We start from the raw sequence: 57,280 nt of genomic DNA, 5'->3' as shown, positions 1-57,280 counted from the left end.
CTTATATCTTTAAAATCTTTTTCGTTATTCGTAACCAAAACAAGATCATTACTAAGCGCTACGGCGGCAATCAGCATATCCATATCGCCTATCCTTCTGTTTTTATTTTTCATCTCAAGCCTTATTTTGCCGTAGCTTGCCGCACATTTACTCGTAAAATCCAAAACACAGAAATTTGAGATAAAATCTCCCATGAGTCTTAAATTTAGCTCTTTTTGAGTGGAATTTTCTATGCCGTAAAACATTTCGGCTACCGTTATACTGGAAATAAAAATATCCTTTTTGCCATATCTAGTTAAATGGTTTAGTATATTTTGACTGTAAGGCTCGTTGCTAGAAATCAAGTAACTACAAATATTAGTATCAAGCAAAAACATTATTTAAATCCGAAATTTCGCTCTTGCGGCAAGCTTTGCTCGGCTCTTTCAAATTTAACTCCAGCATCTTTCAACTCATTCAAAGTCTTAAACAGTCCGCTCCATTCATCATCTTTAACTGGGGTTAAAACCACTTCGTTATTATCAAAACTCTTTAGTATAAACTCTTTGACGTTGTCTAAATTTAGGCTTTTTGGAAGCCTTAGTGCCAAAGAATTACCGCTTTTGAATACTTTTAATCTAGCCTGCATTATTACAACCTCTCGTATATATTTTTCTAAGTGTATACTGAACAAGATAAAAATATTCTTATATTTTGCTCGTTTATAGTGTCGGCATTGCAATGTTTTTTGATAAATCTTATGCAAAAGGTAAAAAAGTGAGAATGGGTAAAATGTGGAGCAAATAGCGTTAAGAGCCTTTTTGTATAGGCATGGACGTAAGGTAAAAAATGGGAACTTAAAATGCACAATTTGCAAAATTTAGGCATTTTTTAGCATTTTGAAATCCAAACTTCAATTTGCTTCAAAAACTTCAAAGCCCCTTTAAATCACGCCTTTTCTGATATACGCTACGACGCGCCCTATAATACTACAATTTTCTAAATTCTTGCCGTCGATTACGATGAGTTCATATTTTCTCGTTATCCAAAAATAGCGTTATAGCTCTTGTTGTCGGGTTTTTCTCTAACCTTTTAACGAACACGTCGCCTCCGTAGTTTATAACATATACGTTGCCGCTAGTGACGTCACCCACGTTTGCGGTAGCTATAAAAGCAGTTCGCCATTAGCGGTAGTGGGCTCCATACTGTTGCCTTTGGCATTAATTATATGGACTTTTGGATAGGTCGCCACCAATGCGCAAAAAGCTAACGCAGTCGACGCTTCGTCGGTAGTTTATCGCTCCATCTCCGGTGCTAAAATATGTATCTCTAAAATACGACACGGCCATAATGCCATTTTCTTCAGCGTTATCGCTTGATTTGTTTTGGGTTTTAAGATCAGGGGGGGGGTTATGACAGAATTTTGATGACTTACGACACAAGACTGCACCCATAAAAACGGGCAATCTTAAAAGAGATATAAGGGTATTCGAAGTAACCGCCGGTGAGGTAAAGGTAGGCAATACCCTAAAAGCAAAATACGCCAAATACGTCCACAGCGGCACGAGAGCGCACGTCATAAAACCCAAAAATAAAAAAGCTTTAGCCAATAAAAAGGCGGGGTTATTTTTCGGCAAAAAGGTAAAACACCCCGGCCAAAAAGCAAATCCATATCTACTAAACGCTTGGAATATCTATAAAAACGGCGGCTTGAAACGCGCTAGCGACGAGCTAGCAAAAGATATTAGCATACAAGTGGTTACAGAGTTAAAAGGAACAATTTTAAAATAAAAAACTCAAAACTCTTTTGCTATAATAGCTCTGAAATATAATATGAGGTTTATCTTGATACAATTACAGGAAAAGCTTGTTAATAAGAGTATAGAAGCATTTTTGCTTGCACTTGAAATTTACAATAAGCCAACTATAAAATATAGAGCAGAAGGTTTTAGTTTTTTTATGTGCAACGCATGGGAGCTTATGCTAAAAGCGGAGCTATTGCGTAGAAACGAGAGTATATATTATAAAAATAGCGCAGATAGGACAATTAGTTTAAACAACACTATATCAAAAATTTATACCGACAAACACTCTTTAATAAGAGTAAATTTAGGCTTTATAATCAAGCTAAGAGATACAAATACACACTTTGTTACAGAGGACTATGAGGCTACGTATATAAAACTTTTTCAAGCTTGTGTTATAAATTTTATGAACGAAATCAAGAAATTTCATGATATTGATATAACAAAATATATATCTAATAATTTTTTGATATTATCTATTAATTACGATACGCTTAGCAATGAAGAAATAAAAGCAAAATATACGCCGCAAATAGCTCAAAAGCTAATAGATTTAAATAATGAGATAGATATAGCTGCGGCGACTACTAAAAATGAAAAATTTGCTATAAATCTGAAACAAAATTTATATATTACAAAAAAGAAAGACGAAGCCGATTTTTGTGTAAAAATAGATAGCGCCGCAAATAGTAAAGTCGCTAAAATAAAAGAGTTAAAAGACCCATCCGATACGCATAAACATACTTATAATAGCGTTGTAGATACGGTTTGCCTTAGGCTTAAGCAGCAAAATATATCTATAGCCTATAAAAAAGGTTTTAACAAACATATATTAAGTTTGATAATTAAAAAATACAATATAAAAGACGACAAATCATATTCCTATGCACATACGATAGGTAACCAGCAGCGACATACTTATTCTGAAGCATTTATTGATTTTATTGTAAATTTGATAGTTCAAGAGCCAAACTTAGATATAGAAGATTTAAAATAAGATAACCCCAGGCACATATGGATGCTCAGCTTTCGCTTACCTCATTATGAGACACAGTGTTTATCCTTCACGAGTTATCATACTTGGATGATATCAAAAAAAATTATTTTTGTAAATAATTTTAACCTTAAATAATATACGCCTTACCTCTTTTATCCCTCACCTTTTCAAAGTAGCTAAGCGCGAGCGCAAGCGCCCAAAAGCGGTCTGCGTGGCCGTGTTCGTTTCGGTCGCTGTCGTAAATAAAGCTTTTAGCGCCCGCTTTTCGCTTTATAGCGTGAAGATCGGCTATTAATGCCGGGTCGTTACGATCGAGGCGCTTAGCGGCGAGATAAGCCGGACGCCCTTGGTTCAAGTCTCCCCCATGACACCAAAACACACTATTTTAGGCACTAGCAGTGATGCTTTTGTTCTTTCCCTTTCTTTAAAATTTCCTTTAAGAGTGGAACACTTAGTTACTAAAGTGGGACAGTCTCTTAAAAATTTCAACGATTATAAAGTTATTACCCTTGTAATGCCATAAAAATAATTTTGTTTTAAATTTTTACTTTTAGCTTTTTGTCTCAAATTCCCTTAAATACACACTTTTAATCTCCATCATTTTAATATTTTTAATTTTTCTTTCTTGAAAAATAAACTTTTTTACAAAAATTTGCATTTCTAGCTGAAATTTTTTCCAAAATTGGTGTAATTACTATAAATATCTTTTAAAAGGATAAAAATGAAAAAAATTTCATTTATAGTAACTAGCACCGCTAGCACGAGAGAAAGTTCATATAGTGAGGTGTTTTTCCATGGCTAATGCATATACGGTAAATAACCACAACCTAGTTATAAACGTAAGGTCAAATTTTTTAACATATGGTAGAGCTATAGGTAGATTTGCACATGCATGTCGTGAGAAGGATCAGACTAAACATATAAAATATCTCAGAAAGAACCCAACCACTTCTAATCGTTACAAACTCCTAAGCGAATTTAATGGCAATGGCAATATGAGAGATGCCAATAGTAAAGATGATGAGCTACATAATATATCTTTTGTAAAGAATTTACTTAAAGGCTTTCAGGAAAGTTTTGAGGAAGACTATGCCAAGCAGTCCTATACGCAAAAGCGAAATGGCAAAGAGACTCTTATAAACAAGTCTTGGCGTAAAGATATGGCTAGTTTTTTTGAAGTCATTATTACATTTGGCACAGACAGGAAGAAAGAGCCAAAAGAAGGACTAAATGACAAAGAGTCTCAATTTATAAATGAAAAGATACAGATAGATAGAGTCATGAGATTTATAAACGCATACTGTGCGAAGTATGGCGTAAAGTGTCTGCTTGTGGCTGAGCATAATGACGAGAAGACCAAACACTATCAGATCATCCTTACAAACTACAACTTTGAGAAGCATGCAAATTTGAGATTTAGCGGTAGGGCACAAACAGCAAAATTTGGCCAAGAGTTACAAGATATGGGAGCAGAGGCATTTGAGGGTCAGGTACTTCGTGGTAAACCAAGCAATAATAGACACAAAAGCTTAACCCAAATGCACCAAATAGCAAGAGAATATAAGAGCGAAAAAGAGTTAAAGAGTAAGATTAGAGAGCTTATGGAAAAGAGAGTAAATAAATATATGACAAAGGAAAAGTTTTTATGGTTTGATGAGCATTTTAGACTAGAAGCTAACAAGAAAGAGGCTTATCTATCTAGTCTTACAAATTTAGTTTATGAACAAATGCAAGAAAATATAACCATCACATCTGATGAGCAGCTAAAAGAAAAAGTAGGGCTTCTTGCTGGGCAAATAACAGAACAAAACAAGATCATAGAAGAAAATAAAGAGAAAAGTATAGAAGTCTTAAAAGAAAAAGAGCAGCTAGAAAAAAAGCTATATGATTTAAAAGAGATCCAAGCTGAGCAAGATAATGAGATAACAATTCTTAGACATAAACTAAAAATACATACTAATCAGCAAACAAAGATAGATGAACAAAATGCATTGTTAAAGAGCAAGGATAAAGAAAACCAATCTCTAACACATAAAACCGAAAGTTTGCAAAATGAAAATTCTAAGCTAAAAGACTCCAATAACAAACATATAGATCTTTTACTAGAAATAGCAAGTACCAATCCTGAGCTAAGAGAGATGATAGTAAATGAAATGCCAGAACTAAGGGGTAAATTTACAAAAGATGATGCTGGGATGGAGATGGAATGGTAAGTATTCTTTAAATTTTATAATGCGTAATCTATAAATTTAAACTAACTAGATGGAGCAAACTTACGATATATTCTAAGTTACGCTCCTATATTTTATATAGGCGTACTCGTAAACTTTCGAGATACTTATATCGCCATAATACTCAAGTATTCTCTCCCAGAGCGTATCAAGGAAGAGATTATTTACATCGGAAATTTTTAATTTTTATCTTACTTAGCAGAGTAACTCCTACTTCTTTCATTTTTTATATCGTTTTTACTGAAATAAAAATACATAAAAAAAGAAATACTTTGTGTAAAAATATAGAGATATAAAAAGGAAATTTGTAATATATTGAATACCGAGTCTGAGTCAAATACTGCATAGTAATGGAAACTATGTTCTATGTAACTATATAACATTTTATTGCTTCACATCAAGTTTATTTAAAAATTATTGCACTATAATTTTTTAATTTTTGATATAAAAAATCATAATTATATCTAAAAATATTTCAAATAGGATTAGCTATCAGCCAAGTTACTGGAACGGTACTACTCTAAGATAGCATAAATCTAGATATTGTAAAGTCTATAAAAGATCTGAGTTTCTACTACTTTATGCGCCAAAATGTTTTCAAAGGCATATTCCTCGAAAATCAATTCGGTTGCATACCAAGGAATGATTGTTTTTAGGAGTAGATATTTATATATGAATTAAACTTTTAAAAAGATAAGCTGAGTTTACCAGTAGAGAATATGTAAAAACGCTGGATTTCAATTTGGTATTACATATATTAGAAAGAGCAATATTTATTAGTTTTTAAGACAACTATATTATATAGTAAGGAGAGACAATATGAATAGACGTAGTTTTATGAGGCTTAGTGCAGCATTAAGTGCAACAGCTATGGCTCCCAACCTTTTTGCAAAGGAAAACTTTACGATGTGGGGCGCGCCTGCAATCCCTAGCGTGATAATGGCCGTAGCAAGCCTACAAGGCGAGCTAGCAAAGACTCATGACGTGAGGTTACGCATTTGGAATAGTACGGATCAACTTCGAGCAGGCGTAGCTAATGGGGAAATAAAAATCACTATGGCGCCATCAAACGTGGGAGCAAACATGCGAAATCACGGCTTAAATTTAGCTATGCTAAATTTGCTTAGCCTTGGTACGATACAAGCCATGGTAAAAGATGAGAATATAAAAACTTTTGAAGATTTTATCGGCAAAAAATTAATAATTCCTTTTAAGGGTGATATGCCTGATTTGGTTCTGCGAGCGCTTTGTAAAAAACGAGGAATAGATATTTCCAAAATAGACATTACGTATACGCAGACGCCGCCGGAAGCTGCAGGATTATTTTTACAAAAAGATTATGATATTTTAATCGCCCCTCAACCTCTTCCGGCAGCAACCATACTGCGCGGGAAGAAAATGGGGATAGCGGTACATTACGGAGTAGATATTCCTAAGGTCTGGGGAGAAAGCTTTAATACCAAGCCGTACATTCCGATGGCGGGCATTATAGTCGACGTAGATTTTTATAAAGCAAATTTGCCTCTATTTGATACGCTTCATAGCGACTTAACTAACGCTCTATCTTGGATCAAAGATAATAAGCAAAGTGCTGCCAAAATAGGAGCCGAATATCTACCGGTTCCAGAGCCGGCACTGGTTAATGCATTTGATAGGGCAAATTTGACGGTAACAAAAGCTCGCGATATGCAAGATGAGATAATGTCATTTTTTGAAACTATTTTTGAGTTTAATCCAAAGCTTTTGGGCGGTAAGATACCCGACAAGAGTTTGTTTCTATAATTAAAGATAAATTTATAAAAAAGGATAATGTCATGTTAAAACATATTTTGTGTTTATTATTTGTTTCTCTAAATATTTCGTTTGCTATGACAAACGAACAGATTGATGAATTTATATCAAAAAATAGCGTAGATATTCAGACTTTAAATGGAGTCCCAAATAAAGTTTACGCCAGTAATCCACCGTTACTATTTTTGCTATATACCGTTGCTCCCGAGAAAGTCAGCGGTATAAATTCTAGTTTCGGTAAAAGAGAAAAGCCGTATCTAAAAGAGAGTATGATTAACCAGCCGGTAGTAGGAGGATTTTTCGGGCAAGGCAAAATTCCAAATATGGAAATGCTTTTAAAGCTAGATCCTGATTTGATATTAGTAAATTCTGACTCTAAAAATACTCAAAAGAAATTCAAAGAAACCCTGGGTGGCATAAATAAACCTATGCTGTACTTAAAAGGCTATGAACTAGAAGATTACATTGACTCTCTTGAGGTTTTGGGCAAAATTTTAGATAAGCAAGATAGAGTAAAAAAGCTAATAGAGTATTCTAAAAAAACCATGGATATTTCAAAAGAGCTTAATGAATATATAGTAAAAAACTCAGTTGTTAAGCCTAAAATATACTATGCCGAAGATCCCGACGGACTAGCTACTGAATGCGAGGGCTCATGGCATACTAGGCTTATAGAGCTAAGCGGTGCCGAAAATGTACATAAATGCAGTGGAAATCCGGATGCTACGGCTTATGGGCACATTAAAATTAGCTTTGAACAAATAGCCGAATATGATCCTGATATTATATTAATTTTCGAGAAGAGCTTTTATGATAAAATCTATGACGATCCTAAATGGCAAATACTAAAAGCCGTAAAAAATAAAAGAGCTTATTACTTACCTCGCGAACCATTTTCTTGGTTTGATCGTCCGCCTTCATTTATGAGATTCATAGGGCTTAAATGGCTTATAAATTTAACTCACCCTGATGTATTTAAATTCAATATGAATAAGGAAGTTAAGGACTTTTATAAATTATTCCTAGAGGTTGACATAAGCGATAACCAAGTAAAAGAGCTTATAGGTGAGTAAAAAAGCCTTTACGTTTTTAAGTATCTTATTGCTAGGGTTTATGTTACTTTCGGTACTAATAGGAAAATACGGCTTTAATGCGGAAGATTATCTAACATATTTTAAAGCCGTTATAAAAGGCGAAGACTTGAAAAATTATCAAGTTATGCATACTTTGATAACGGAAATTCGCCTTCCTAGAATAATGGCCTGCATTATAATAGGCGCTAGTTTGGCTATTTCTGGCTCAGCATACCAAGCCATGTTTGTAAATCCTCTAGTAAGTCCATCAATACTTGGGGTTTTAAGCGGTGCCGGATTCGGCGCCGCCATAGGAATGTTTTTCGGATTAAACGAATATCTCATTCAGCTTAGTACCTTTGCGTTTGGTTTTATAGCGGTACTGACGGCCTTAAGCATATCGGCCTTTTATTCACGCTCTGGCAGTATTATAGTATTGGTTCTAGGAGGTGTTATTAGCGGTTCTCTTTTCACATCATTACTATCAACATTGAAATACGCAGCCGATCCAAATGACTCATTGCCGGCTATTACTTATTTTTTAATGGGTAGCCTAGGGTTTGCTTCGAAGAATTTTATTCAAATTTCGATTCTACCGATGTTTGCGGGAATACTATTGTTGGCCTTTAGCGGCAAATATTTAAATGCACTGAGTTTGGGAGAAGAAGAGGCTAAAAGTCTGGGCATAAATGTTGCTAGGGTTAAAATTTTCGTTATTTTGGTTGCTACTTTTATCAGTGCCCTAAGCGTAACGATAGCCGGTATTATCGGTTGGATAGGTCTTATAGTTCCACATATGGCTCGTTTTATATTCGGAGCGGATAATCGCGCCGTATTGTCTAGTTCAGCTATGATAGGTGCTATATTTTTACTTTTTTGCGATAACTTTTCGAGACTTATGTTTACTTTTGAAGTCCCGATAGGTATAGTAACTTCACTGTTTGGAATACCTATATTTATTCTAGTGCTTCGTAGAGCTAAAAAGAGTTTTTAATGATAGAAATCAGAAATCTAAAATTCGGATACAAAGATAAGAATATACTAAACGGTATAAGTTTTAGTATCAAAAAAGGCGATACGCTTAGTATCTTGGGCGCAAACGGTAGCGGCAAAAGCACTCTCCTGCGTATTATGCTTGGATTTTTAAAATTTGAGGGTACGGTAAATATATGCGGTAAAAGCGTAAGGAATTACGAAAAAAAAGAACTTGCAAGGCTTATAGCCTACGTTCCTCAAACGCATGCCCCGTCATATGAATATAGCGTATTTGATATAGTACTAATGGGCGCATTGTGCAGAACGTCTTTATTTTCTAACTTTAGCCTTGCCGACAAAAAGCTTGCCGAGTATGCATTGGAAAGAATGGGTATTTTAGAGCTAAAAGATGAACTTTATACTAGAATAAGCGGCGGACAAAGGCAGCTAGCATATATCGCTAGAACCTTAGTACAAGGCGCCAAAGTTATTTTTATGGACGAACCTACGACCGGGCTTGACTTTGGCAATCAAATCAAACTACTTGAAATGATAAAGACGCTAAAAGACGAGGGGTATACTTTCGTACAAACCACTCATTACCCTCGTCACGCTAAATTTGTTTCAAATCTAGTATTGTTTTTAAAAGACGGCAAGATACTAGATTTTGGAAAGTGCGATGAATTGATAAATCCATCAAATATAGATAAGATTTACGGAATAGATTATCAAAAATATGAGGACAAATTATGATATTACCTTCTAATTACGATAGGCTGGATTTTAATAAGCTTTATAAGGAGCAAAGAACAAATAGCTCTTTTATTAGGAAATCAGTAGCCAAATGGGACGTTAAGGCAGCAAGCTTTAGCGAGAGCGTACTTAAGAGCGGCTATGTTAAAGACTTTATCTCAAGAGTCGATTTTGAGGGCGCAAGAACGCTTCTTGATTTCGCATGCGGTGCCGGAGCATTAAGCATAGCCGCAGCAAATAAGGTAGACAAAATTTACGGTTATGATTTTTCATCGAAAATGCTAGAATTTGCAGAACAAAACTCTCGGGATTTTAATTGTAAAAATATTGAATTCGCGCAAAAAGCATTCGAAGACGACTTTAGTGACGTACCTGAGTGCGATATTACGTTTGCATCTCGTTGCCTTGACGTAGATGACTTAAAACAAGCCCTAGAGAAATTACTTTCAAAGACGAAAAAAGCCCTTTATATTACTTTTAAAGTCGGTAGTTTCATTAACGAAGACGTTTTAAATGCTCTTGGAAGCAACATTGAAAAAAGGCCAGACTTTATATATTTAATAAATATTTTATTCCAAATGGGATATCTTCCAAAGCTAGAGTATATACAAACTTCATGCAGTGACGGAATGCCTGAAACTATTGACGATCTTGTTAAAAAAATACAATGGGGACTTTCGAGAGAGCTTACGGAGTCAGAAGTTTATAATCTCAATAAGTACTTTAACGGCAACCACTTTGAGCGAAAACAAGAATATATGAACTGGGCCTTCATAAGAGTAGATAAATAATCAATTATTATAAGCTGGTACTTATTTTTCTATCTAAAATTTAAGTTTCTATAATTCTATTTTTTATTTTAGTCACTAAAAAACGTTGAGGTAAAAATATCAAATTTTAGTAAAATTTACGATAAAGCATTGGTTTTATTTTCTTTATCATTAATTTTTTATAAGAAGCCAACTAATGTTTTATCAACAAAGATCATCTTTAATGGATAAAGTTTTGTTTAGATTGTATCTCTCTAAATAAAAATTTGCCCGTCTGGCCAAGACCTTACAGCAAGCTCAGCCCGAGCTTGCTAAGTAAGTTTATCAACATATAAAAATGTTGATGTTTAATAGAAGTGAATCTAGATAATTAAAGTGTATGGTAGCATAATTTTACGTAATGTTACATAAGGTAAAACCATGTAAAACATGTATAGTGAAGTACAGTAAGGTAAAACACGTATACTAAAGTAAAATACGTAAAATAGGTATACTTAAGTATAGTAGCGTAAATTACGTATAGTAAAGTAAGTATACGTATTTTACGTATAGTGAAGTCACGTGAAGTATAGTTAAGTGAAGTTAGGTTAAGTATATAGGGTATAGTGAAGTAAAACAAGTATACCTAGGTAAAACCATGTAAAATACGTATAGTGAAGTAAAGTTACGTAATAAAATGTATTATGAGATATATTAGTAGCTTACCATTTCAACTTTTGCTTTTAACACACTAGCATTTATATTTGTAGCATAGGTTCCTAATAAAATTTTATACTGTTTCTCATGTCCTACTATTTGAGCTATGATATTTGGCTCTACTTCTTGTTGGACAAGCGTATCTATAAAATAGTGCCTAAACGAGTAAAAAGTCTTTTGCTTGTCGCTACTTATTAGTTTTCGTTGTATTTGGGATCTAAAAATTTCAGAAAAGTCTTTATTTCTTACTTTAAAGATGCTTTTGTTTGAGCTAGCTCTTTGTTTTACAAACTCCATTAGTCCAAGCTCTATTAGCTTACTATGCACTGGCACGAGCCTTATGGAATTTATATTTTTAGTACTCTTGCCATCATCTCTATTTATGTTAAAGCAAAGCACGTTATTATGATAAACGATGTCACGTGCTCTTAGCTGAACTATCTCATTTATCCTCATGCCACTATATGCTGCTATCATGGTTATATAGTATAGATCATTTGCACTTATGCGTTTACTCGGTGACTTGTTTGTGTCTTTAAAATTTTGGACTATTTTAAAGATAGTGTTGGCTTCATCCTTGCTGTAAGGCAGAACCTTAAGCCGAATTTAGAGCTAAATTTAGCGCTCACCTAGCAAAGCATCCGATCGACTACGTCCTTTGCGACGAGACACAGGATATGCCGGCCAGATTTATGGGGGTTATTTACGAGGAGATAAAGGACTGCGTGTTTTTTTATAGATGAGGCGCAGAAATTTTACCCCTATACGATGAATAGCATCGCAGATATCTTTCATCATCCAAAATTTGAGCGCATAGACATGAGAGGGCGGGTAAAAAATCTAAAAAAACGTCTACCGAATACCATCAAATATCGCTAGATGCGCATTTGAAATCTTGCAAAACGATAGTACCATAAATACCTACTATAAAAACAGCTTTTACCTAGATAAAAGCTTTTTGAAAGATATCGAATGCGTACTGCAAGACGGAAGCGTGAATATAAAGGCGATGGATGACTTTGCGCAACTTAGAGGCGTTTTAGAGTCCTTGCCCGTAAACGAAACTAGCGTAGTTTTAAGCAATAGTAAGAAATCGGTCGAGGGCATAAAAGAATACGCCTTACCAAAAGATAAAAACATAGATGTGCTTACGATGCAATCTATCAAAGGCCTTGAAGCGCAAAACGTCGTTATACACAACTTTTTGCCGTTTCTGCAAACGACGCTAAAAAACGACCGCAAGCTATTTTATAGAAAAATTTATGTTTTATTAACTAGAAGCAAGGAAAATTTATACGTTTCGATTCCAGAAAAGCTTGACGAAAATTTGCCTGCCGAGATCAAAAACGTAATAGAAACGATAAAAAAATACGCAAGCATAGCAAAAGCTGCCGAAGGGCCGAGCAAAGACAAAAAACCGCAAGCTCAAAAATAAAACTAGCCTCCATAAAACCCGTGCTAAGAGATATAAAATACGGAGCCGAGCTAGTGGTAGCCGGAAGCGAATTCTTTGTCATAATAGCGGGGCTATTTGAGTATAGCTTTAAATTTGGGCTTGCGACTACCAGTCAAACCGAAAAACCGATTTTATACCCATGTCTACATACTAAGTTTTATCAAAATTCGGCAGATTACGGTGTCTTATCTTATTTTGCAATCATGGCGATGGGTTTATTTTTTGTTTTTCTAGATTTTCTAGGCTTTACGTGTCCGATTTGATTTTTTGGGATATTCAAATATTCAAAAATATCTTCAAAGACATTAAGCCCTCGTATTGCTAATATTTTTGGATCCGCATACTCGGATTGCGAGTATGTACCCTGTGTCATATCGGGTGCATAACCAAGTATAGTTTTGGTTATTTTATATTTTACTTGATCTTCGATATCGTCTTTCCTTAGCCTTTTCGAATGTCCCATTAAATTTTTTAAAGTGTCTTGATATTCGATAAAATCCCTAGAACACAAATACTCATCAATCGCGTTAGCAAAATTTCCCCTAAGTCTATGGACGCTTACCGTATTATCTTTTATTACCTTATCTATTTCGGCATTGAGAGCTTTGGACAAAGTTCCTTTATTTGAATATATTTTTTTAATTTTTGCAATCCAGTCGTATTTGTAGAGATCTTTTAATAATGTATGCAATGGTATGTTTCTATAAAATATCTTATCGGCACCTTGCTTCGCGGTTTTTACCTTCAAAAACGGATGATCGCAATCCGTATAAAAACTATCTTTATTTAAATTATAAAATTCCTCCGTCCTGACACCCGTTAATAATAAAAATCTTAAACAATCTAATAGCTCTTTTCGTATGCCGCTATTTTTACCGCTAAATAATTCTTTTAACTCATCGAGAGTAAAATTTCTTTTATCCGTTGTATTTTTATCCACTTTATAGTTGCTAAGTTTTTCAAACGGATTACAACTCACATATTTTTCTTGCACTGCGTAATTAAAAAATTTTCTTAGTCTGCCTATTATATTATTTGCATTTCCCTTACTGGTTTTATCTTTTATATGCTTTTGAAAATTTTGTGCACGCAGTTGCTTTAATTCATAGATATTGTTGTTTTTCATATATTCTACTAATCTTTCAACGTCCTTTTTGTATCTCCCCAACGTATCATCAGAATACATCTGTTTATCCCCTTCGTGCATCTCATACAACTCATATGTTTCAAGCAAATCTATCTCTGGCTTAAGTTCATTATTTGCAGGCAATAGTTGTTTTTTACTTTTTGGTATTTTTTTAAGTGTTTCGCTCTCTAAGTACCTTGCAATATTGTCGGGTACAAATTGTTTATTGATAAATCTGCCGCCTTTTACTTTTTCATCCGTGAAAATGCCGTACTTTATTACTTCTTCTGGTATATTGTAATTTTTAAGATCTATTACGCCTGTTTTTGGCTCATTTTGCATATCAAGTTCGTTAACCGAATTCATGATGCTTTTTTGAATTATTATTGCAGTATCTTTGAAAATGACTTGCATGTAATATTTGGTAGGCGTTGAGTCGTTTAATTTTTTTAAAATATCCGCTCTTTTTAGCCATTTATATTTGTCTTTTTTATTTCTGGCATAATTCTTTACGCAATGGTCCATATCTCTCTCAAGCTGCTCCTTATCTAGGGTGTTTCCGATAAAGCCCATCTTGATATTGTCTGTTTTGTTTATAAAATCCTTTTTTATGCCAGAGTAAAACTCAAAAAGCCTACCGAAGTCTACGTTTTCTTCGTCAAGTAAATTTAAAATCTCTTTATTCATATTTCACCTCTTTTTGCCAAATTATACATAACTAGCCAAAGATATTCAATAGAATTTCATCGCTAGAGATTGGAAAATATATTTAGACCATTCATAGCTTTTAGCTTTGCTTTTAGCGAGATATCCTTGGCGTATACGTCTGTTGCTAGATCGGTAGCGTGCCCGAGTAGTACCGAGGTAACATCCGTAAAACCATTTTCTAAGGAGTAATTTTTAATAGCGGACGCAAAATTTGCCCTTAGCCTATGAAAGCTTACGTTGGAGTCCGGTAAAACGGCATGAATATGTTTGTTAAGCCTTTTTCCAAGATAATTACAATCGCTTTTGCCTTTTTTTATTTTCGTTAACCACTTCATATCGCTTAGACGATATATATTTTTATGTATCGGCAGCTCTCTAAATTTAACATCTCCGCCTTTTTGCTTGGCAGTTTGAACTTTGATAAATTTAATACCGTCTCGCTCGCTTACGCTACTTTCATCTAAGCTCCAAATTTCGCTAAGCCTAAGTCCAGTGTGCAAGGCAAACGCCATATAATCTTTAAGCTCCTTTTTATCGGTCTTAAAAATCTTAACCAGTTCGTCCATGCTAAAATTATCCTTCGGCGATTTTTGATCTTTGGAAATTTTAAACGAGCTTAAAAGCTTAAACGGGTTTTGAGATATAAGGCCTATTTTGATAGCATAGTCAAACATTCTACTTGCGTAGCACGTGTAGTTATTGATGGTCTTTTTGTTAAGCCTTTTATTATTTAAGAGATGTAATTGAAAATCCTCGCAGTCCTGGTAAGAAATTTGGGTTATCTGCTTGTGCTTAAAATAAATGTCAAGTGCTTTGGCTACCCTTTGATAGTATCCGGTATTTTTACTATTTGACTTCTTACTTTCGTTTTGAGCGTATCTGGATGCTATATCCGTAAATTTTATCGATTTTCGTGTTTTATTTGGCCTATCGTTTTCTTGACATTCTTTTCTATTGACAAACATATCGTTGTCGGCTTTGGTAATCCCATAAATACCCGATATAACTTTTTCAAATATTTCTTTATATTCGGTCGTCGATAGTCGATGCGATTTGTTTTTAATATTTTTTTGAATGTTGCGTATCTTGTATCTTAACGGTAAATCAATAAATTTTTTGGTTTGAACAGAATTACGTCTATTATCGGCTTCGTTTTTTATTTTTAAAGCGATGGCTTTGGCCTCAAACTCATTGTCCGTAAATAGACAATATTTGACGGTGATAATTTTATCATTTTTCAAGGCCTTATCGAAATAGTAGTAGCTTGGTCTATTTTTGATTCGAGTTATTAATTTAGAAGTCATTGCAAACTCCTAATCTAATAAGCAAACGATGTAACAGAAATCCAAATTCAGTGTAACAAAATAAAATCGTCCGAAATTTGAGACGAAAATATAGTGATATAGGCTGCTTAAAAATGCTGAAATACAGATATCTGAAGATATATTTTAAGAGTGGTTGTGGCCGGGAGATAGGGATTCGAACCCCAGGAGGCTTTCACACCTCAACGGTTTTCAAGACCGCCGCTTTCGACCGCTCAGCCATCTCCCGAATTAAAGATTTGTGATTATAACCAACTTTGCTTAAAATTTACTATAATCTCTAAAATTTACTCTGTTTTTTCTTTAATATATGTAGCTCCATCATTTATCTTTTCTTTGGTCCATTCTTTGGCATTATGAGTATCTTCTTTTACGCCATGCCAAGTATTTGAACAACCAGTTACAAAAAATGCTATACAAGCTGCTAAAAATAAATTTCTCACTATTATTCCTTTGAGTAGTTATTTTTGAAGTTTGGAGGCGACACCCGGATTCGAACCGGGGATCAAAGCTTTGCAGGCTCATGCCTTACCACTTGGCCATGTCGCCATATCGTGGTGCCCGAGACCGGACTTGAACCGGTACGGTAAAAACTACCGAGGGATTTTAAGTCCCTTGCGTCTACCATTCCGCCACTCGGGCTAAGTTAATGGAGCGGGAAACGAGATTCGAACTCGCGACCCCAACCTTGGCAAGGTTGTGCTCTACCCCTGAGCTATTCCCGCGTTAAAGTTTGCAATATTATCCAAAAATTGCTTAAAATTTTATTTTACTAAAACGAATTTCAAAATATTGTAAGCCATAAAAAGATAAAATGTCAAAATCCACTTTGGGGTTATAGCTCAGCTGGGAGAGCGCTTGAATGGCATTCAAGAGGTCGGCGGTTCGATCCCGCTTAACTCCACCAACAGACGTTTTCAGGGGTTTTCAAACCTTGTCAAAAAAAGCTTTTCAAAGCCCAAGTTTAGGGCTTTTACCACTTTTTAAGCTCTCAATTATTATCATTGCATTTCATCTAATATCACTCTTTTGAGTGTATATCTGAGTGTAAAAAAGTCTTTACACTAACTTTTTACACTCAAAATTAAGGGTTACGAAATGGCAAGCTTTACAAACGATTTGGCATTAAAAAAATTTACACTCAAAAATAAAAATCGTGAGTGGGTCAAAGATGACGGAGTAAAATTTTTATATGTGCTTGCATACAAGACCCAAAAAGAAACCACTAAAACTTTTTATTTCAAATATCAAGAGAGCGACGAGAAGCGGACGACAAAGCAAATCAAAATAGGCAAATATCCGAGTATCACGCTAGCAGAAGCAAGAGCGAAAGCTTTGGAGCTTGAGAGGCTAAGAGATAGGGGCGAGGACTTGCAGACAGCCACAGCCAAGCAAAAGGCTATCACGTTTAAAGACGTAGCCGATGAGTGGATAGACAAAGAGCAGAGTAAAGGGCTAATCGCTTTTAATAAGCAAATCGGACGTATCGAAAAAAATCTAATCCCATATCTAGGCAGCAAAGAGATAACCGAGCTAAAACGCAGGGACTACGCGCACGCAATAGAGCAGATACAAGCACGAGAAGCAAAAAGGGGCATAACACACGAAACATCGTTAAGAACTTTTAGGCTACTTCGTAAAATTTTGGACTTAGCCGTAAATAAAGGCTACATCGAGCATAACCCAACAAGGGATATTATCTTTAACGACGCTTTCAAAACCTCAACAAATAACCACTTTAAAGCCATAACCGAGCCAAGAAAGCTAAAAGAGCTATTAAGTGCAATAGGGGAGTATCAAGGCTCGTTTTGCACGCAGCAGGCATTAATATTTGGCGTGCATACCTTTTTACGTAGTGCAAACGTGAGAGAACTAAAATGGCAATACGTGGATTTTGAGAATAATTTAATCACGTTTCCAGGCGAGGCGATGAAGTTAAGAGAAGTTTTTTATATGCCTATTAGCAAGCAAGTAAAAAAACTTTTAAAAACAATGCTAGAGCATAAAAGGGGCGATTTTGTCTTTCCTAGTGGCATAAGTGCGACAAGACCGCTAAGCGATAGCACACTCAACCAAGCAATTAAGAGGTTAGGCTTTGGCGATGAGATGGTATTTCACGGATTACGCACAACAGCAAGCACGCTACTAAATGAAAATATCAAAAATCACGGATTTAGTAGCGACGTGATAGAGCTTTGCCTCGACCATAAAGAACGAAGCAGTGTAAAAGCTATTTACGACCGAAGCCAAAGGCTGGACGAGCGAGCCAAGCTTATGCAGTGGTGGAGCGATTATTTAGATAGTTTGGTAAAGGGGTAAAAGAACAATGACAGAGAACAAAATTGACTTAAATGAATTATTAGAAATGGAGAGGGATAAAATAATGTTAAAAGATGAGTTATTAAATTTTTTGTCGCGATATGCAAATAAATACCCACAATTTCAAAGCGAGGCTAGTATTTATGAGTTAAAAGAAAGTTTAATTTTTTTAAAAAATTTTAATACTGAGGGCAATTCTTACGTAGATTATTCCGCCAAATTTACCATAAATAAATACATTCAAGATTTAGAAGCCATAGCCAAGAAAAAAGAACGCAAACAAACAAGAAATGAACGCCTACTTAAAAAAATAGAAAAAGCTATTAATACATTATATGATATAAAAGAGGATTTTTTTATGGGTGAAGATATTGACGAAGAGGACCAAAAGGCTATGTATCCTGATGAGATAAAAATGCGTAAAAACATAGATGATTTAATATACGCACTTTACTTAAAAATTGATTGTTATGAAAAAGATGAAAATATTACGCCTACAATAGCAAACAAAAAATTTGATAAAGCTTTTTTTGAACTTCTAAACGAAAGAAAAAAGAATAATATTAGTCCCATAGAGTTAGCCAAAGCAATAACACAATTAAGGGTTACTATAAGAAATATTTTTAACAATAAGCCAAATATACGGATAAAATCCGACAGAGAAGCATAAAAAACACCTCTAAAAATTTCTTACATCAAAAGCAATGTAAGAAATTTATTTTTTACATTAAAACTAATGAAATTTTTTAAAAATCTACATTAAAAAATAAACATCTTTTATTTTTCTAACATCGATTTTAACGCCACTTTTACACTAGCTATTAACATTTTTATTTATTAATATTCTTACATCAAATCAACTTAAGCATATCAAGCTTGCAAGCATTCAGGCTTAACCATTTGAGAAAAATTACATATACAAGGATTAAAAATGCAAAACAAAGCCCTACTAAATTCAAAAGAAACAGCGGAGTTTTTAGGCATAGGAGTATCAACACTTTACAGATACAAGAAATCAAGCGACTTCCCAAAACCTATCATTTACACAAATCAAACTATCCGCTTTAAACGTGATGACCTCGAAGCCTTTATGTATAAAAAGCAAGGCGGAGCGACACCAGAGCAAGGGGGCGAAAGATGAAGCCCCTAAAACCAAGATACGATAAGTTAAGCGAAGAGGATTTTTATTTAGGCTTTATGCTAATAGTAAAAGAGCAAATACCAAGCCTAGCCGAAGCCATAAGCAACGACGAGATAAGCGAACAAACAAAGCAGGCGTTAGATGTAGCCCTTAGCTTTTACGATACATCGCTACAACTAGCAGGGGACTTAAACAAACTAAAGGACGAAAACAAAAAGCTAATAAACGGCTTTTTTAAACAGCGAAAAAAGGGTAAAAAATGAAACTTCAAATTACAACAGCAGGCAAAGGCGGAGCGATAATCGCTATCGAGCCTCAAAAGATAAAAGAATTTACTAGCCATTTAAGAGCTTATGGCGTTTCGAGTGTGAAAGAAGCACCACAAGGGCTAATAAATATGGCTTACGACCTATTTTACATCAACAAAAATTTAAGAAAGCAGGTAAGAGAGCTAACAGAACAAGGATACAACGATGAAAGCAATAGTAACGTTTAATAATTTAGATTTAGAAGTTTTGGAGTATAAAGACACGTGGAGCTTATCAGATAGACAAGTAGCCGAGGGCTTTGGAGTTACACAAGAAGCAGTAAGAAAACAAAGAACGCAAGGCGCGACCGAATACATCGAGGGCGTGCATTATTATTACAAAGATATGTATAACGATGGCAAAGGTGGCGTATATGATACACCCCCGGACAAATCGGGCGGGGTGTCTAATAGTCAAAAAATGGTGTTTTGGACTAAAAAGGGCGTGATAACTCTAGGCTTTAAGCTAACCGAAACACCTCAAACGATAGCTTTTAGGGACTGGGCGAGCGATTTTATCCTAAACAGCAATAACCGCCCTACTACTATTCAAGAGCTTTTAGATAATCCTCGCTCACTTGCAGAACTAGCCCTAAGATACGCTGACACACTAGAGGAAAATAACCGCCTCGAAGCTCAGGCGATAGAAAATAAGCCTTATATTGCATATGCTAAGACAATTGAAAGCAGTAAAGGCAGTATTAAAATAGGCGATTATGCGAAAACGCTTTGCAATAAAGAGCAAGGCATAAATACAGGGCAAAACCAGTTATTCGCTCTAATGCGCGAACTAGGGATTTTGATGTTTAATAATGAACCTTTGCAAAAATATCTAAATATGGGTTATTTTGAATATAAACCACAACCATTTACAAAGCCAAACGGCGAGCGGTGTCTAAGCTTTAGACCCCTAATAACACCAAGAGGTCAAGTAAAGTTAGCTAAAAAGCTAATCGAGGCTATAAAAGCTAAAAATACGCCTCGAATAAAGAGCTAATTAAAGAATTTTAGGGGCGGTCAAGCCGAGCAAGTTTAGCCGCCCTTTAAAAGTTAATTTCAATGGATATTTTAGCAGAACTTGCAAGCATTATCAACCCAGCCGAGAGCAAAATTTACATAGACACGATAAGGGCTACATTTTTCAAAAAAGCTATCACGCAAAAGACCCATAAAAAATCGACCTTTTAAAGTCAGTTGCTCGAAAATATGGCAAAAAATGGCAAAAGCTGGATAAGCAGACAGCCAAAGCGGTAAAAATCGAACGCAGGCACGAGTTTAAAGGTTATGAGATAGTAAATATCTATACTCTTGGCGACTTGCCTATTTTCTACGCTACATTAAAAAACGCAGGCAATGAGCCACAAAAGGCGTTATTTGAAGTTTATGGACTTAGGCAATATAATAAGACACCTCCACCAAAAGAGTTAATAACGGAGCTTCTAGGCGTGATAAATAACGTTTCATCGCTTGATTTGTGTTTTGATAAGGATAGCCCCTTTAACCTTGACCCTTTTTTGCGATGAGGTTATTAGCTTTGAAAATACCAAGTATCTAAAAAACAACGATGTATTAACTAGAGTGTATTTTTATGACAAGGCAAAAAAGAATAATCTAAACTTGCCTATCTACCGAGCCGAAGCCGTAGTAAGCATAAATCCTAAAAGCAAAGATAATCCCTTGCCACTCAAGCAAAGGCTAAATTTGCAACTCCCATACGCCCTAGATGAGTTTAAATCCATACTGGATAAGACCACGAAAGAGCAAGACACAATCAAGCCCTACAAGTCAAAAGAGAATAAAAGAGAACTAAGAGCATAAGCGGATATTTGCAAGGAGGGCTTTAAAGCACCCTCGGTGAATTTCGCCGTAATTATACAAGCCATTTTTAAACAAATCAAGCAAAATCTATTATGATAACCAGCCGAGATTTTGGCTCGTTACCTCAACGCAAGACGAATTCGCTGCCCCGAATTTTCGGGGGAGTGAAGCCCTTATTTTATGCGTTAGCCTATTTTTTAGCTTACGTAGCAATGCCCCTTAAATGTGAGTTTTGTCCGTCCCCTTAAAATTAAGGCAACGAGCCGACCCCTAAAAATAGGCTATCCGCCCAACTAGCTCTAACAATGAAACCCAAATAAACCTATTATCAAAGCTCGAGCCTTGAAAGTGAAACGTAAAAGCTACCTATGTTAAACATAGCCAGCTTTAAAAGATGACCTAGATTTAATCTACCTCATCGCTCCATAAAAAAATAAAACGACGACAGCCAAAGGGGTGGATTATATGCTGCTCCACAAAAAAAAGGAGCAGGTTATCCACAAAAAAAGGGAAAACCTAGTAAAAAATGGATTTCACAAAAAAAATGAAAACGGCTTTTAACCTTAAGCCAAAACAGCCCTTTTTTAGCTTGCTTAAGGTTTTATAAAAAAGGGTATTGCAGAGATTGCCACCGCTTGCCATATTTTTAGCGTTTTTCGTTTATCTTTTTAAATCAAAAATCAAAGCTAGCACCGCAGGGCTAGAGCTTTGCACACAAGCCATGCACGAGCGAAAATCACAATTTAAGAAAACGAACGTATAGTGTGCCCTTGTAAAACTACCCTACAATGACCTTTTTGTTACAAAAAATCTCCTCTTTTCCTTAAATGAAAAAACTAATTATTAAGAGGGCTAAAAATATTTACATTAAGGTTAAAAATGAGAAATTTTTTTACAAAAAAAGTGAGATGGGTTAATTGCAAATTTACAGAAGCAAAGATTGATTTTATAGACTACAAAGACACTTCACTTTTAAAGTATTGCTTGTCAGAGAGATTTAAAATCATGCTTGGTATAATCTAAAAAACCAAAAAAGGATGAACTTCTTAAAATACACGCTTTGAAGCAAAGTGAAAATTGCAATTAAGAAAATTTGATAAGGGCAAACTTGAAAATAGCGATAAATGGCACGAGTGGTTTTGTTGGCTCAAATTTGTGTGAGTTTTTAGCTTCAAAAGGGCATGAAATTTTAAAAATAAAGCGCGAGATTTATGCGGATATTTCAGCTTTGACTGAGATTTTGCAAGAGTGTGATGCTCTAATAAATTTAGCTGGTGCAAACATCTCACAAAGATGGAATCAAAGCTATAAAAATGAGCTTTTTAATAGCCGAATTACAAGTACGAAAAACCTTGTTTTGGCACTTTCAAAGACTTCAAAAAAGCCCAAAATTTTCATCTCAACTTCGGCGGTTGGCATTTATGAGAGCGGTTTAATACACGATGAAAGTTCGCAGAATTTTAATAAAGGATTTTTGGGAAAATTGGCGGTGGCTTGGGAAAATGAAGCGTTAAAGGCCAGTGAGCTTGGCGTGAAAACGGCGATTTTTAGGCTTGGCGTAGTGCTTGGCAGAGGGGTTGATGGCAAAACGGGCGGTGCTTTGGCTAAGATGTTGCCGATTTTTAAGCTAGGTCTTGGCGGCGTTTTGGCAGGCGGAAAGCAGAGCTTTTCGTGGGTGCATCTGGACGATTTACTAAAAGCTTATGAGCTTGTGCTAAATCGTGAAATTTCAGGCATTTTTAACCTTGTTTCGCCAGAATTTGCTACCAATGAAAGCTTCACAAAGACCCTTGCAAACACACTTAAACGCCCAGCCATTTTTAATGTCCCAAGCTTTGTTTTGCAGCTAAAATTTGGCGAAGGCTCGGCGATATTGCTTGAAGGTGCAGATGTGCGACCTGTAAATTTACTAAAACAGGGCTTTGAGTTTAAATTTGGTGATTTAAACGCTGCTTTGAGTGAAATTTTAAGCTGAGATTTTTTAAAGGCTCAACAAAACTTAAGCAGATTTTCTCTTATCGCCCTAGGGGCACAGCTGACACCCTAGAGGGTAACACGTGTAACGTTACATGTAACGGACGAACTCGTTACAAATGATATTAATCCTCTTTGTTTTCAGTGTAGGGCTTAACTACCTCAACGATTTTATCCATATCAAGCGACTTAATGTAGTTTTCAAGCATAAATTTTAAATAAGGTGGATATGGAGTGCGTGACCCCCAAGCATTAACTGTTGCGTAAGGGATGTTGGATAATTCACTAAGTCGTTTTTTATTGATACCAGCTTTATTTAACAAGTTTTGAAATTCGTTTTTATCCATTTTTTTAGCCTTTATTTTTTTATGAAATAATAGCATAACGCAATAAAAAATAAAAATAAAATATTGTTATGCTATTTTAGTTAATAATCTTTTAAGTATCGTTACAATATGATTTTACTTAAAATTAATAGCGTAAATATACTTTAAAGGAATAAAAATGAAAGTAATTTTTGAGGAACTAAACAACAAATTTGACTTAGTCAATGAGATACCGCCGTTATTAAACCAAGTATCAACATTAATGCTAGCTTTAAATGTTAGCGAGCAAGATGAGTTAATTAATGAAAAAAGCAGGCTATCGGCTAGCTTTTTGTTAAGCAACATTCTTGACGACGTAGCCGAGGCAATAATCAAATATTATGAACAAGGGGCAAAAGATGAGAGTTAGAACATACATAAAATTATACGAGCTTGAAAAGGCTCGAAGCTTTGATGAGCTAATAAGCACACTAGAGCAAAGCGAGAACGTCAGCAGAGATGAAGCTATTTATCAAGCAGGTGCTAAGGCGTGGCTATTCGTAGATTATTACATTAACGAGCTCAGGCACGCAGAAGCACAAGTAAAGCACTTGAAAAGACAGCTTGACCGCCTAAGCCCTGGTGATAAAAGCAAAGAGGACTTTAGCAAAAATAATCCCCTAGAAGCCAAAGGGATTTTTACATGGCACAAGCCCTTAAAAGGTGCGAGCTTGCAAAACGATATGCAAGCAAGCTAATATAATCTAAAGGGGCAAGGCTAGCCCCTAACCTCATCACTCCACGAGAGGTTAAACAGCCTTTTTCATAAAATACTGAAAAAATCAAAAAGGCTAAATCGATGCTACCAAAAGAGTTAAACACGCTAGAAACCTTTTTTAAAGTCCTTGACAAGTTTTACCCAGACTGGGAAAAGCGAGCAGATGATTATTACTTAACCGAAATAGCCTTTTTAATCCTAAAAGTGTTTAATAGCCCTTACACGGACGAAACTATTATTAACAATTTGAGAGTTATGAAAGTGAGTAAATACGATAAAGAGCTAGCCAAAATTTACGCTTTGCCACTAGAGGCTTACTCGTGGATTATGCAAAATAGAATGAAGCCAGATAGGGCAAAGGCGAGCGTAAAACGATATGTAAAAAATGCGATGTAAAGAAACGGCTATTTATTTAAATACCAAAGCATAAAACAGCAAAGAAACGGCGAAAGCTTTCGCAAAGGCAAGAACCAGAGCAAGCGAGGTTTTAAATAGTAAGTGCGAAAAGTTACCATACAAACAACGATAAAAACAAGGCTAAAAGCGAAAAGTTACCACTAAAAAGAATGGGAACAAAAATGAGCGCTCAGCTGAAGCCAAAATAACGCTGTTATCGGCACAAACTCAAAAATCAGAAATAGAAATGAGCGCCTAAGTGAATACTAAGCGAATACTAGCAAGCACGCAATAAGCGTATAAAGTGGGTAGTTGGTGAATAAAAGTGAATGCCAAAAGTGAATACTAAGCCACCTTTTAACAATACAAGATAAAATAATCAAAAGAAAGGGTTGCAAATGCAAACATTAACTATACGGACAGATAACGCCGATTTCATAGAAAAAGCAAGAGAGATACTAATAACGCTAGCTAAATTTGACGGCGTGAAGCTAAACCTAAGCGATGAGGTTAAATATCAATCGCGCTTTAGCGAATATGAAGCGGATGTTAAGGCTATCAGACGCGGAGAGCTTGAAACATATCCGCTGGAGGGAATACGCGACGAGATAGCCAAATGGTAATTAAGCGCACGGCACGTTTTAACCTCGAATTAAAAGCAGTGTTTGATTTTATCGCAAAAGATAATCCAAATAGGGCGCAGAGTTTCGTTAGCAAGTTACTGGACGCCGTGGAGCTTTTGAGCGACAATCCACGATTAGGACGAGCGATAACGGACGACAAAAGAGAGCTAATCGCCAAAGGTTATGTAATGCCCTACTTGATTGACAAAGACGCCATTAAACTTTTAGGCATTTACAAGGCTAACGAGTGGCAAGCGTGAAACGTATAAAAGCGATAACGTTTCACAAAATAACCTTAATTAAGTTTTCGAGCAAAAAAGAGATGAAAACTAATTTTTCTTAAGCCAAAATGACCACTTTAAGCGTCCGAAACTTAAACCATTTAACTTTACTACTTTACAATCCTATATTTTAGGCACTTACAATTATTTTGTATTGAAAACTAAACTTTTCATAACCAACAAATCAAACACTTAAAGCTTAAAAAGCTAGAGTGTATAAATGAGTGTAAAAATTATTGATTTTAATTTTATTAAAAGTCGATAAAAACGGACTTTAAAGCTAAAAACATTTTCCGCTTAACTCCACCATAAATCTAAATACATCTATCATTATTTATACCTTTTGCAAAAATAACTTTTTACAAAAAAAGATGCCAATATGTAAAAATTTAATGAATAATTGATATCAAGACCCTTATCAACATTAGTAAAAGTTAATAACTAAAAAATAATTTTATAAATTTTTATCTTGCTTTAACAAAAAATAAAATAATATTCGCTATTAAAATTCAAAGGAAAAAAATGTTTTTAAAACGAGGAAAAATCATTTTCAACATCCACCTAATAATTGGGCTAATTGCGGCTATTCCGCTAATATTCATGACTCTTTCAGCACCATTTGCATCTTATAGAGAAGAGATCAAAAGTGCGATAAATAAAAATTTTATAAACCTAGTTCCTAGTGAAAAAGAAAATTTAAGTTTAAATGAACTCCTAGCTAAAGCAAAAAGTGAGATTCAATTTGATACGCTTGAAAGCTTACAAATAGGTGGAGCAAATGAAGCTTATCGTATAAGCATTACAAAAGATAAAAAGCAATTAAATTTCTTTATAGATCCAAGGAGTGGCGAAGTTATTAGCGAGGACTGGGGTGAGAAATTTCGTATAATTATCTTAAGTCTTCATAGAAATTTAGGACTTGCCTTGCTTGATAGCAAAGTACCAGCCAATATCGGCAAACAAATAGTTGCTATTAGCTCTATCATCATGGCTCTGCTTGCTATCAGTGGACTCATCCTCTACGCACCAGCGATCAAGCGAAATTTCTTAAATTCTCTAAAAATTAAGCCAAAAGCAAAGGGCTACGCCTGCTTCTACAATCTTCACACCAGCCTTGGCACCTACGTGGCGATCTTGCTTGTAGTGATGTCACTAACTGGACTTTACTGGTCTTATGGCTGGGTCAGAAGTGGCGTAAATAGTATATTTTTTGATCTAAAAACAGCTCCAATGAAAAAAAGTCTACCGCAATCAAATTTACTCCCAATAAACGACGAGAAATTTAAAGAGATCGAGGCTGTGAAGCAAATTTTTAAAGATAACGTCACACTAGAGCTAAAATCGCTCACGATAAACGTGCCTGAAAATAACCAAACTACCTACACTATAAACTACGAAACTAGCGAGAGCCAAGTGGGCAAGCTAAAGCTTGACGCGAGCGCTGGCAAGATCAAAGAGAATAAACTTGTTAGCAAGTCTGAAAGCATCCCAGAGGTAAAAAAGGCTGGTCGCAAAGTACTTAGCCTGCATACTGGTGAGATGTTTGGCGAGATCGGCCAGATCGTCTTTGCCGTATCATGTGTGATCGCAGTTTTACTAATAATAACTGGCTTTTTGATGACCATAAAAAGGAGCAAAGCCATCTAAATAAAAGTAAATTTTTACCTTGCTTTGGGTAAGATTTTAAGAAATTTTTACCACAAACAAGAGAGAAATTTATGAATAGAAAACGCATCTACAACCCAAGTTCAAATGAAAATTTGACTGACAGAAGAGTCTTTAACGGCAACCCACACGGCATTTTAAATTTCACCAAGGCAAAATACGAGTGGGCGTTAAAGCTTTGGGACCTCATGGAAGCAAATACCTGGTTTCCAAAAGAGGTCGACACCACCGACGATGTGCGCGACTACGCCTACAACCTCACAGAGGCCGAAAAACGCATGTACGACCTAGTTTGGAGCCAGCTCATCTCGATGGATAGCTTTCAGACAAACAACCTAGCTGACAACATCAACCCTTACATCACCGCGCCAGAGATCAACGCCGTGCTAAGCCGCCAAGCCTACGAAGAGGCAAACCACAGCAAGTCTTACGCTGTCATGGTCGAGGCGATCTGTGACAACACCGACCTCATCTACGAGATGGAGAAACATGACGACGTCTTGCGTGAAAAAAACGACTACATCTCAAGCGTCTATGAGGAGCTTGCGGGCGAAGTGACTGATGAGAAGCTGCTTCTTGCAATGGTTGCCAACCAAATTTTAGAGGGTATCTATTTTTACAGTGGCTTTACAGCGATCTACGCTCTAGCTCGCGCTGGCAAGATGTTAGGCTCAGCGCAGATGATCCGCTTCATCCAACGCGACGAGATCACGCACTTGCTTTTGTTTCAAAACATGATAAATTCAGTCCGCAAAGAGAGACCCGACCTTTTCACTCCCGAGACTGAGGCAAAAATTTATGATATGTTTGAAAAAGCTGGAAATTTAGAGATCAAATGGGGCAAATATATCACTCAAAACCAAATAATGGGCTTTACTGATGATATCATCGAGCAGTACATCCACTATCTCATCGACCAACGCCTAGTTGCGATCGGCCTAAAACGCAAATACAACGTCGCTCACCCTATCAAATGGGTCGATGACTTTGCGAAATTTAACGACCAAAAGTCAAATTTCTTTGAAGCAAAGGTGACAAACTATAGCAAGGGAAGTATCAGCTTTGATGACTTTTAAAAATAGCATCTTAGCCCTTGCCTGCGTGCTTTTTGTGGGGTGTGCGAGTAGTAGCAGCCAGAGGGCGATCGACATAGCAAATAAGGATCTATTAAATAGTTTTAACCCTTACATACTTGTCAAAACAGACGAAACCAAATATGTTATCATCTACCAAAGCATGCCAGCTGGCGATGTCCGGCCAAGTCTGGCACCTATCGGGTCTGCTCTTTTTGTCGATGTTTTAAAGCAGATAAATAGGGTATGTAGCTTTAAATCCACCGACCTAAAAGAGACTAGAGTGGTATATTTTGACGATAAAACCTCGTTTTCTTACGAAGTATGGGTCTTTAACGATCCGCTTTCACAGCGTGATAACAAGACCACAGCCATAACAGTTTTGCTAAAGCCAACTCCTGAAATTGGCGGGACGGATATGGATTTTAGAATTCCAGAAAATTGCCATGCGCCAAAGCAAACTATATTTGTATTTGGAAAATAAATGAGCGAAAATTTAAACCTAATAAGCCTAACTTTAAAGGCAAAAAATGCTACCGAGCGGCTAGAAGAGCTTGCAAATTTAGTTGAGGCTGCACCTGAAAATTCACTCATTCTTGCAAGTGAGCTTTGCATCAGTGGCTACGACTTTGACGGCTTTTTTGCAGGGGCGAACAAAGCGATGCTTGGTGGTATGATAGGTAGCTTTGATGCGATGTTGCTTGAACGCTTGCAAGAGGCACTTAGCCCAGATAAATTTCTTGGTTTTACGCACCTTACCAGCCTAAATAAAAGCGCAGGTCTTGCTCAAATTTCGAATCTAAATCCGCACCAACCAAAAATTTATAACGAATTTTTACTTCTTAACTCAAATAACGTCTTTCATTCGCAGTTTAAGGCTGAGCTTTTTCGGCCAAATTTAGAGCATGAAATTTTTGCCGCTGGCGATGTGGGAGAGATAAATGCCTTTGATTTTAGAGGGCTAAAGCTTGGCGTACTAATCTGTTTTGAACTACGCGATAGCAGGCTTTGGGCAAAGCTAAAAGGATGTGACATTATCATGGTACCAGCCATGTGGGGCAAGGCTAGAGAGGATGCTTATCTTAGTCTTTGCAAGGCTCTAGCTATCGCAAACAACTGCTATGTCATGATCTCAAGCTCTCTTGCATTAGAAGTTGCTGGAGTATTTTTACCAAATGGCACGCTTGTTAAAGAGACGATATTTGATGCAAATTTAATAAAAGAGATCAAAACGAATTTAGGGATTTTATAAATTTTAAGATAAGTTTTAAATCGTATAATAACGATTTAATTTTTATTTAGGATATAAATTTTGACCCAACTAGAAGCGATAAAATGCCAAAATTTAGCTAGCGACATAGCCGACGAGATCACACTAAGCCCACTTTTATTTGACGCGATATCAACAACCGAACGCGAAATTTTCGTACCCATCACCGCCCATGCTTATAAACTTGACGCTCAGCCCATACTGGGCAACCAGTGGATCAGCTCGCCACTAACTGTGGCAAAAATGACGATGGCACTAGAGTGCGAAAATATGGACAATATCCTAGAAATAGGCTGTGGCAGTGGCTATCAAGCAGCGATTTTAAGCAAACTTGCACATAGAATTTTTAGTGTCGAGCGAATAGAGAAACTGGCCATGGAGGCAAAAAAACGCTTCGAGGTACTAAAAATAAAAAACGTACATGTAAGATATGATGACGGCAACAACGGCTGGCGAAGCTACGCACCATTCGATCGTATCTTGCTCTCGGCAGCTGCTGATGAGATCTCGCTAAATTTATTTAAACAGCTTAAAAATGGTGGAATTTTAGTAGCTCCAATGAAGAAGGATGGCAAGCAATTTATCGCTAAATTTAAAAAAGATAAAGATGGAAATTTAGAAAAAGAGTACTTAGATGAGTGCCTTTTTGTGCCACTTCTTGAAGGTAGAGAGTAGTCCAAAATTAGGCAAAGCCTAAGCCTTGCTTAAATGTTAGAATTTATAAGTGTAGCCTGTATAAATTCCTATAGTCGTATCTCTTAGCTGAGCTCCACTATTTTTCTTATAAAAAGTCTTATCAGCTTTTAAGCCAAACTCGATCGCGTTATGCTCATCAAATGAGTAGATACCGCCCGCTTTTGCACCGACTAGCAAACCTTTGAAATTTTTCTTGCTCGTTTCATTTTCAAATCTCTCTCTAACACTCAAATATCCAAGACCTGTGTATCCGCCAAGAACGGCTTTAAAATTTTCAGTGATATTTGGCGTATAATCAACACCACCTAAAAATTTATGCTTACTCCATTTTGCATCTGATTCACCAGCATTTTTCCTAGCTTTAAAGTCATAATAATAACCGCCATAAGCTCTATAGCTGTCAAAATCATAACCGCCATAAAAGCCAAGACCATAGTGACCTTTTTTGAAGTTGTTTTTCTCACTACTTGCTATGTTTTTTGTTTTGATTTTTGAGTTAAACGAATAATCACCTTCACCACCAACAAATGCACCTTGAGCTAGTGCAACTGAGCTTACCAAAGCTAGAATTAAGCTTGATTTTACAAGTAAATTTTTCATACTTCTCCTTTAAAAAATTTCTGAGATTTTATATCTAAGCTTTTAATCTATATAAAATTTAAATTTAATAAACCACTATTTTAATCATCCTTTGGCTTTAAAATTTAATAAGAAATTTTATACCAAGTGTCAATTTATTACTAATAGTAAATGTAGTAAGTGTGAGTATTATTAAGAAGATAAGAGTAAAAATACTTAAATTTAGCACAGCTTTAGGGCAGATCCTAAGCCCGTAGCCATGCCAAATTTATTAAGTTACACCCTAAAAATGCACCTTAAATTTCGCCCAAAAGCTTCTACCCGGCTCATAAAGCCTCGTGCCGTTCGGGATAGTTTCGTAGCCTGCGATACCGCCGCCGTAGCCGCCTTTTGAGTTATGATAGGCATATTTGGCGTCGTTTAAATTTTCGGCCGCTAGCAAGAATTGATAATTTTTGTATTTATAGCCCGCGCTTAGCCCCAGCGTCCAAAAGCTATCGCTCTTGCCCAGGTCCATGCCGCCCACGTCGCCGTAGCCTTTTTGCGCGCGTTTTTGCGATGCGTTAGCGTAGAAGTCGGCTTTGACGAACCAGTCGGGCTTTTCTAAACCGGCGCTTAGTTTAAACGCTAGAGGCGAAACCTTAGGCAACGCGTCGCCGTCTTTTAGGCCGCCCGCGTTTTTAGTCACCTTGCCGTAGACGTAGGATACGCCCGCCCCCAGCCTAAACATATCGGCTAGCAGCGTAGTGCCCTCTATCTCGCCGCCGTATAGCAAGGCGTCGGTATTAAAGGCGTCTGAGGACATGCCCATAGGATTATATTTTAGCATGATATAATCATCCATTTTTGAGACGAAGAAATTTGCGTTTAATTCGTAGTTTTTATCTTTTAGCACGGCGCCAAAGTCTAGTTGAGTGTTTCTTTCTTTATTTAGCTTGAGATTGTCGTCTTTACTCGTTTCCCAGTGATCCGGTAACCTTTGCGCATGACCTAGTCCCGCATAAAGCGTTAAATTTTGTAGATATTTTTCGTATCTAAAAAAGCCTGAGAATAAATTTTCTTTTCTGCTCTTATGCGTTTTTAACAGTTTTCTCTCGCCCGCATCCAGCCTAAGTCCGCCAAAAAGTCCGTAGTCGTTTTCAAGGACGTATTCGTTTTGAGTATATATCGTTTTATACGTTACCTTGCGCTCTTTTACGTGCGGCTTTGATAGGGCTGCTTCCATTTCGGCTTTAGTTACGCCCATCATACCGCTTCCGGCACCTCGCCATTTAAACGTATCTTCAGAGTATCCCGCGCCGATGAAGCTAGTTAGATTATCGAAATTTAACTCTCCCTCAACCTTAAAGCCGTACATATCGCGTATCGGGTGACTGATGCTATATCCCTTGCCGCGCCCCGTGCCCGGCACCACCGGACGCATGGTGAAGTTGTCCATTATATGATCGATTTGATGATAGTACGAACTTAGCCTGATCTTGTGCTCACCGACATCTTGTTCAAATTTTAGTCCGAAAGATTTACGGTCAAACTGTATGCCGTCCCTCATCCTGTCGGCATACGCCGCTTCGCCATCGCCTAGATCCGCGCTTAACTGCAATGCGGTAGTATCTGTGGGCGTTAGCGTACCCACGAGTGAGACGCTGTTGCGTTTATAGTGCGTATGCATTTTCTGCCCGCCGCCGCTTTTATAATCGCCGCTCTCGTAGTGTCCGCCGGAAACCTCTATGTTACCCAGCTCGTTGCCCGCCGCTACGTCCGCGGCAGTTTCAAATCTTCTAAAACTACCGCCAAGCACGCTTACGTTTCCTCCGAAGCTTGGTTTTGACAGCCTTGCTATCTCTCTATCGAAAAATATACCGCCGCTAATGAGCGCGCCGTATCTGACGTCTTGCGGGCCTTTTACGATGCGAACCGAGCTATAATTTTGCGCCGAGATGTAAGTGATGGGCGTATCCATGCGCATGCCGCAGCCGCCGTTTAGCGTGCTACCGTCGATTAGTACCGGCAGTCTAGCCGCCGTCTGCGAGCGGTAATAAACCTCGCTGCCGCCTCCGCCCTTGCGCTCCATCGTAAAGCCGCTCAAATTTAAAAGCGATTTAGCGATGTCGCCGTTTTCTAGTATCGCGCCTTTGCCTACTATTTGAGCCTTTGTCGGTTCGTCAAGAACGGACTTTTGTATCTTTGCGGAAACGGTAACCGGAGCCAAGTCTATCGTTTCTTCAGCACCAAGCATTAAATTTGGTACTAAAGCAAATGCTAAAACGTAAGAAATTTTCATGTTTAGTCCTATGAAATTAATATTTAAAATTAAAATTAAAGCAAAAATGAACTTAAATAAAGTATAAATATTTATATAACATTAATTTTACAATACAGAAATTTGAGTCAAATAGTATTATTTTAGTTGGACTGCATTAAATATATAAAGAAACGATTTTGGCGAATTAAAACCGAAGCAATCTCGGTTTTATTAAAATTTTAGCATTATAAAACCGAGATAAAATTTATAAAATCTCTTTTATGAGTAGCTGCGGGGTAACAAGTCCGCGGAATGAATTTTTTGATATACAAAAGATAATATCTATCATCTCGCCCACTCTAGCGTGTCTTGTAAAGTTAAAAAATAGAGCCTCAAGTGTTTTATTATCCTTTTGCAAGATGAGCTTTAGGTGATTTTGATCTCTTCCTATAAGTCTTTCATTTTTAACAAGAGCATTTTTTATCTTAAATACTGGGCGTGGATTCTTCTGTCCGTAAGGCTCATAAAATTCTAAAATTTCAAGCAGTTCAAAGTCTATCTCACTTGGCATTATGTCACCAAGTAGTTCGTCCGAGCTTTTGCAATCTTGCATATTTAGGCATGAGCAACTTTTATTTATTGCTTCTTTAAATTCCACCAAATTTTCAGGCGCAAGTGTAAGTCCAGCCGCTCCTTTATGACCGCCGTAACTTGTTAGTAAATTTTCGTGGCTTGCTATAAGAGATAAGATATCAAGCTTACCAATGCTTCTAGCACTGCCTTTTGCACGGCCTTTATCGATGCTAAAGACAATAGCTGGCTTTGCAAAGTGCTTTGCAAGGCGGCTAGCTACGATGCCTATCACACCCTCGTGCCACTGCTCACCCCAAGTGATGATGACTTCATCGTCTTCTTTTACGTCCTTTAGCGAGCATTCAAAGAGTTGGCGCTCCTCCTCTTTTCTGGAGTTATTAAACTCTATTATCATGTCAAGATAGTTGTAAGCCTCTTCGATGCTCTTTGCACGCAAAAAGTTAAATGAATTCATCGCATCGTCCATGCGTCCGGCTGAATTTATAAGCGGAGCTATAAGAAAGCTAATATCATCGCACTCAAATTTTTCCTTACCATAAAACTCTTTTATAGCGTGAAATGCGGAACGCTTAGACACATTTAGCTTACAAATGCCAAGACGAACAAGCATTCTATTCATATCTCTTAGCTCCATCATATCAGCGATTATCGCGATAGCTAAAAGCTCTAGAAATTTGCTCATATCGTAATTTAGTCCAAAAACATCCTTTAACGCTCCAACCAAATACCAAGCGACCTCAGCACCACAAATTTCGATATTTGGGAAGTTGCAGTCTTCTTGTTTTGGATTAATGATCGCATAAGCTTCTGGGAGAACAGCTGGTGGCATGTGATGATCTGTGATGATAAGATCGATGCCTTTTTCTTTACAGATAATGGCCGCATCGTTTGCAGAGATGCCGTTATCAACGGTGATAATCAAGCTTACATCGGCTGAGAGTTCGTCTATTATCTCAGGATTTAGCCCATATCCATCTTTAAATCTATTTGGAATTTTTACTAGGTAGTCTTTCACGCCAAGATCATCAAAAAACTCAGCTAAAATCACACTTGAAACCACACCATCAACATCATAATCACCAACAATGGCGATGTGCTCGTTTTTCTCGATCGCTTCTTTGATGCGATTAGCGCCTTTGTAGATATCTTTTAGGGCGCTTGGCGTTGGAATTTCACTAAGTTTTTTGTGAACATCGTTACAAAATCTACGTGCTAGTAAATTCCTTATGTCCTCTTTATTTAACATAGCTTTGGCAAGGACTTTTTGACGCCCTGCCAGCTTTGACTAATGCTATTTGTTCACTTAAATTTACGCCCAAAGTGCCAAAAATTTGGCAACAAAAATGCTTTTTTTTCATCGTAATCTTTCGTCTTTATTTTGAATGCTTTGATTATATCTTTTTGAAATTTAATTTCTTATAATTTTCATTGAAAGTAAGATTTTCAGGGCGAAGGATATGCTTGAAGGCTATATCAAATTGATAGTCTTTACAAATTTATCATACTTATAAAAACGGCGATCGTTAGTAAAATTTACACTATTTACATTCTAAATTTATCGTCGTTTTCGTCCTATTTTACTCCAAATTTCGCAAAAACTCCGCGTATTCTCTAGCTCCGCGCTCTAAATCGTCATGGCTTGATACGTAGTCCACGCCCGGAGTCTCCTCGGCGCCGTAAAATGCGAAAAAGTCGCGGTAATCGGCGTGAAAATAGTATTTAAACGCAAGCTCAAACGGCGTAAGAACCTCGCGCAAGCTAAAATGATAGCGTCCTTGCGGGCAGTAGTCGCTCTTTTTGATGCCCGCAGTCACGGCTAGCGCGACCTTGCGGCCCGCTATACCGTCCGAGCCGCGCCCATAGGCAAAGCCGTGCGTCATCACCGCATCGATCCACGATTTTAAAATCGGAGGGCAGGAGAAGTTGTGAAGCGGAAACTGCAAAACGAGGGCGTCGTGGGCTCTGATGAGCTCTTGCTCGTGCGCGGCGTCGATATCGCCGCTTGCGTAAACCTGCGTCAAATCATGAACGCTAAAGCGCTGCGGCTCTTTGAGAGCCTCTTGTAGCAGGCGTTTGTTTATGACCGAGTTTTGGATGTCTGGGTGGGCTAAGATGATTAGAGTTTTCATTTTTCTCCTTCAAAATTTATAGCAAAAAAGTGGATTTATCTAGTAGATAATTTAGACAGCAAAATTTAAGATTTGCTGTTTTCTAAGCTTGCCTTGATAAAGCCTAATATCACAGGATTTGGTCTAGTTAGGCGACTAGTAAATTCAGGGTGGCACTGCACGCCGATAAACCACGGATGATCTTTGAGCTCAATAGCCTCTATCAGTCCATCACTCTCGCCACTTACCACAAGTCCAGCTTTTTCAAAGGTATCTTTATATTTTGGATTTGCTTCGTAGCGGTGGCGGTGACGCTCTTTTACACTCTTTGCGTTGCCATAAATTTCAGATAAAAGTGTCTTTGGTTTGATATCACAATCATAAGCACCAAGTCTCATTGTGCCACCAAGTGGGCTTGTATGAGTCCTGATCTGCTTTTTGCCATGAGCGTCAATGAAGCTATCTATTAAGTAAATGATAGGATTTTTACACTCTTTATCAAACTCTATAGAATTTGCATCTTCTAAACCCAAAACATCTCTTGCAAATTCAATCATTGCAAGCTGCATGCCAAGGCAAATTCCAAGATATGGGATCTTATTTTCACGAGCAAATTTTATGGCTTGCATCTTGCCTAAGACGCCCCTTTCGCCAAAACCGCCAGCTACTAATATGCCGTCCACGTCTTTTAAAAGCTCATTTACATTGCTCTCTTCTATCTTTTCGCTATCTATCCAGCGTAAATTTACTCTAGCGTCTAAATTTGCTCCAGCATGGATGATGCCCTCAGTTAGGCTCTTATAGCTCTCTTTTAGATCGATATATTTGCCTACAAAGGCGATTGTTGTTTCGTTTGTTGGAGCGATGATCCTTTTTACTAGGCTATCCCAGTTTGCCATGTCTGGTTTTAGCTCACCAAAACCTAAATTTTCAGCGATCGGCGTTAATATATCTTGCTTTAAAAATGAAAGTGGAATTTGATAGATACTTGCGCTGTCTAAGCTCTCTATGACGCAGTTTTTCTCCACACCACAGCTTGCTGCGATCTTATCTTTTAGCTCGCGGTTTAGTGGCATTTCAGATCTGCAGATGATGATATCTGGGCTTATGCCGATGCGTCTTAGCTCGCCTACGCTATGCTGAGTTGGCTTTGTCTTTAGCTCGCCAGCTACTTTTATAAATGGCACAAGCGTTAAGTGGATATTTAGCGCTCTTTTTTTACCAACTTCTACTCTTAAGGCTCTTATCGCCTCTAAAAATGGTAAGCCCTCGATGTCGCCAACGGTTCCGCCTATCTCAACGATGAGCACATCTTTGCCCTCGCCTGCTTTTTTGATACGATCAACTATCTCGCCAACGATGTGAGGGATCACTTGGATAGTCTTTCCAAGGTAGTCGCCACGTCGCTCTTTTTCGATGACTGAGCTATAAACTCTGCCCGTTGTGAAGTTGTTATCCTGACTTAGGCTCTCATCTAAAAATCTCTCATAGTGACCAAGGTCAAGATCAGTTTCAGCGCCATCGTCTGTGACAAAGACTTCGCCATGTTCTAGCGGGCTCATCGTGCCAGGATCTACGTTGATATATGGGTCAGCTTTTAAAACGCTCACCTTTAAGCCAGAATTTTTAAGTAATGTCGCGATAGATGCAGCTGCGATGCCTTTTCCAAGTGAGCTTAAAACACCACCTGTGATAAAAATATACTTCGTCTCTTTTGCCATCAAATTTTCCTTAACTTTAGTTATTTTTTAATCTGCCGATTATACCCCTTAAATATTTAGTAAGGCATTAATCTTGCAAATTTTAAAAATTATTCTTTAAGTTTTTTTGTTATAGACTTCGACATCATGATTAAAAACTGCTTAAAAAACATCGCCTCATTATATGTAGACGGCTTTAAAAATATGAAAATAGGCAAGAAACTATGGCTTCTCATAGCGATAAAGTTTATCATCATGTTTGGAATTTTAAAGGTCTTCATCTTTGACGAGACCCTTAATACCAAATTTCAAACCGACGAAGAAAAAAGCGAATTTGTAATTCGAAATTTAATAAAGGAATAAAATGTCTGAGATGGATTTTGTTGACTGGTCTAGGGCTCAGTTTGCGCTGACTGCCATTTACCACTTTTTGTTTGTCCCGCTCACTTTAGGGCTAAGTTTTATCATCGCCATTATGGAGACGATATATGTCAAAACTGGTGACAAAGCCTGGCTTGAGATAACGAAATTTTGGCTAAAGCTCTTTGGTATAAATTTCGCTATTGGTGTCGCTACTGGCATCATCATGGAGTTTGAGTTTGGTACAAACTGGGCAAATTATAGCTGGTTTGTCGGCGATATCTTCGGCGCTCCGCTTGCAATAGAAGGCATACTCGCATTTTTCATGGAGAGTACATTTTTTGCCATTATGTTTTTTGGCTGGGATAAGGTCAGTAAGAAATTTCACCTATTTTCAACATGGCTTGTTGCGATCGGTTCAAATTTAAGCGCACTTTGGATCTTAATCGCAAATGGCTGGATGCAATACCCAATCGGCATGAAATTTAACCCAGACACAGCTAGAATGGAGATGGAAAATTTTTTCGAAGTCGCACTAAATCCACTTGGCATTAGCAAATTTTTACACACAGTAACTAGTGGCTACACTATCTCGGCTCTTTTTGTGATAGGAATTTCTGCTTGGTTTTTAATCAAAAAACGCCACATCTTACTAGCTAAAAAAAGTATCGTGGTTGCTAGCGCATTTGGCCTTATCACATCGGCATTTTTACTACTTAGCGGCGATGAAAGCGCATATTTTGTAGCTCAAAAGCAGCCTATGAAGCTTGCTGCGATGGAGGGACTTTACAAGGGAGAGAAAAACGCTGGCCTAGTTGCTGCTGGTATTTTAAACCCAGCTAAAAAGCTTGGCGATGACACTGAGCCATTTTTGCTTGAGATAAAGGTGCCTTACGCACTTGGTATCATGGCAAACAGAGAGCTTGACTCATTTACGCCAGGCATCGATGACCTACTTTATGGCAATAGCGAACATAATCTCATGAGTGTTGAAGAGAAGATGACAAAGGGCAAAGTAGCTATAGAAGCTCTTAAAAACTACAAAGAGGCTAAAAAAGCAAATGACGAGAGCCTAATGAAAACTTCGCTTTCAAATTTAGAAAGCAACCTAAATTTCTTAGGATATGGCTATCTTAAAGACGCAAAAGAAGCTGTGCCACCAGTTGCACTTACATTTTATAGCTTCCACATCATGGTCGCACTTGGTACATATTTCATAGCTCTTTTTGCTATCACTCTTTATCTAAATCTCTCAAGAAAATATAAATTTGAAAACATAAGAGTATTTTTGTGGATCTGCCTCTTTACCATACCGCTTGGCTATATAGCAGCTGAAGCTGGCTGGATAGTAGCAGAGGTCGGTCGTCAGCCTTGGGTGATACAAGATCTCATGACCGTTGGCGTAGGAGCTACAAATTTATCTGACTCAAATGTCAAAATTTCATTTATATTATTTGCTGTTTTATTTACGGTCTTGCTAATTGCTGAGATCAAAATCATGCTTAAGCAAATAAAGATAGGATTTAACGACCATGCATAGTTTAAGCTTAGAAAATTTACAAATTTATTGGTGGTTTATAGTTAGCCTTCTTGGCGGACTTTTGGTATTTATGATGTTTGTTCAAGGCGGTCAAACACTCATCTTTAGCCTTGGCAAGGACGAGCTTAAAAAAGATATGCTCATAAATTCTATCGGTAGAAAATGGGAGCTTACATTTACAACGCTTGTTATGTTTGGTGGCGCGTGCTTTGCGGCGTTTCCACTATTTTACGCTACTAGCTTTGGTGGTGCCTACTGGGTTTGGCTGGCTATTTTATTTTGCTTTATCGTCCAAGCTGTAAGCTACGAGTATCGCAAAAAGCCTGATAACTTCTTAGGCGCTAGAACTTATGAAATTTTCCTTTTCATAAATGGCTCACTTGGCGTTATCCTTATTGGCATGGCGGTTAGTACCTTTTTTAGTGGTAGCGACTTTGTACTAAATGAACATAATTTTGTCGAGTGGAAGACTCCATTTCGCGGTCTTGAAGCATTGGCAAATCCTTACTTGTATTTACTTGGTATAGCGATGTTTTTCCTATCTCGCGTAGGCGGCTGCTTATATCTTATGAACAACATCGCTGATGGCGAATTTATACAAAACGCTAGAAAACAGCTAATTATCAACACCGTGTTATTCTTGCCATTTTTCCTAGGCTTTCTTGCTTGGGTGCTTACAAAAGATGGCTTTGCATACGACTCAAATGGCGTAGTTAGCCTTATGCCTTACAAATACGCCATAAATTTGATCGAGATGCCTATCGTTGGCATATTGCTTCTTGTTGGCGTTGTTTTGGTACTTGTTGGAATTTTCCAAGGGGCATTTACAAAAAGCATTCGTGGAATTTTTGCTTACGGCGTTGGCGTTACGCTTGCTGTGACTGCGCTATTTTTGATAACAGGCCTAAATGGCACTGCATTTTATCCGTCATTTAGCGACCTTGCTAGCTCGCTAACTATCAAAAACGCAAGCTCAAGCCACTACACACTTGGCGTTATGGCATATGTTAGCTTGCTGGTGCCAGTAGTGCTTGCTTATATCATCGTCGTCTGGAGAGCGATAGATAGCAAGAAGATCACACAAGATGAGATCAAAAACGATCATCACGCATACTAAGGATAAAAGATGTTGGAAGCAGGAATTTTTTTGATACTTTGGCCAGTGACACTATTTGCTAGCTATAAATTTGTTCTTTTTTCTCTTAAGAAATTTGACGCAAATAACTAAAATTTAGGGGCATTTGCTCCTAAATTCTTCTTTTTATTTTTACTCTTTAAAACGACTTCTTTATAAATTTATTTAAGCCACTTTTCATATAAGCGTTAGTTTTGTGTGAAATTTGGGTAGTAAGATATCATTAAATTTTATTAAAGGAGCGAAAATGAGCAAGAATTTCTTAGGTTCTGTTGCCCTTGCGGCTGTTTTGGTTAGTGGTTTTGGCTTTAGTGCTCCACTAAACGCTGGAGTCCTGGCTCATCACGTAAAGGTTCAAGGCGAGCTTGGATCGGTCTTTATAAATCCTTACGACGTATCACCGCTAACTGCTATCATCGATAGAGCTGGCAAAGACATCAAAGATATCCATGTCAAAGTAAAAGGCAAACCAGATGGCGGTATCGACATCGACTACAACGTCTCAGAGCATGCCCTGCTTACGCATGATGGCGTGCCTATTTGGGGACTTTACCCTGACTATCTAAATGAAGTAGTCGTAAGCTACACGTTTAACGGAGCTAAAAAGGTAGAAACATATAAAATTTACGCCCAGCCTATCGTCACATATAGCCGTGATTTTAGATTTTCTCACATGCAAAAGACTCGCGTCAAAAAGGTCGATCCTGCCTTTAAAAACAGGCTCTATCTCATAAATAATACAATCACAAGCGTCTATAAACCGCTTGATTGGAAAAATGGCGGAGCTGCTAGTTGGAACGACTTTACAGAAAACTACATCGTAGATACCAAGGGTGAGGTTAGATGGTATCTTGACTATCAAAAATTTTACGACCGCAGCGAGCGCAGAGTGATGGATGGAGGCATGATGATGGGCTTTCATCAGCTAAAAAATGGCGATATCAGCTTTGGCATGGCTCAAAGATATCTAAGATATGACCTTATGGGAAAAGAAATTTATAACCGCCCACTTCCAAGAGGCTACATCGATCTAAGCCATGAAGTTATGCCATTAAAGGACGATCACGCACTTCTTAGAGTTGGCAAATACAACTACCACCACAAAGACGGTAAAATTTCTCACACCATAAGAGACCACATCATCGAGGTCGATAGCACCGGTAAAGTGGTCGAAGAGTGGGATCTAAATGAAATTTTTGGCAACAACGTCTACCGCAGCAACCTCATAAAAGCGCTTGACGCTAGAGCTGTTTGCCTAAATATCGATATGGACGCAAAAGAGATAAAGATAAGCGACGATCAGCCATTTGGCGATGTCACCTCCACTGGCACAGGTAGAAACTGGGCTCACGTAAATTCTATCTCATACGATGAGAGCGACGATAGCATCATCCTCTCACTTCGCCACCAAGGCATCGTAAAGATAGGACGTGACAAGAAAGTAAAATGGATATTAGCTTCGCCTGAGGGCTGGAGTGAAGAATTTAAAGCCAAAGTGCTAACTCCAGTCGATAGCAAAGGTAATAAGATAAAATGCGAAAACTCAAAATGCGAGGGCGAATTTGACTGGTCATGGACTCAGCACACTGCATGGCTAACGCCAAGATACGACAACAAAGGCAGCATAAAACACCTAAGCGTATTTGACAATGGCGACGCAAGGGGCATGGAGCAGCCAGCCTTTAAAGAGGATAAATACTCCCGCGCGGTTGAGTACAAGATAGATGAGAAAAAGGGCACGGTTGAACAAACTTGGCAGTTTGGCAAAGAGCGTGGCTTTGACTTTTATAGCGCAGTTACTAGCAACGTCGAGTGGCAAAAAGATAAAAATACCTACTTCATCTCAAGCTCAAATGTAAATTTACTCCGTCCTGACAAGACTATTAAAATGGTCTTAGTTGAGATCGATCCAAAGACAAATGAGATCAAATTTGAGATGGATGTGGACTCTGCTTCAAGAGATGATGTTGCTTATAGGGCGATGGTTATTGATCCGGAGGTATTTAGTTATTAGCAGTATCTGGTGTGAGATTTTTCTCGCACCAGCTTTTAGTTGTTGTTTTGAAATTTATAGATTGCTTCTTTGATTCTAGTAAGGTTAAAATTTATCGCTCGCTCTAGCTCTGGCAAGTCTATATCTTTATCAGCTTCAAACGCTTTTACCATCTCGCTTAACTCTTTTGTCTCATCGCTTGCAAGAACTGTGCTTTTAAAATTATCATCGTCTATCTGGTCAAATTTTAAAAAAATTGACACAAATTTATCTTTTAAAATTTCTTTATTTAGCTTTCTATTTTCCAAAGCTTTCTTTGTTCCACCATTTTTATTACAGGTTCTAAATATAGAATCTATTGTTTCATTCACTTCATCAAGTAAAATTTCTATTTTTTCACTTTGCATATAAAACTCTCTTAACTATAAATTAAATTTAAAATAAAAGCTAATCGCTCTTGTTTTGGAGATTAGAAGTTGTTTTACTTCTTCGCGTAAAAAGGGAAAATTAAAGTTGTATTTGTGAAGTTATTTTCATAAAAGTTTGTGCCAGAATTTAAAATTTTAGTTTGCATTGGCATCACTTTTATGCCCTCTATTTTTGCGATCATTTTCTCATCCTTGTTAAAAAATTTTATCGCATTGTATAAATTTTCATAGGTCTTGTAAATTGTACCAAGGTACAATAAAGCCCTATAAATCAATATTTATAACACATTGATAATATTTTTACGTTATTATTTTGCATACTGCTTTGATTAAAATTACCGAAATTTCGTAGCTATTTAGCTCATCCTTTTTGGATAAATTTTAAAAATTTAATGTGTTATTTATGTAATAAAAAAATTTTTAAATTTGCAAAAATTTTTTAAAATCTTTGATACTTTATATGTGATAAAATCCTCTCAAATTTTAAAAAAGGATCAAATTTGAGAAGCGATATAATCAAAAAAGGCTACACAAGAGCCCCACACCGCTCACTTTTACGTGCGACTGGGCTAAAAGACGATGACTTTGCTAAACCCTTCATCGGAGTTGCAAACAGCTTTATAGAGATCATTCCAGGGCACTTTTTCTTAAATAAATACGCACAAATTTTAAAAGATGAAATTCGCAAAAATGGCTGTATTCCATTTGAGTTTAACTGCATCGGCGTGGATGACGGCATCGCGATGGGACATGGAGGCATGCTATATAGCTTGCCTAGCCGTGAGATCATCGCAAATTCAATAGAAACCGTGATGAACGCTCACGCACTTGACGCACTTGTTTGTATGCCAAACTGCGACAAGATCGTCCCTGGCATGGTTATGGGCGCTTTAAGAGTAAATGTACCAACCGTGTTTGTAAGCGGTGGCCCAATGAAAAAAGGCTACACAAAAGATGGCAAGCCAATCGACCTTGCGACTGCGTTTGAGGCGGTTGGTAAATTTGAGACCAAAGAGATAGATGAGGCCGAGCTAAAAGATATCGAGTGCAACGCATGTCCAAGTGGTGGTAGCTGTAGCGGTATGTTTACGGCAAATTCTATGAACACGCTTTGCGAAGCGATGGGCATAGCACTCCCTGGCAACGGCACTATCCTAGCACTAACCCCAGAGCGTGAAGAGCTCATCAGGCAGGCTGCTCGCAGGATCTGCGAGATCACACTTGATGAGAAATTTAAGATAAGAAACATACTAAATGAAAAGGCGATCCGCAACGCGCTTGTCGTTGATATGGCGATGGGTGGCAGCAGCAACACCGTCCTTCACATGCTAGCCATCTCAAGAGAAGCTGGCGTAAATTTAGATATCAAAGAGCTAAATAAGATCAGTCAAAATATCGCTCACATCGCTAAGATCAGCCCAAGCTTACCAAATGTGCACATGGAGGATATCGGCAGAGCTGGTGGTATGAATGCAGTTATAAAAGAAATTTCACGCAGAGATAATGGCATGCTAAATTTGGACAATCTCACAGTTAGTGGCGAAACTTTAGGAGAGCGTGTCAAGGTAAGTGACATCAAAGATGAAAGCATCATTCACAAGGTAGAAAACGCCTATTCACAAGTTGGCGGACTTGCCATTTTGTTTGGAAATTTAGCTGAGCAAGGCTGTGTCATCAAGACAGCTGGCATCGTTGGTGAGCGTAAATTTAGCGGCAAAGCGGTCTGCTTTAACTCACAAGATGAAGCCATCGCTGGCATTTCAAGCGGTAAAGTAGATAAAGGCGATGTCGTTGTCATCCGCTACGAAGGCCCACGTGGAGGCCCTGGTATGCAAGAGATGCTAAGCCCTACTTCACTCATCATGGGACGAGGCCTTGGCGCGGACGTAGCGCTCATCACAGATGGTCGCTTTAGCGGGGCAACAAGAGGTCTAAGCATCGGCCACGTGAGCCCAGAAGCAGCTGAGGGTGGCATGATAGGCTTGCTACGAGACGGCGACATCATCGATATAGACGTCGATAAATACGAGATAAATGTGCGCCTAAGCGAGGCTGAGATCGCAAAGAGAAGAGCAGAATTTAAGCCAGTCGATAAGCCACTAACCTCTCGCTGGCTAAGACAATACCGCAAACTAGTCACAAACGCAAGCAACGGAGCAGTGCTGGAAGCATAAAAATTTATTACAAAAGCAAGGAGTAGCCTCTTTGCTTTTGTAAAAATATAAAGATTTCTTCACTTTTTAAGGATACCAAATGCAACAAGATTTTTATTTTTATGCTGCCATATTTTTAGGAGTACTATTTTTGATTGCGATATTTGTCATCTATTCATTTAATAGAGACAAACTCGAGCTAAAAAGAAATTTGACACAAAAAGAGCAAGAAAATTTTGAAATTTCATCAAATCTAACAAATTTAGTATCTAAAAATAGTGAAAATCTGCAGCTAATTAGCGAGCAAAAAGCAAGGCTTATGTCAAATCACGAGCGAATAGACGAGCTCATCGGCGAGATCGATGCGCTAAAGACCAAAATAGCACAAAAAGATGAAGCCGAAGATGCGATGGAGCGCGTGATAAACGAGCTTAAAGAGAGTATCGGTACAGCAAATGAAAGGGCCAAGAATAACGAGGCAAATTTCACTGCAACACTAGCCGAGCTAAATCAAAATAAAAATGCTTTAGTTGAAGCAAGCGAGAGAGAAAATAGATTAAAACGTGATATGGCTGTGCTTAGAAATGAAATAGAAGCAAAAGAAAATAGCCTAAAAGAGCAAGAGGCAAATTTATTAAAAGTAAAAAATGAGTTAAATTTGGAATTTTCTAATCTTGCAAATAAAATATTTGAAGAAAAAAGTGCGAATTTCACACAAAATAGCCAAAATTCTTTAGATCTTTTACTAAAGCCACTAAAGGAGCAAATTTCAACCTTTCAAGAGCGCGTAAATGCAGTCCATGACGAATCAATTAAAGGCATGAGCGCGCTAGGAACACAGATTAAGCACATAAGTGAAATTGGTATCTCCATGTCAAAAGAGGCAAACTCACTAGCCACTGCACTAAAAGGTAGCAATAAAACACTTGGAAACTGGGGTGAAATACAGCTTGAACGCACATTTGAGGCTTCTGGACTTATAAAAGATGAGCATTACTTGACACAACAAAATTTCAAGAACGAAGAAGGCAAACGTCTTATTCCTGATTTTATAGTAAAGATACCAGATGGCAAGCATCTAATAGTTGATTCTAAAGTCTCACTTATGGCTTACGAAAAGGCTATCACAGCTAGCAACGAAGAGGAGCTAAATTTAGCATTGAAAGAGCATATTGCTTCTATGAAAAATCACATAGATAGCTTAAATAGCAAAAATTACGGTGAGATCGTACCTGATAGTCCTGATTTTGTATTGATGTTTATACCAATTGAGCCAGCATATATCGAGGCTATGAAATTTGATAGTTCACTTTTTGACTACGCATTTCAAAAGCGTGTAATACTAGTATCTCACACTACGCTTATGCCTATTCTTCGCACAGTGGCAAATTTATGGCGCATAGAGCGTGGCAATGAAGAGGCAAAAAATATCGTAAAGAGTGCGATTAAAATTTATGATAAAGTCCGCAATGTGGCCGAGCACATGAATAGACTTAGCAATACACTAAATACTGCAAATAAACATTTTAACGCCCTTGCATCAAGTTTTAGTGGTAGAGATGGTCTTGTTAGTAGACTTGAAAATTTTAAACGCTTGTCTCCAGATGAGCAAAAAGATATAGAAGTAAAAGAGATCGGCGTAAATAACGAATTAGAAAAAGAGGATTAGGATATGGCTAGAAAAACTAGCCATAAAATTTATTTTAAAAGACCTTGTTTTTTCATTTGTTCCATTACTTGAGCAAACATCTCTTTAGCTTGTTTGCAAGTAGCGTCTTGTTGCTCTTTTGGAAGTGCAGCAAGTTGATCCATTGATTGTTTCTTTTGATCTTCATAAATTTTTACTTGTTGCTCTTGTCCAGCTTGTTTGTAAGCTTCGACCATTTTGTCGATGTCTGAGAAGTAAGACTTGCAAGTATCTGTAAGATCTGCAGCGTTTAGGCTTAGTGCAAAGCCAAGAGTAGCTAAAACTAAAAGTGATTTTTTCATCTCTTTCTCCTTGTGAAAATTTGAAAGAATTGTATCATTTTTATAATATTTTATGACTTAAATTAATAGTCAAGGTAAATACCTCGACTATTTTGGCTTTTTAGCCTAGAAATTCGCGTTTAAAATACTCTTTTGGAGCTTTGCAAAGCGGGCAAGCACCTGGAGCTTTTTTGCCTCTGTGAACGTGTCCGCACACCTCGCAAACCCAGATATCCTCTTCGTCGCTCTCAAAAAAGCCCTCTTCATCAAGCATCTTTTTAAGCTCCAAATACTCTCTTTCATGCTCAACCTCAACCTTACCGATCGCGTTAAATAGCCTCTCAACATCTCTTAGCTCTTCTTCTTTTGCGATCTTTGCAAAGTCTGGATACATTGTCGTATGCTCATAGTTTTCACCAGCTGCCGCATCAAGTAAATTTTTATCCATCTTGTCAATTGGATCGTTCATTAGCTCGTGATATTTTTTAAACTCAGCTCTTGCGTGCCATTTTTCATTTTCAGCTGCCTCGTAAAAGTGTCTAGCTATTGCGTGATAGCCTGCTTCTTTGGCTAGATCGCCATAAAGCTCATACTTGTTTCTAGCTTGTGACTCGCCAGCAAATGCCTTCATCAAATTTACCGCTGTTAAATTTTCAGTGACACACTTCATCTCTTCGCCGCAACAGGTTAGTCTGCCGCCACCAACTTTTTGTACCTCGATCTCGTTGCCGCATTTTTCGCATTTGTATGTTTCGTGCTGTCTCATTTTGACTCCTATTTTGATAAATTTTGATTGGATTATAACCAAATAATCAAAATAAGTAAATAATAATTTTTATTGATAACGTATATTATTATTTTATTTTTTACATAAAATTTGTGTGAGTTTTGTTACAAATGGAGAGACTAGCAAAAGCACAGGATACGCCACTACAAAGGCTTTTACATAAGCAGTTAGCCAAATTTTTACAAAGCCATCAACAAAGCCAAGATTTAAATATGTCAGCACAAATGACATAAAAAACGCCATAAATGCTGACATTATAAACGCAAAAACATATTTATAAAATTTTGCTGGTATCATGAAATTTTGCCTATCAGCTCCCCTAACCTTTTTGCATGATCAAGTGCCTTTTGCCTCATCAAAGCAAGCTTTGCCTCATCGTGCCTACTCTGATATGATAGTCCTCCGCTATAAACATAGCCTGCAAACTCCATACCACACATATTTGCTAACGCCTTAAGCGGCGGCAAAAACTCCTCTATCTCGTATCGCTGAAGCGCCTCTTTTTTATAAAGCTCCTCAGGCGCACCAGAAGTAAATGAAAGCACTAGCTTCTTGCCACGTAGCTTATCTCCGCTGCTGCCATGAGAGAAGCCATGAACTAGCACGTCTTCAAACCACTTTTGTAAAAGTGATGGCACACCGTACCAGAAAAATGGATAAACAAGCACGATCACATCAGCCTTTACTAGCTTTTCTTGCTCGGCTTTTACGTCTATCACGTAGTTTTTATAAAGCTCGCTTAGTATGTCAAATTTAGCCTCTGGCAAGTGCTTTTTTAGCTCGCCCAAGATTATCTTATTTGCAAAGGAATTTTCAAGGTCAGTGTGACCTGATACAACTAAAATTTCACTCATTTTCTCTCCTTAAATTTACTTACAAACAAAGCTACTAGCCTTGCTCGTGTCGCCACCCACATATGTAGTAGCTACCTTGGATATGCGCACACCAAGAATTCCTTACCAGCGTAGCTCTTACTCTTAGCTAGCATGTTCTTTGTCCTTTTCGTTCCACACCGCATCTATCATCTCGTTGTTTAAAATTTCACATCCAGCCTTATCAAGGGCAAGAGCCGTGCTACGAACAAGCGCTGGTGCGCAAAAAAGTGAAATTTTCTTCATAACATCTCCTAAAATTTTATCTTGCTAAATGAGGTCTCGTTTTTGAGACCAAAGCCGTCAAATTCATCTATCAGTCCGGCTCGCTCTTTGGCGTAAGATTTGTAGTTTTCGCTGTGGCGGTAGCTATCAAAGCTAGCCTCGTCTTTGTAAATTTCAACCATCACACACTTGTTAGGTGTCTCTTTTAGGCTAAATGCAAACTGGGCAAATGCACCGTCATCTACGCTTTTTTGCATATATTTTTTGATGATCTTTTCAAATTTCGCATCGCTTTTTGCTTTTAGGCTTAAATTTGTCATGTGAAAATAGGCATCTTTTAGGCGCTCTGGCGTTAAATTTTTAGAAAAAGCGGCCCATTTTTTTACGCTAAAAGCCTTTTTACTAGCTAAAATTTCAGCGCTCGCACTTGCAAATTTCTTGTAGTGCGCTGAGGCTACGTGTTTTTTATAAGCCGTCTCGTCCTTGTAAAACTCAAGCACATAAAATAGCTCCGGCTTACTCTTTGCGCTCATGAAAAATATCGCCTGTGTGCCTGGCTCACTCTTTGAGTTTAGAATATTTTCTCTGCCAAGCTCTTTTAGCAAAGTCTTATTATTTGGCGTTGAAAGCAGCTCGTGTAAGCTCACTTTCGCCTCCGCCCCAAAGGCAAAAACCGCCAAAATCGCTAGTAAAAATAGCTTTTTTATCATCAGATTTCCTTAAATTTATTTCTCAACCACTCTTTTCATCCAAGCAAAAAGCTCGTCTAAGTCATAGTCGCCGCCATGTCCTTGTCCCCAGACCGCTTCAAAATCAACCTCTTTGCCAGTATTTTTAAGCGAAAGTGCAAGCATAGCAGGCACGGCGAGGGCTAGATCGGTGTCGTTTGTGCCCTGCCTTATGCGGTAAAATTTCGCCGCCTCTTTATTTTTAGTGTAGTTCATCGCATTCATCATCTTTATGACACCAGCCTCCGCCATCTCGCCACCACCTCGCTCTTTTGCAAATTTAGTAAAGTGCTTTGCGGGCGTTTTGCTATCACCAAATAGATCGTTTTCAGGATTTTCCAGCGAAAGCCCGTCAAAGGCAACTGGTGCTTTAGCACGTTTTAGCGAGGCGATAAAGTCTTCAAATTTAAAGGTATATCCAAGCTGGCAGCCTTGCGTGTCAAGCGTGATAAATTTAGGTGTGAGCGTATTTTTATCACCACTCTTTGTAGCTGTAAATGCTCTTGAAAGCAGGGCGTTTATATACTCTTTGAAACTGCCCTCGCCATTTTCATCAAGGCTTAGCGCGTGGCCTTTGGCGTCTTTTAAATTTAGTGAGTTTAGATAGGCTGGGAATTTACTCTTTAGCTCGCGTGAGAGCTCTTTTTGCGTGGCGTTTAGCTCGCCTGTGATAGTCTTTGGCTTTTTGCTTCTGTCGTTAAAAGAGCTCGCGTCAAAGCTTGAAAAGTCTATCCTTTCAAATTTATCCAAATCCCCAAACATCCACTCATACGCCTCGTCCTCATGCTCTAAATTTGTAACAGGGCAGTAGGCTGAGACGGCATAAATTTGATCGTCCGCCTTCGCAGCGCCTAGCTCGTCAAGATATGGCTCGTACTCTTTTGCGTTTGCGCTAGCGCCAAGCAGTGCCGACATCGCGCCGCCTGCGCTCGTGCCGTTTGAGATGATCTTATTTGCGTCGCCTGGCATAAATTTATCGTTAAATTTTAGATATCTAACGGCCGCTTTTAGATCGACTATCACAGCTGGGGCTTTGCCGATGAATTTCTCGCCATCTTTTAGCGTCCTGCCTCTAGCGCCAACGCTTGCCACGACGTAGCCTCTAAGAAGCGCTTCAAGAGTGGCATTTGGCTTTTCGTTTTGGATTTCTGGTTTTTGTGGTTTGGCGCTCATGTAGCCACCTATGCCATTTGGCATAAAGATAGCGCTCTTTTGGTCGCTAAATTTCTCCTCTGGCACGTAAAAATTTAAGACCTCGTAGTCGCTAACTGGCTTTGCCACATAGACTATGCCTTCATAAGCTCTAAATTTAAGCGTCCTCTCGCCAACTTGCACGCTTTTTAGCTCAAATTTCTTTTCATCAAATTTAAGCTCACTACCAAAGCAAGTACCTACTAAACAAACCCCTAAAATAGCAACTCTAACGCCTTTCATGATCTGCCTTTTTGTTTTGTCCTACTTTTTGCTTTACCAGCCTTGGCGTAGGCTACCAGGGCTTTAGCACCTAGTTATCTTTTGGCTCGTATTTGATAGCGTAGTCAAATTTTGGCTTACTTAGACTAAACTCAAAGCTATCTCTATCCACCGCGCCAACGCAGTAATGGCTATCATAAAGACGAAGCAAAAACTCCGCCATCTCTTCACTCGTGTGGTACTTTTTAAACGCCTTGTCGTAGTCGTAGCTCTCTTTGCTAGTTGCCACCATGGCAAATTCTGTCTTTGTGGCAGCTGGAGCTAGCACTTTTGCCTGCATCTTTGCCTGCTTGTCTTGTGCTAGCTCGTGGTAAAGCCCCTCACTAAAGGCGCTTACGAAAAATTTGCTAGCGCAATAGGTCACGACGTTTGGCACGATATTGTAGCCTCCTATCGAAGAGATGTTGATGAGCTGCGTATCTTTGTCTTTATATTTTTTAGTAAAGAGCGTTGAGAGCGTCACAAGAGAGATGATGTTTAAATTTATCATCTGCGTCACTTTCTCTAAATTTTGCTCGCCGACCTTGCTGTGGTCGCCAAAGCCAGCATTGTTTATAAGCGCTTTTAGCTCAAATTTTTCTAAATTTCGCCAAAGAGCTAGGACATTTTCTTGCTTTGAAAGGTCGCAAATTTCTATCACGACCTCTACGTCTGCAAATTTAGCTATCTCGCTTTTTAGCTCCTCTAAAAGCTCCCTGCGTCTTGCAACAAGGATCAAATTCTCCCCACGCTTTGCAAATGCCTTTGCCGCTGCCGCTCCTATGCCTGAGCTTGCCCCAGTGATCACTATATATTTTTTCATTTTGTAAATTCCTCCGGACTATAAATCTTCACACCTTCACTGTGATCATCTTGTGCTACTTGCACGATCACTCTGGCGATATCTTCCGCTCTCATCGGACGATACTCGTCAAAAAAGCCTTTTGGGATAAATTTAAACGCCTTTATCACCAAGTACTCACCTAGTCTAAATTCTTTCCTATCAGCCTCGATAAGTGGCAGCCTAGCGATATGAAATGAGCTATATCCAAGCTCTTTTATCTTTGCTTCTGCTTGACCTTTTGCCTTTAGGTAAAACGAGCCTGACTTTCTGTTTGCCCCTGCAGCCGAGAGCAAGACAAAGCGTTTTGCCCCACACCCCAAGCCAAATTTGGCGAAATTTATCGGATAGGTCACATCGACTTTATAAAACTGCTCTTTGTGCTTTGCCGCTTTCATCGTCGTGCCAAGCGCGCAAAATACGTCATCAGCGATAAATGGCACCTCATCTTTAAAATCATCAAAATTTACTATCTTTACTTCAAGCTTTTCATGAGTAAATTCTAGCTCATGCCTGGCAAGGGCGATAACCTTACTATAATGCTCGCTCTCGCATAAATTTTTTAAAATCTCACTTCCCACAGCACCGCTAGCTCCAGCTATAAGGGCGATCTTTTTCATATCTTTCCTTTGTAAATTTAAATAAATTTTATCTCGCTAAGGCAAAAATTTCACTTATGGCCTCTTTTGTATAAATTTGCTCTAGCCTCCTACCTTTCGCATAGTCATAAACTAGAGCCATAATCTCATCTAAATTTGTATCATCAACTCCGATTTCTATAAGGCTTGTAGGTGTGCCAATCTTGCTAAACCACTCTTTTAGCTTCTCTATGCCTGCGTCTGCGTCATCCACGCCAAAAATTTCTTTGCCAAAGCGCTTAAATGCCTCTAAATTTCTACTCTTATACCACTTCATCCAAGCTGGCATCACGACACTTAGCCCAGCTCCATGCGCACAATCAACCACTGCACCTATGGCGTGCTCGATCATGTGATTTGGATAAGAGTAGCCAGCTGTGCCAACGTAAGTTAAGCCATTTAGAGCCATCGTAGCAGCCCAGGCAAACTCGCCTCTAGCATCGTAATTTTCTGGCTCTTTTAGTAAAATTTCTGTCGTTTTCATAACGGTTTTAATATTTGCTTCGATGTATAAATTTATGATCTCAGGCTGAATGCTCGCTGTAAAGTAGCCCTCGATGCTATGAGCGATAATGTCGGAAGCCGAATAGACCAAATACTCCTTGCTTACACTTGCTTGAAGTAGTGGATTTACCACCGATACTTTTGGGTAAAGACAAGCTCCGTGCATAGCAAATTTCTGTTTCGTGGCTTCGTTTGTGACGACCGAGCCGCCGTTCATCTCTGAGCCAGTTGCTGCAAGCGTTATGATGTCAAAGATCATAAGCGCTTCGCTTGGATCTTTACCGGTAAAAAAGTCCCAAACGTCACCATTATATTTAACTCCAGCAGCCACAGCCTTGGCGCTATCAAGCACCGAGCCACCGCCTATTGCTAGCACGCTATCGACGCCTTGCTTTTTAGCTAAATTTATAGCCTCATTTACCTTGCTTAGCACTGGATTTGACTTCACGCCACCGATCTTGCAAAACTCGATGCCATTTGCACTTAGGCTCTTTGCTACGACATCAAAAAGGCCATTTTTTATGATCCTATCGCTGCCATAGATGATAAGCGTCTTTTTAACGCCAAATTCTTTCATATATCTGCCGATATTTTGCTCTTTATCTTTGCCAAATTCTATTTTTGTAGGGTTTAAAAAGCTAAAATTTTGCATAGTTTCTCCTTATTAGTTTTAATGATTATAGTTTTACAAAGCAAAAATTTTTGTTAAAAATAATGAGTAGAAATTTAAAAGTTTCTTAGTTTGATAGGAAGTTTTGAGATGATTTTTTTCGGATCAAAACTACTTTTAGCATCAACCAAATTTCCAAAATTTTCACCTGTGCTAAGAAATTTTTGCAAATAATAATTGCCTCTATATCCAAGGTCATAAAGAATTTCAGACATCAAAGAAATATCTGCTTCATCTAAAAAATCTGCATGCACGGTTGTTCTTACTTCAAAATCGAAATTTATCTCAAGCAGATATTTTAGTGTGCTAATAAATTTTTCATATAAATTTGAGCCAGTTACGCCCACAAATTTCTCTTTTGGCGCTTTAAAATCAAGTGCAATATAGTCAATCAGCCCTTCGCCTATCGCCTCTTTTAAAATCTCAATATGAGAGCCATTTGTATCGACCTTTAGGCAAAAATTTCTTGACTTAACCTCTCTTGCAAGTTTTAAAAATAAAGGATTTGCCGTGCATTCGCCACCGCTAAAAACGATACCATTTAGCTTACCTATACGGCGGTCTAAAAAGCTACAAACCTCATCCATTTCTATATTGCCATTTGAATTTACAACTTCTATATTGTAGCAATACACGCATCGCATATTACAGCCTGCAAACCAAACTACCGCAGCCACTTTGTCTGGATAATCAAGCGTAGTAAATGGCGTTATACTAAAGACTTTATGCAAATTTATGGACCTTTTGAGATTTAAAAGGCACAGAAGATTGTGCCTTTTTTATTTGAGTTTTTATATTTTTATTGGCTGCGGTGATTATCTTTTGCAGCAACTTGCATATTCGTCAAATTTAATACGCTCTTTATGCTCACCTTTTTTACCAAGGTTAAAGCTCTCAACTGGGCGATGATAACCCATAACACGAGTATAGACTACGCATTTTGTGCGTTTGTCTTGTACTTTTTCTAAAATTTCTTTTTCTGTCATTTCCTCTCCTTATTTGGAATTGTTGTTCTCTTTTTCTATTAATTCTGCATCACAAAGCGGGCAAAACTCATGCTCGCCAGCAATATATCCATGTTTTGAACAAACGCTAAATACAGGCGTTATCGTGATATATGGAAGCTTATAATTTGAGATTATGCTCTTTACAAGCTCCTTGCAAGCTTTAGGTGAGCTGATCCTTTCTTTCATATAAAGGTGAAATACTGTGCCGCCAGTGTATGAAGTCTGAAGATCATCTTGCAAATCAAGCGCCTCGTAAGCATCATCTGTAAAATTTGCTGGAAGCTGGGTTGAGTTTGTGTAGTAAATATTCTCCCCGCCACCTGCTTGGATGATGTCTGGATAGCGCTTTTTATCCTCTTTGGCAAAGCGGTATGTTGTGCCCTCAGCTGGAGTCGCCTCAAGGTTGTATAAATTTCCAGTCTCTTCTTGGAATGTCCTTATCTTGTCGCGCAAAAACTCAACCATCTCAATAGCAAAATCGCGTCCAAATTTTGTTGAGATATTCTCTTTATCATTTGTGAAATTTCTAAGAAGCTCGTTCATGCCATTTATGCCAATCGTGCTAAAGTGGTTATTAAAGTGCTTTAGATATCTAGCTGTATAAGGATAAAGCCCTCTGTCATACATCTCTTGGATAAATTTGCGCTTTTTTTCAAGTGTCGATTTAGCAAGCTCCAAAAGATAGCTAAGCCTGTTATAAAGTGCGACTTTATCACCTTTGAAGTTGTAGCCTAGGCGAGCTAAATTTATAGTGACAACACCGATCGAGCCCGTCATCTCGGCACTACCAAAAAGACCACCACCTCGTTTTAAAAGCTCTCTTAGATCAAGCTGCAAGCGGCAACACATAGAGCGGACATGGCCTGGTTTGTAGGCTTTTTCGTTTTCTATCTTATTGCCATTTTCGTCATAAGTGTATTGTGAGCCGATAAAATTTTGAAAGTAGCTTGAGCCCATTTTGGCGGTGTTTTCAAAGAGTACATCCGCCACTTCGCTATCCCAGTCAAAATCCTCTGTGATATTTACCGTTGGTATCGGAAATGTAAAAGGCTGTGAGCACTTATCACCAGCTGTTAAAACCTCGTAAAATGCCTTATCTATGCGTGCCATCTCAGGCTCGAAGTCCTTGTAGGTCATATCGATCAAATTTTTTCTGCCACGCTCGTTTGCTTTTTTCAAAATTTTCTCATCTTTTACATTTGTAAAGAGGTGTATATCATCACTCGTTGGGATCTGATCTCTTAGGTCGCTTGGGCAAGTGATGTCGATAGTTACGTTTGTAAATGGACTTTGTCCCCAGCGTGCAGGCACATTTAAGTTAAAAATAAAGCTAGTTATCGCCTTTTTGATCTCGGCGTCACTTAGATCGTCTTTAAAAACGTAAGGCGCAAGGTAGGTATCAAAGCTAGAAAACGCCTGAGCGCCAGCCCACTCGCTTTGTAAAATTCCTAAGAAATTTGCCATTTGATAAAGCGCTTCTCTAAAGTGCTTTGGTGCCTTGCTCTCGACCCTGCCACGAACGCCGTTAAAGCCCTCATTTAGCAATGCTCGCAGGCTCCAGCCAGCGCAGTATCCTGTGAGGCAGTCAAGATCATGGATGTGATAGTCGCCGTTTCTGTGAGCAAGACCCTCTTCTTTGCTATAAACAGCGTCTAGCCAGTAGTTTGCTATGACTTTGCCAGCGGTGTTGTTGATGAGGCCTGCATTTGAGTAGCTTGTATTTGAGTTTGCAGAAATTCTCCAGTCGGTGCCGTTTATATACTCATTTATCGTTTGAGTTGAATTTATGTAAGTTGTATCGTCATTTAGGCCTAAAATTTGCTCACGTTGAAGCTTATGCGTGTGGCGGTAGAGCATAAAGCTCTTTAAAACGTCGAAATATCCACTATTAAATAGCTCTTTTTCGATCGCATCTTGGATGTCTTCGACTGTTATCGCGCTTGATTTTTGAAAGATATCTTGGACAACATTTGTAAAAACTTTCTCATCATAAGCTAAATTTTCGCTAGCAAATGCTTTTTTTATCGCATCTACTATCTTGTATGCCACAAATTCTTGTCTTGTGCCATCTCTCTTCAAAATCTCACGCATTACTCGCTCTTTCTTCTAAATTTTTCAATACAAAGTTTAAAAGTATAGGACAAGAAAGCTTAAACAATAGATAACTATTTTATCTTGTTTAATAATATTTATCAAAAAATATAAAATTTTGAAAAGTTTTCTTAAATGATAAATTTACGTTATTTAGGTATTTTAAACTAAAATTTCTTTATTTTACTTAAATAGTTATTGTAGTTTTAGTTTTTAAAGTATTATATTTAAAAAATTTTACAAATCAATCAAGCTTATTTGGGTATCATTTCAGAAATTTATAGATCGAGACATTTGCAGTAGTTAATATGTTTTTAAATTTAAGCACAATTATTAG

General features: G+C 37.9%; 60 protein-coding genes, 5 tRNA genes and 2 pseudogenes (1 of these 67 cut by a window edge). 35 read left to right on the top strand and 32 right to left on the bottom strand.

Going from position 1 to position 57,280, the window contains the following annotated elements; translation table 11 throughout:
* The 3 genes from vapC to CYP28_RS10115 form a co-directional block, all read right to left on the bottom strand.
* Positions 1–377: the 5' portion of a type II toxin-antitoxin system tRNA(fMet)-specific endonuclease VapC gene (gene vapC / locus CYP28_RS05550; protein WP_103593421.1), read on the bottom strand. Its footprint begins 31 nt before the window's first position; 377 of the gene's 408 nt are visible here — the first part of the coding sequence; the start codon lies at positions 375–377; its stop codon lies off the left edge, out of view.
* On the bottom strand, positions 377–628 hold the full coding sequence (locus CYP28_RS05545; RefSeq protein WP_087586665.1) for an antitoxin: 252 nt from the start codon (positions 626–628) through the stop codon (positions 377–379). The genes vapC and CYP28_RS05545 overlap by 1 nt, the downstream gene beginning before the upstream one ends.
* A gap of 571 nt (positions 629–1,199) precedes the next feature.
* Positions 1,200–1,421: a hypothetical protein gene (locus CYP28_RS10115; protein WP_141089894.1), complete on the bottom strand. Its 222-nt coding sequence runs from the start codon at positions 1,419–1,421 to the stop codon at positions 1,200–1,202.
* Positions 1,422–1,824: 403 nt separating this feature from the next.
* On the opposite strand from CYP28_RS10115, the gene CYP28_RS05535 reads away from it, so the two are divergent.
* Positions 1,825–2,781, top strand: coding sequence for a DUF3644 domain-containing protein (locus CYP28_RS05535; protein WP_199906335.1), 957 nt, complete (start codon positions 1,825–1,827; stop codon positions 2,779–2,781).
* 127 nt (positions 2,782–2,908) lie between these two features.
* Here CYP28_RS05535 and CYP28_RS05530 read toward each other — a convergent pair whose 3' ends face one another.
* Positions 2,909–3,136 carry a hypothetical protein gene (locus tag CYP28_RS05530; protein WP_234400019.1) on the bottom strand — a complete coding sequence of 76 codons (228 nt, stop codon included), beginning with the start codon at positions 3,134–3,136 and terminating at the stop codon, positions 2,909–2,911.
* 439 nt (positions 3,137–3,575) lie between these two features.
* Between CYP28_RS05530 and CYP28_RS05525 the strand changes: the two genes are divergently transcribed.
* From CYP28_RS05525 to CYP28_RS05500, 6 genes are all read left to right on the top strand, one after another.
* Positions 3,576–4,994 (top strand): hypothetical protein, encoded by a 1,419-nt coding sequence (locus CYP28_RS05525; protein ID WP_103593419.1) that lies wholly within the window; start codon positions 3,576–3,578, stop codon positions 4,992–4,994.
* Positions 4,995–5,831: 837 nt separating this feature from the next.
* Positions 5,832–6,794: an ABC transporter substrate-binding protein gene (locus CYP28_RS05520; protein WP_103593418.1), complete on the top strand. Its 963-nt coding sequence runs from the start codon at positions 5,832–5,834 to the stop codon at positions 6,792–6,794.
* Positions 6,795–6,826: 32 nt separating this feature from the next.
* The gene (locus tag CYP28_RS05515; RefSeq protein WP_103593417.1) at positions 6,827–7,876 is read left to right on the top strand and encodes an ABC transporter substrate-binding protein; all 1,050 of its coding nucleotides are present in this window, start codon (positions 6,827–6,829) and stop codon (positions 7,874–7,876) included.
* Positions 7,869–8,870, top strand: coding sequence for a FecCD family ABC transporter permease (locus tag CYP28_RS05510; protein ID WP_103593416.1), 1,002 nt, complete (start codon positions 7,869–7,871; stop codon positions 8,868–8,870). The genes CYP28_RS05515 and CYP28_RS05510 overlap by 8 nt, the downstream gene beginning before the upstream one ends.
* Positions 8,870–9,604: an ABC transporter ATP-binding protein gene (locus CYP28_RS05505; RefSeq protein ID WP_103593415.1), complete on the top strand. Its 735-nt coding sequence runs from the start codon at positions 8,870–8,872 to the stop codon at positions 9,602–9,604. Before CYP28_RS05510 ends, CYP28_RS05505 begins: the two co-directional genes overlap by 1 nt.
* Complete coding sequence (locus CYP28_RS05500; RefSeq protein ID WP_103593414.1) at positions 9,601–10,395, top strand: class I SAM-dependent methyltransferase; 795 nt, start codon at positions 9,601–9,603, stop codon at positions 10,393–10,395. Before CYP28_RS05505 ends, CYP28_RS05500 begins: the two co-directional genes overlap by 4 nt.
* 672 nt (positions 10,396–11,067) lie before the next feature.
* Here CYP28_RS05500 and CYP28_RS05495 read toward each other — a convergent pair.
* The gene (locus tag CYP28_RS05495; protein WP_258032472.1) at positions 11,068–11,661 is read right to left on the bottom strand and encodes a site-specific integrase; all 594 of its coding nucleotides are present in this window, start codon (positions 11,659–11,661) and stop codon (positions 11,068–11,070) included.
* A 304-nt stretch (positions 11,662–11,965) separates the two neighbouring features.
* Here CYP28_RS05495 and CYP28_RS05490 point away from each other — a divergent pair, with 304 nt between their 5' ends.
* A complete protein-coding gene (locus tag CYP28_RS05490; protein WP_180997928.1) occupies positions 11,966–12,505 on the top strand; it encodes a hypothetical protein in 540 nt (179 codons plus the stop codon).
* A gap of 211 nt (positions 12,506–12,716) precedes the next feature.
* On the opposite strand, the gene CYP28_RS05485 is transcribed toward CYP28_RS05490, so the two are convergent.
* The 7 genes from CYP28_RS05485 to CYP28_RS05460 all read right to left on the bottom strand — a co-directional run bounded on the left by CYP28_RS05485 (position 12,717) and on the right by CYP28_RS05460 (position 16,407).
* Entirely contained in the window at positions 12,717–14,339 is a 1,623-nt protein-coding gene (locus CYP28_RS05485) for a tyrosine-type recombinase/integrase (RefSeq protein ID WP_103593412.1), read from the bottom strand.
* A gap of 62 nt (positions 14,340–14,401) precedes the next feature.
* The gene (locus CYP28_RS05480; protein WP_103593411.1) at positions 14,402–15,664 is read right to left on the bottom strand and encodes a tyrosine-type recombinase/integrase; all 1,263 of its coding nucleotides are present in this window, start codon (positions 15,662–15,664) and stop codon (positions 14,402–14,404) included.
* Between the two features lie 157 nt (positions 15,665–15,821).
* Positions 15,822–15,911 (bottom strand) — tRNA-Ser (locus tag CYP28_RS05475).
* A gap of 58 nt (positions 15,912–15,969) precedes the next feature.
* Positions 15,970–16,125, bottom strand: a complete 156-nt coding sequence (locus tag CYP28_RS10335) for a hypothetical protein (protein ID WP_180997929.1) — start codon at positions 16,123–16,125, stop codon at positions 15,970–15,972.
* A gap of 32 nt (positions 16,126–16,157) precedes the next feature.
* A tRNA-Cys gene (locus CYP28_RS05470) sits at positions 16,158–16,231 on the bottom strand.
* Positions 16,232–16,237: 6 nt separating this feature from the next.
* Positions 16,238–16,324 (bottom strand) — tRNA-Leu (locus CYP28_RS05465).
* 8 nt (positions 16,325–16,332) lie between these two features.
* Positions 16,333–16,407 (bottom strand) — tRNA-Gly (locus CYP28_RS05460).
* Between the two features lie 106 nt (positions 16,408–16,513).
* Here CYP28_RS05460 and CYP28_RS05455 point away from each other — a divergent pair.
* From CYP28_RS05455 to CYP28_RS05415, 11 genes and pseudogenes are all read left to right on the top strand, one after another.
* Positions 16,514–16,589 (top strand) — tRNA-Ala (locus CYP28_RS05455).
* A gap of 191 nt (positions 16,590–16,780) precedes the next feature.
* Positions 16,781–18,001 carry a tyrosine-type recombinase/integrase gene (locus CYP28_RS05450; RefSeq protein WP_103593410.1) on the top strand — a complete coding sequence of 407 codons (1,221 nt, stop codon included), beginning with the start codon at positions 16,781–16,783 and terminating at the stop codon, positions 17,999–18,001.
* Positions 18,002–18,008: 7 nt separating this feature from the next.
* Positions 18,009–18,671, top strand: coding sequence for a hypothetical protein (locus CYP28_RS05445; protein ID WP_103593409.1), 663 nt, complete (start codon positions 18,009–18,011; stop codon positions 18,669–18,671).
* Between the two features lie 261 nt (positions 18,672–18,932).
* Complete coding sequence (locus CYP28_RS05440) at positions 18,933–19,142, top strand: helix-turn-helix transcriptional regulator (RefSeq protein WP_103593408.1); 210 nt, start codon at positions 18,933–18,935, stop codon at positions 19,140–19,142.
* Positions 19,139–19,405, top strand: a complete 267-nt coding sequence (locus CYP28_RS05435; protein ID WP_103593407.1) for a hypothetical protein — start codon at positions 19,139–19,141, stop codon at positions 19,403–19,405. The genes CYP28_RS05440 and CYP28_RS05435 overlap by 4 nt, the downstream gene beginning before the upstream one ends.
* Positions 19,402–19,638, top strand: a complete 237-nt coding sequence (locus tag CYP28_RS05430) for a hypothetical protein (RefSeq protein ID WP_072595198.1) — start codon at positions 19,402–19,404, stop codon at positions 19,636–19,638. Before CYP28_RS05435 ends, CYP28_RS05430 begins: the two co-directional genes overlap by 4 nt.
* Positions 19,616–20,446: a phage antirepressor KilAC domain-containing protein gene (locus CYP28_RS05425; protein ID WP_103593406.1), complete on the top strand. Its 831-nt coding sequence runs from the start codon at positions 19,616–19,618 to the stop codon at positions 20,444–20,446. The genes CYP28_RS05430 and CYP28_RS05425 overlap by 23 nt, the downstream gene beginning before the upstream one ends.
* 62 nt (positions 20,447–20,508) lie before the next feature.
* Complete coding sequence (locus CYP28_RS10630; RefSeq protein ID WP_258032471.1) at positions 20,509–20,637, top strand: hypothetical protein; 129 nt, start codon at positions 20,509–20,511, stop codon at positions 20,635–20,637.
* 315 nt (positions 20,638–20,952) lie between these two features.
* Positions 20,953–21,267 carry a hypothetical protein gene (locus CYP28_RS10625; protein WP_242047076.1) on the top strand — a complete coding sequence of 105 codons (315 nt, stop codon included), beginning with the start codon at positions 20,953–20,955 and terminating at the stop codon, positions 21,265–21,267.
* An 879-nt stretch (positions 21,268–22,146) separates the two neighbouring features.
* Positions 22,147–22,275, top strand: a pseudogene (locus CYP28_RS10620) (hypothetical protein); the annotation flags it as partial.
* Positions 22,276–22,375: 100 nt separating this feature from the next.
* Positions 22,376–23,242, top strand: coding sequence for a TIGR01777 family oxidoreductase (locus CYP28_RS05415; RefSeq protein ID WP_103593405.1), 867 nt, complete (start codon positions 22,376–22,378; stop codon positions 23,240–23,242).
* 124 nt (positions 23,243–23,366) lie between these two features.
* On the opposite strand, the gene CYP28_RS05410 is transcribed toward CYP28_RS05415, so the two are convergent.
* Entirely contained in the window at positions 23,367–23,588 is a 222-nt protein-coding gene (locus CYP28_RS05410) for an acyl carrier protein (RefSeq protein WP_103593404.1), read from the bottom strand.
* 157 nt (positions 23,589–23,745) lie between these two features.
* Here CYP28_RS05410 and CYP28_RS05405 point away from each other — a divergent pair, with 157 nt between their 5' ends.
* The 10 genes from CYP28_RS05405 to CYP28_RS05360 all read left to right on the top strand — a co-directional run bounded on the left by CYP28_RS05405 (position 23,746) and on the right by CYP28_RS05360 (position 30,307).
* The gene (locus tag CYP28_RS05405; RefSeq protein ID WP_103593403.1) at positions 23,746–23,976 is read left to right on the top strand and encodes a hypothetical protein; all 231 of its coding nucleotides are present in this window, start codon (positions 23,746–23,748) and stop codon (positions 23,974–23,976) included.
* Positions 23,966–24,304, top strand: coding sequence for a hypothetical protein (locus tag CYP28_RS05400; protein ID WP_103593402.1), 339 nt, complete (start codon positions 23,966–23,968; stop codon positions 24,302–24,304). The genes CYP28_RS05405 and CYP28_RS05400 overlap by 11 nt, the downstream gene beginning before the upstream one ends.
* Before the next feature lie 101 nt (positions 24,305–24,405).
* Positions 24,406–24,720 (top strand): hypothetical protein, encoded by a 315-nt coding sequence (locus CYP28_RS10615; RefSeq protein ID WP_242047075.1) that lies wholly within the window; start codon positions 24,406–24,408, stop codon positions 24,718–24,720.
* 398 nt (positions 24,721–25,118) lie between these two features.
* Positions 25,119–25,343, top strand: coding sequence for a hypothetical protein (locus CYP28_RS05390; protein ID WP_103593401.1), 225 nt, complete (start codon positions 25,119–25,121; stop codon positions 25,341–25,343).
* Positions 25,337–25,603: a type II toxin-antitoxin system RelE/ParE family toxin gene (locus CYP28_RS05385; protein WP_103593400.1), complete on the top strand. Its 267-nt coding sequence runs from the start codon at positions 25,337–25,339 to the stop codon at positions 25,601–25,603. Before CYP28_RS05390 ends, CYP28_RS05385 begins: the two co-directional genes overlap by 7 nt.
* A 543-nt stretch (positions 25,604–26,146) precedes the next feature.
* A complete protein-coding gene (locus CYP28_RS05380) occupies positions 26,147–27,271 on the top strand; it encodes a PepSY-associated TM helix domain-containing protein (RefSeq protein ID WP_103593399.1) in 1,125 nt (374 codons plus the stop codon).
* A gap of 71 nt (positions 27,272–27,342) precedes the next feature.
* On the top strand, positions 27,343–28,365 hold the full coding sequence (locus tag CYP28_RS05375; RefSeq protein ID WP_009494790.1) for a ribonucleotide-diphosphate reductase subunit beta: 1,023 nt from the start codon (positions 27,343–27,345) through the stop codon (positions 28,363–28,365).
* A complete protein-coding gene (locus CYP28_RS05370) occupies positions 28,352–28,846 on the top strand; it encodes a hypothetical protein (protein WP_181000425.1) in 495 nt (164 codons plus the stop codon). The genes CYP28_RS05375 and CYP28_RS05370 overlap by 14 nt, the downstream gene beginning before the upstream one ends.
* A complete protein-coding gene (locus CYP28_RS05365; protein ID WP_103593397.1) occupies positions 28,847–29,614 on the top strand; it encodes a carbon-nitrogen hydrolase family protein in 768 nt (255 codons plus the stop codon).
* 60 nt (positions 29,615–29,674) lie between these two features.
* Complete coding sequence (locus CYP28_RS05360) at positions 29,675–30,307, top strand: protein-L-isoaspartate(D-aspartate) O-methyltransferase (protein ID WP_103593396.1); 633 nt, start codon at positions 29,675–29,677, stop codon at positions 30,305–30,307.
* Between the two features lie 36 nt (positions 30,308–30,343).
* Here the strand turns inward: CYP28_RS05360 and CYP28_RS05355 are convergent, their stop codons facing one another.
* From CYP28_RS05355 to CYP28_RS05335, 5 genes are all read right to left on the bottom strand, one after another.
* Entirely contained in the window at positions 30,344–30,928 is a 585-nt protein-coding gene (locus tag CYP28_RS05355; RefSeq protein WP_103593395.1) for a hypothetical protein, read from the bottom strand.
* Positions 30,929–31,190: 262 nt separating this feature from the next.
* Positions 31,191–33,188 (bottom strand): TonB-dependent receptor domain-containing protein, encoded by a 1,998-nt coding sequence (locus CYP28_RS05350; protein ID WP_103593394.1) that lies wholly within the window; start codon positions 33,186–33,188, stop codon positions 31,191–31,193.
* 226 nt (positions 33,189–33,414) lie between these two features.
* Positions 33,415–34,989 (bottom strand): single-stranded-DNA-specific exonuclease RecJ, encoded by a 1,575-nt coding sequence (gene recJ / locus CYP28_RS05345; RefSeq protein ID WP_103593393.1) that lies wholly within the window; start codon positions 34,987–34,989, stop codon positions 33,415–33,417.
* 331 nt (positions 34,990–35,320) lie between these two features.
* On the bottom strand, positions 35,321–35,872 hold the full coding sequence (locus tag CYP28_RS05340; RefSeq protein ID WP_103593392.1) for an NAD(P)H-dependent oxidoreductase: 552 nt from the start codon (positions 35,870–35,872) through the stop codon (positions 35,321–35,323).
* 65 nt (positions 35,873–35,937) lie between these two features.
* Positions 35,938–37,572, bottom strand: coding sequence for a CTP synthase (locus tag CYP28_RS05335; protein ID WP_103593391.1), 1,635 nt, complete (start codon positions 37,570–37,572; stop codon positions 35,938–35,940).
* Between the two features lie 126 nt (positions 37,573–37,698).
* On the opposite strand from CYP28_RS05335, the gene CYP28_RS05330 reads away from it, so the two are divergent.
* From CYP28_RS05330 to CYP28_RS05315, 4 genes are all read left to right on the top strand, one after another.
* On the top strand, positions 37,699–37,914 hold the full coding sequence (locus CYP28_RS05330) for a DUF4492 domain-containing protein (protein WP_103593390.1): 216 nt from the start codon (positions 37,699–37,701) through the stop codon (positions 37,912–37,914).
* 1 nt (position 37,915) lies between these two features.
* Positions 37,916–39,451, top strand: a complete 1,536-nt coding sequence (locus tag CYP28_RS05325) for a cytochrome ubiquinol oxidase subunit I (protein ID WP_103593389.1) — start codon at positions 37,916–37,918, stop codon at positions 39,449–39,451.
* Positions 39,444–40,568: a cytochrome d ubiquinol oxidase subunit II gene (locus CYP28_RS05320; protein WP_103593388.1), complete on the top strand. Its 1,125-nt coding sequence runs from the start codon at positions 39,444–39,446 to the stop codon at positions 40,566–40,568. The genes CYP28_RS05325 and CYP28_RS05320 overlap by 8 nt, the downstream gene beginning before the upstream one ends.
* Before the next feature lie 265 nt (positions 40,569–40,833).
* Positions 40,834–42,600, top strand: coding sequence for an aryl-sulfate sulfotransferase (locus CYP28_RS05315; protein WP_103593387.1), 1,767 nt, complete (start codon positions 40,834–40,836; stop codon positions 42,598–42,600).
* Positions 42,601–42,635: 35 nt separating this feature from the next.
* On the opposite strand, the gene CYP28_RS05310 is transcribed toward CYP28_RS05315, so the two are convergent.
* Both CYP28_RS05310 and CYP28_RS10610 read right to left on the bottom strand, forming a co-directional pair.
* Positions 42,636–42,986 (bottom strand): hypothetical protein, encoded by a 351-nt coding sequence (locus CYP28_RS05310; protein WP_103593386.1) that lies wholly within the window; start codon positions 42,984–42,986, stop codon positions 42,636–42,638.
* Positions 42,987–43,060: 74 nt separating this feature from the next.
* Complete coding sequence (locus CYP28_RS10610) at positions 43,061–43,189, bottom strand: hypothetical protein (RefSeq protein WP_258032473.1); 129 nt, start codon at positions 43,187–43,189, stop codon at positions 43,061–43,063.
* Between the two features lie 318 nt (positions 43,190–43,507).
* On the opposite strand from CYP28_RS10610, the gene ilvD reads away from it, so the two are divergent.
* Both ilvD and rmuC read left to right on the top strand, forming a co-directional pair.
* The gene (ilvD, locus tag CYP28_RS05305; protein ID WP_103593385.1) at positions 43,508–45,181 is read left to right on the top strand and encodes a dihydroxy-acid dehydratase; all 1,674 of its coding nucleotides are present in this window, start codon (positions 43,508–43,510) and stop codon (positions 45,179–45,181) included.
* Positions 45,182–45,260: 79 nt separating this feature from the next.
* On the top strand, positions 45,261–46,829 hold the full coding sequence (rmuC, locus tag CYP28_RS05300) for a DNA recombination protein RmuC (protein ID WP_103593384.1): 1,569 nt from the start codon (positions 45,261–45,263) through the stop codon (positions 46,827–46,829).
* 29 nt (positions 46,830–46,858) lie between these two features.
* On the opposite strand, the gene CYP28_RS05295 is transcribed toward rmuC, so the two are convergent.
* The 12 genes and pseudogenes from CYP28_RS05295 to CYP28_RS05245 all read right to left on the bottom strand — a co-directional run bounded on the left by CYP28_RS05295 (position 46,859) and on the right by CYP28_RS05245 (position 56,943).
* Positions 46,859–47,149, bottom strand: a complete 291-nt coding sequence (locus CYP28_RS05295) for a DUF5339 domain-containing protein (RefSeq protein ID WP_087584912.1) — start codon at positions 47,147–47,149, stop codon at positions 46,859–46,861.
* A gap of 100 nt (positions 47,150–47,249) precedes the next feature.
* A complete protein-coding gene (locus tag CYP28_RS05290) occupies positions 47,250–47,894 on the bottom strand; it encodes a ferritin family protein (RefSeq protein ID WP_103593383.1) in 645 nt (214 codons plus the stop codon).
* Positions 47,895–47,987: 93 nt separating this feature from the next.
* Positions 47,988–48,212 carry a DUF2798 domain-containing protein gene (locus CYP28_RS05285; protein ID WP_103577173.1) on the bottom strand — a complete coding sequence of 75 codons (225 nt, stop codon included), beginning with the start codon at positions 48,210–48,212 and terminating at the stop codon, positions 47,988–47,990.
* Positions 48,209–48,769, bottom strand: a complete 561-nt coding sequence (locus tag CYP28_RS05280; RefSeq protein ID WP_103593382.1) for an NAD(P)H-dependent oxidoreductase — start codon at positions 48,767–48,769, stop codon at positions 48,209–48,211. The genes CYP28_RS05285 and CYP28_RS05280 overlap by 4 nt, the downstream gene beginning before the upstream one ends.
* Positions 48,770–48,892: 123 nt before the next feature.
* Positions 48,893–49,033 carry a hypothetical protein gene (locus CYP28_RS10330; RefSeq protein WP_180997930.1) on the bottom strand — a complete coding sequence of 47 codons (141 nt, stop codon included), beginning with the start codon at positions 49,031–49,033 and terminating at the stop codon, positions 48,893–48,895.
* Positions 49,034–49,041: 8 nt separating this feature from the next.
* Positions 49,042–49,722, bottom strand: coding sequence for a putative quinol monooxygenase (locus CYP28_RS05275; protein WP_103593381.1), 681 nt, complete (start codon positions 49,720–49,722; stop codon positions 49,042–49,044).
* 15 nt (positions 49,723–49,737) lie between these two features.
* Positions 49,738–51,174, bottom strand: a complete 1,437-nt coding sequence (locus CYP28_RS05270) for a subtype B tannase (protein WP_103593380.1) — start codon at positions 51,172–51,174, stop codon at positions 49,738–49,740.
* A 70-nt stretch (positions 51,175–51,244) separates the two neighbouring features.
* Positions 51,245–52,015, bottom strand: a complete 771-nt coding sequence (locus tag CYP28_RS05265; RefSeq protein ID WP_103593379.1) for an SDR family NAD(P)-dependent oxidoreductase — start codon at positions 52,013–52,015, stop codon at positions 51,245–51,247.
* Positions 52,012–52,653, bottom strand: coding sequence for an NAD(P)H-binding protein (locus CYP28_RS05260; protein WP_103593378.1), 642 nt, complete (start codon positions 52,651–52,653; stop codon positions 52,012–52,014). The genes CYP28_RS05265 and CYP28_RS05260 overlap by 4 nt, the downstream gene beginning before the upstream one ends.
* A 28-nt stretch (positions 52,654–52,681) precedes the next feature.
* On the bottom strand, positions 52,682–53,827 hold the full coding sequence (locus CYP28_RS05255) for an iron-containing alcohol dehydrogenase (protein WP_103593377.1): 1,146 nt from the start codon (positions 53,825–53,827) through the stop codon (positions 52,682–52,684).
* Between the two features lie 74 nt (positions 53,828–53,901).
* A complete protein-coding gene (locus CYP28_RS05250; RefSeq protein WP_103593376.1) occupies positions 53,902–54,576 on the bottom strand; it encodes an anaerobic ribonucleoside-triphosphate reductase activating protein in 675 nt (224 codons plus the stop codon).
* An 84-nt stretch (positions 54,577–54,660) separates the two neighbouring features.
* A pseudogene (locus CYP28_RS05245) lies at positions 54,661–56,943 on the bottom strand (ribonucleoside triphosphate reductase).
* Positions 56,944–57,280 lie beyond the last annotated feature (337 nt).

It is taken from the genome of Campylobacter concisus, from assembly GCF_002914195.1.
GTDB classification, from domain to species: Bacteria; Campylobacterota; Campylobacteria; order Campylobacterales; family Campylobacteraceae; genus Campylobacter_A; species Campylobacter_A concisus_M.
Note: the sequence above shows the minus strand (reverse complement) of the source record. Positions and strands in the feature narration are given on the sequence as shown.

Excerpts from the sequence above, each read along its gene's own strand:
- CYP28_RS05545 (WP_087586665.1), bottom strand. The coding sequence starts at position 628 with ATGCAGGCTAGATTAAAAGTATTCAAAAGCGGTAATTCTTTGGCACTA.
- CYP28_RS05525 (WP_103593419.1), top strand. The coding sequence starts at position 3,576 with ATGGCTAATGCATATACGGTAAATAACCACAACCTAGTTATAAACGTA.
- CYP28_RS05520 (WP_103593418.1), top strand. The coding sequence starts at position 5,832 with ATGAATAGACGTAGTTTTATGAGGCTTAGTGCAGCATTAAGTGCAACA.
- CYP28_RS05515 (WP_103593417.1), top strand. The coding sequence starts at position 6,827 with ATGTTAAAACATATTTTGTGTTTATTATTTGTTTCTCTAAATATTTCG.
- CYP28_RS05505 (WP_103593415.1), top strand. The coding sequence starts at position 8,870 with ATGATAGAAATCAGAAATCTAAAATTCGGATACAAAGATAAGAATATA.
- CYP28_RS05500 (WP_103593414.1), top strand. The coding sequence starts at position 9,601 with ATGATATTACCTTCTAATTACGATAGGCTGGATTTTAATAAGCTTTAT.
- CYP28_RS05485 (WP_103593412.1), bottom strand. The coding sequence starts at position 14,339 with ATGAATAAAGAGATTTTAAATTTACTTGACGAAGAAAACGTAGACTTC.
- CYP28_RS05480 (WP_103593411.1), bottom strand. The coding sequence starts at position 15,664 with ATGACTTCTAAATTAATAACTCGAATCAAAAATAGACCAAGCTACTAC.
- CYP28_RS05450 (WP_103593410.1), top strand. The coding sequence starts at position 16,781 with ATGGCAAGCTTTACAAACGATTTGGCATTAAAAAAATTTACACTCAAA.
- CYP28_RS05445 (WP_103593409.1), top strand. The coding sequence starts at position 18,009 with ATGACAGAGAACAAAATTGACTTAAATGAATTATTAGAAATGGAGAGG.
- CYP28_RS05440 (WP_103593408.1), top strand. The coding sequence starts at position 18,933 with ATGCAAAACAAAGCCCTACTAAATTCAAAAGAAACAGCGGAGTTTTTA.
- CYP28_RS05435 (WP_103593407.1), top strand. The coding sequence starts at position 19,139 with ATGAAGCCCCTAAAACCAAGATACGATAAGTTAAGCGAAGAGGATTTT.
- CYP28_RS05430 (WP_072595198.1), top strand. The coding sequence starts at position 19,402 with ATGAAACTTCAAATTACAACAGCAGGCAAAGGCGGAGCGATAATCGCT.
- CYP28_RS05425 (WP_103593406.1), top strand. The coding sequence starts at position 19,616 with ATGAAAGCAATAGTAACGTTTAATAATTTAGATTTAGAAGTTTTGGAG.
- CYP28_RS10630 (WP_258032471.1), top strand. The coding sequence starts at position 20,509 with ATGGATATTTTAGCAGAACTTGCAAGCATTATCAACCCAGCCGAGAGC.
- CYP28_RS05410 (WP_103593404.1), bottom strand. The coding sequence starts at position 23,588 with ATGGATAAAAACGAATTTCAAAACTTGTTAAATAAAGCTGGTATCAAT.
- CYP28_RS05405 (WP_103593403.1), top strand. The coding sequence starts at position 23,746 with ATGAAAGTAATTTTTGAGGAACTAAACAACAAATTTGACTTAGTCAAT.
- CYP28_RS05400 (WP_103593402.1), top strand. The coding sequence starts at position 23,966 with ATGAGAGTTAGAACATACATAAAATTATACGAGCTTGAAAAGGCTCGA.
- CYP28_RS10615 (WP_242047075.1), top strand. The coding sequence starts at position 24,406 with ATGCTACCAAAAGAGTTAAACACGCTAGAAACCTTTTTTAAAGTCCTT.
- CYP28_RS05390 (WP_103593401.1), top strand. The coding sequence starts at position 25,119 with ATGCAAACATTAACTATACGGACAGATAACGCCGATTTCATAGAAAAA.
- CYP28_RS05385 (WP_103593400.1), top strand. The coding sequence starts at position 25,337 with ATGGTAATTAAGCGCACGGCACGTTTTAACCTCGAATTAAAAGCAGTG.
- CYP28_RS05380 (WP_103593399.1), top strand. The coding sequence starts at position 26,147 with ATGTTTTTAAAACGAGGAAAAATCATTTTCAACATCCACCTAATAATT.
- CYP28_RS05375 (WP_009494790.1), top strand. The coding sequence starts at position 27,343 with ATGAATAGAAAACGCATCTACAACCCAAGTTCAAATGAAAATTTGACT.
- CYP28_RS05365 (WP_103593397.1), top strand. The coding sequence starts at position 28,847 with ATGAGCGAAAATTTAAACCTAATAAGCCTAACTTTAAAGGCAAAAAAT.
- CYP28_RS05355 (WP_103593395.1), bottom strand. The coding sequence starts at position 30,928 with ATGAAAAATTTACTTGTAAAATCAAGCTTAATTCTAGCTTTGGTAAGC.
- CYP28_RS05350 (WP_103593394.1), bottom strand. The coding sequence starts at position 33,188 with ATGAAAATTTCTTACGTTTTAGCATTTGCTTTAGTACCAAATTTAATG.
- recJ (WP_103593393.1), bottom strand. The coding sequence starts at position 34,989 with ATGTTAAATAAAGAGGACATAAGGAATTTACTAGCACGTAGATTTTGT.
- CYP28_RS05340 (WP_103593392.1), bottom strand. The coding sequence starts at position 35,872 with ATGAAAACTCTAATCATCTTAGCCCACCCAGACATCCAAAACTCGGTC.
- CYP28_RS05335 (WP_103593391.1), bottom strand. The coding sequence starts at position 37,572 with ATGGCAAAAGAGACGAAGTATATTTTTATCACAGGTGGTGTTTTAAGC.
- CYP28_RS05330 (WP_103593390.1), top strand. The coding sequence starts at position 37,699 with ATGATTAAAAACTGCTTAAAAAACATCGCCTCATTATATGTAGACGGC.
- CYP28_RS05325 (WP_103593389.1), top strand. The coding sequence starts at position 37,916 with ATGTCTGAGATGGATTTTGTTGACTGGTCTAGGGCTCAGTTTGCGCTG.
- CYP28_RS05320 (WP_103593388.1), top strand. The coding sequence starts at position 39,444 with ATGCATAGTTTAAGCTTAGAAAATTTACAAATTTATTGGTGGTTTATA.
- CYP28_RS05315 (WP_103593387.1), top strand. The coding sequence starts at position 40,834 with ATGAGCAAGAATTTCTTAGGTTCTGTTGCCCTTGCGGCTGTTTTGGTT.
- CYP28_RS05310 (WP_103593386.1), bottom strand. The coding sequence starts at position 42,986 with ATGCAAAGTGAAAAAATAGAAATTTTACTTGATGAAGTGAATGAAACA.
- CYP28_RS10610 (WP_258032473.1), bottom strand. The coding sequence starts at position 43,189 with ATGATCGCAAAAATAGAGGGCATAAAAGTGATGCCAATGCAAACTAAA.
- rmuC (WP_103593384.1), top strand. The coding sequence starts at position 45,261 with ATGCAACAAGATTTTTATTTTTATGCTGCCATATTTTTAGGAGTACTA.
- CYP28_RS05295 (WP_087584912.1), bottom strand. The coding sequence starts at position 47,149 with ATGAAAAAATCACTTTTAGTTTTAGCTACTCTTGGCTTTGCACTAAGC.
- CYP28_RS05290 (WP_103593383.1), bottom strand. The coding sequence starts at position 47,894 with ATGAGACAGCACGAAACATACAAATGCGAAAAATGCGGCAACGAGATC.
- CYP28_RS05285 (WP_103577173.1), bottom strand. The coding sequence starts at position 48,212 with ATGATACCAGCAAAATTTTATAAATATGTTTTTGCGTTTATAATGTCA.
- CYP28_RS05280 (WP_103593382.1), bottom strand. The coding sequence starts at position 48,769 with ATGAGTGAAATTTTAGTTGTATCAGGTCACACTGACCTTGAAAATTCC.
- CYP28_RS10330 (WP_180997930.1), bottom strand. The coding sequence starts at position 49,033 with ATGAAGAAAATTTCACTTTTTTGCGCACCAGCGCTTGTTCGTAGCACG.
- CYP28_RS05275 (WP_103593381.1), bottom strand. The coding sequence starts at position 49,722 with ATGATAAAAAAGCTATTTTTACTAGCGATTTTGGCGGTTTTTGCCTTT.
- CYP28_RS05270 (WP_103593380.1), bottom strand. The coding sequence starts at position 51,174 with ATGAAAGGCGTTAGAGTTGCTATTTTAGGGGTTTGTTTAGTAGGTACT.
- CYP28_RS05265 (WP_103593379.1), bottom strand. The coding sequence starts at position 52,015 with ATGAAAAAATATATAGTGATCACTGGGGCAAGCTCAGGCATAGGAGCG.
- CYP28_RS05260 (WP_103593378.1), bottom strand. The coding sequence starts at position 52,653 with ATGAAAAAGATCGCCCTTATAGCTGGAGCTAGCGGTGCTGTGGGAAGT.
- CYP28_RS05255 (WP_103593377.1), bottom strand. The coding sequence starts at position 53,827 with ATGCAAAATTTTAGCTTTTTAAACCCTACAAAAATAGAATTTGGCAAA.